Raw genomic sequence first — 56385 nt, 5'->3', positions numbered from 1 at the left:
GCGATCAATAAGCTCGAAAGTGCCGGCGCGCAGGATGGCGCGCACGGTGCTGTCGAGGCGCGACAGCGCCCAGTCGTCCTGAAGGGCGGAGCCGATCAGCGGATCAAGCTTGGTCTGCTCGCGCACGACGCCTGACACGATGGAGCGGAACCAGGAGGCGTCGGCCTTCAGATAGGTCTCGCCATCCAGCTCCTGTCCGAGACGGTGGGCCTCGTATTCAGCCACCACCTCGAGAACGCCGGTTCCGCCGATATCCATCTGATAGAGCGCCTGCACCGCCGCAAGACGTGCTGCGCCTCGCTGGTTAGCGGGCTTTGCCGGTCGCTCATTATCCTGATTGCTCATGTATTATGCACCCAACTTCTCTTTCAGCGCGATCATGGTCAGCGCTGCGCGAGCGGCAAAGCCGCCCTTGTCCTTGTCCGAACGGCGGGCGCGGGCCCAAGCCTGCTCGTCGTTTTCGACGGTCAGGATGCCGTTGCCGATCGCGAGAGATTCGCTGACGGCCAGATCCATCAGCGCCCGCGAGGATTCATTGGCGACGATATCAAAATGATAAGTCTCGCCGCGAATAACCATGCCGAGAGCGACGTAGCCGTCATAGACTACATTGCCATTGTCACCGCCGTCGAGCGCCATGGCGATCGCAGCCGGGATTTCCAGCGCGCCGGGGACGGTGACGATGTCATAGGTCGCGCCTGCCGCATCGAGCGCGGCCTTGGCGCCGTCAAGCAGGGCGTCGGCCATGTCATCGTAAAAGCGGGCTTCGACGATGAGAATGTGGGCATTCGAAGAGCTGGACATACATCACCTGCGGTTCAAGAGGGGCGCGGCACCTTATTAGGCCGGGTCAAACCACGGCGGGCCTCGCTTGGCAAGTGTTTTTCAATGGCCCGCGCCGATTCCGACCCTATTTGGAAATGATCGGCGAGCCGCGAAAATTGTGGCTTTCGCGCGCGCAACCGCTTCGATAATAATTTGAGATCTGCGAAGGGGAGGTTCATGACAAAGAAATCCACACCCGCCGTCAACGTCGGCGAGCTTGAGCTTGAACATTGGCAGCAAGGCAGCTTCTTTGCCGGCAGCGACACGTCCTTCGGGGCTAAGCTCGGATTGAAGCAGCTCGGAATCAGCTATAACGAGGTGCCCTCAGGCAAATCCGGCTGTCCGTTTCACAATCATCACGTCGAGGAGGAAATGTTCGTCATTCTCGACGGCGAAGGCGAATATCGCTTCGGCGAGCAGCGTATCGCGGTCAGCAAGGGCGACGTGCTCGGCGCTCCCGCCGGCGGCCCGGAAACGGCGCATCAGCTGATCAATATCGGCCCCGCCGTGCTCGTCTATCTTGCCATATCCACGAAGGCGCAAACGGAAATCGTCGAATACCCCGATTCCGGCAAGTTCCTCGCCAAGACCAACAGCGACGGCAAGACGGCGTTCCGTGTGATCGGCCGCGCCGCTGCCACCAATCTCGATTACTGGGACAGTGAGCCCGGTGCATCGACCGACTGACCGTCACCATAGTCATTTTTTCGGCAAAGACCTTGTATCCCATGACCCATATTCCAACACTGACCACCGACCGGCTCCTGCTGCGCGGCCATAGGCTTGAAGATTTCGACGAATTTTGCGCGCTCTGGAAGCACGAGGAAATCGTCCGCTTTATCGGCGGCGAAATGCCGACACGCGAGCAGGTATGGGCCCGCCTCCTGCGCTATGCCGGCCTGTGGCACCATCTCGGCTTCGGCTTCTTTGCCGTCGAGGAACGCCAAAGCGGCCGATTGATCGGCGAAGTGGGATTTCTCGATCTGCATCGCGACATGACGCCAATGACGGAAGGTACGCTGGAGGCCGGCTGGGGCATCACGCCGCCGATGCAGGGCAAAGGCTATGCGACGGAAGCCATGAACGCGGCGATCGCCTGGGCGGACGGACAGTTCGCGGGCCGACGCATGACCTGCATCGTGGACCTGGAAAACGCACCATCCCTGCGGGTTGCCGAGAAGATCGGCTTCCGCCGCATCGGCGAACTCGCGATCAAGGACAGGTCCAACGCCCTATTCGAGCGTTAGACATTGCAGGGAGGACTATCATGCCGGTTTCGCAGGATAGGTTTTCCGTCAAACCTTACGAACCGGGTGACGCCCAAGCCACGATCGACATTTTCCTCGGGGCCATTCGTGAGGTCGCGTCGAGAGATTACAGCCCGGCCGGGATCGCTGCCTGGGCACAGGTGGAAGACGCCGAAATCTGGGCGCAATATCGGGCAAGCCGGCCGACCTGGCTTGCCATGGATGGCTCGAAGCCTATCGGCTTTACCGACCTCAAACCGGATGGCTGTCTCGATATGCTGTTCGTTTCACCCGACTATCAGGGAAAGGGCGTCGCCAGCCTGTTGCTTGCGACTGTCGAAAGGACTGCCCGCGAACAGGGCTTTCAACGGATCTTCACCGAGGCGAGCCTGACCGCCCGCCCCTTCTTCGAGCGCAACGGCTTCGCCGTCGTCACCGCGCAACAGGTGGAAAAGCGCGGCCAGATACTGTCGAACTTCCTGATGGAAAAAACGCTTAAGTAAGATGCGAAGGCGCCCGCAAGCGCCTCCCTGCAGCGAGCCTATGAAATTCAGGCTTCTCGGACGACGGGGAACTCCGCCAGCCGTGCGGCATAGCGCGCCATGGTATCGACTTCGAAATTGACGAAATCGCCAGCCTTGCGCTCGCCCCAGGTCGTGACCTCAAGCGAATGGCGGATGAGCAGCACATCAAATTCCGTTCCATCGACGGCGTTGACCGTCAACGAGGTGCCGTCGAGCGCGATCGAACCCTTTGGCGCCACGAACCTGGCGAGATGTTCCGGCGCGCGCAGGCGGAAACGGGTGGCATCGCCCTCCGCCGTCACCGAGAGGATTTCCGCCTTGCCGTCGATATGGCCGGAGACGATGTGGCCGCCGAGTTCATCGCCGATCTTCAACGAGCGCTCGAGGTTGATCTTGGCTCCCGTTTCCCAGGTGCCAATGGTGGTCAGGCGGAGCGCCTCTTCCCAGGCCTCGACCTCGAACCAGCGTCCGTTGCTGCCTTGTTCCGGCAGGCCGGTGACCGTCAAGCAGACGCCGGCGTGCGAAATAGAGGCGCCCATGTCGATCGTTGCCGGATCGTAATTGGTGGCAACGCGCAGCTTGATGCCTTCCTTCATCGGGGAAATGGATTCGACCGTGCCGACATCGGTGACAATTCCGGTGAACATCAAAAACCTCTTTCAAATTCGTCGCAAAGATCGCCGCCGAAGCGGCTCTCGCCGACATGCATAAAGTCAGCTGGGATATTGGTTTTGAGGACCGGCGATTCAATACCGCCCTCGCCGATATCGGCTGGCCCCTGAAACAGCAGGATACGATCGACCATTCCGGCATCGAGGAAACGCCGCGCCGTCCTGGCGCCGCCTTCCACCAGTAGAGACGAGATGCCGCGCGTGCCCAGCGCCTCCAGCAACTCGCCCGGCTCATTCGAATTGGACTGCAGCACTTCGACGCCGGCGGCATCCAGCGCCGCACGGCGCCCCAGGAAGGCCGCATCGGTGTTCTCGTCGAAGGACGGCGGATGGCCGGCAACCGCGATGACTGGATGCTTCCGCGCCGTTTGCACCAGTTTGCTGCCGAGCGGCAGCTGAAGGTCTTCATCAACAACGATGCGCAGGGGCGAGCGGTCTTCAAGGCCGGGAAGCCGGCAGGTCAATTCCGGATCGTCTGATATCGCCGTACCGATGCCGACGAGAATGGCATCGCTTTCGGCGCGCAGCATCTGCACCTGTGCCCGTGCGACATCGCCGGTGATGCGAACCTGCCCCTCGCCCGTCTTGCCGATCATGCCATCGGCGGAAATGGCAAGTTTGAGAGTCACATAAGGCCGGTTTCTCGTTTGCCGCATGAGATAGCCGGCGAGAGACCGCCTGCCCTCCGTCTCCAGAATGCCGGTATCGACCTCGATGCCGGCGTCGCGCAGCATGGTGATGCCGCGCCCGGAAACGCGCTGGTCGGGGTCGGTAACGCTGATGACGACGCGCGCCACGCCATAAGCGATCAGCGCCTCGGCGCAGGGCGGCGTCTTGCCGTAATGCGAACAGGGCTCGAGCGTTACGTAGGCGGTGGCTCCCCTCGCCGCCTCACCGGCATCGGCCAAGGCCTGTGGCTCGGCGTGCGGACGGCCGCCCAACGCCGTGACGCCACGACCAAGGATGACGCCATCCTTGACGACGAGGCAGCCGACGGACGGATTTGTAGAGGTCAACCCCAGATGCTGGCGCGACAGACGGATGGCCGCAGCCATGAAACGCTCGTCTTCGGGCCGCAACACCATGGTCAAGGGTCCAGCGGATCGCGCGCGATCTTGGCGTTGATCTCGTCGATCACGTGCTCGAAATCTTCCGCATGGGAGAAATCGCGGTAGACGGAGGCATAGCGCACGAAGGCGACGTCATCGAGGCTTTTGAGCGCTTCCAGCACCTGGAGGCCGATCTGCTCGGAGCTGATTTCAGTTTCGCCGGAGCTTTCGAGGCGACGCACGATGCCGGATACGGCCCGTTCGATCCGGTCGCGGTCGACCGGCCGTTTGCGCAGCGCGATCTCGAAGGAACGCACCAGTTTGTCGCGATCGAACAGCACCTTGCGGCCGGTCTTCTTGATGACCATGAGTTCGCGCAGCTGCACGCGCTCGAAGGTCGTGAAGCGACCGCCGCAGTCGGGACAAATGCGGCGCCGGCGGATGGAGGTATTATCCTCCGCCGGGCGCGAATCCTTGACCTGGGTATCTTCTGAGCCGCAGTAAGGGCAGCGCATGCGCTCTCCTTAGCCCATATAGCCGTACATCGGGAAGCGGTCGGTGAGCTTGACCACCTTCTCGCGCACGGCAGCCTCGACAGCGGCATTGCCTTCATCGGAATTGGCGACCTTCAGGCCATCGAGCACTTCGATGATCAGATTGCCGATTTCGCGGAACTCGGCTTCCTTGAAGCCGCGCGTTGTGCCAGCCGGGGTGCCGAGACGGACGCCTGACGTGACGAAGGGCTTTTCAGGATCGAACGGGATGCCGTTCTTGTTGCAGGTGACGTAGGCGCGGCCGAGGGCAGCCTCGGCGCGCTTGCCGGTGGCGTTCTTCTTGCGCAGGTCGACCAGCATCAGGTGGTTGTCCGTACCACCGGAGACGACGTCGACGCCGCCCGAGATCAGCGTTTCGGCGAGAGCCTTGGCGTTCTTGACGATCTGCGCGGCATAGTCCTTGAACTCAGGCTGCAGCGCTTCGCCGAGGGCCACGGCCTTGGCAGCGATGACGTGCATCAGCGGGCCGCCCTGCAGGCCGGGGAAGACGGCCGAATTGAACTTCTTGGCCAGATCCTCGTCGTTGGTGAGGATCATGCCACCGCGCGGGCCGCGAAGCGACTTGTGCGTGGTCGTGGTGGCGACGTGGCAATGCGGGAACGGCGACGGATGCTGGCCACCGGCGACGAGGCCGGCGATGTGGGCCATGTCGACCATCAGATAGGCGCCGACGCTGTCGGCGATCTCGCGGAAGCGCTTCCAGTCCCAGATGCGGGAATAGGCGGTGCCGCCGGCAATGATCAGCTTCGGCTTGGTTTCTTCGGCCTTGCGCTGAACAGCATCCATGTCGAGCAGGTTGTCGCCTTCGCGCACGCCATAAGAAACGACGTTGAACCACTTGCCGGACATGTTGACTGGCGAACCATGCGTCAGGTGGCCACCCGAATTCAGGTCAAGACCCATGAAGGTATCACCCGGCTGCAACAGCGCCAGGAAGACGGCCTGGTTCATCTGCGAACCGGAATTCGGCTGGACGTTGGCGAAGTTGACGCCGAACAGCTTCTTGGCGCGCTCGATGGCAAGTTCTTCGGCGATATCGACATACTGGCAGCCGCCATAGTAGCGCTTGCCTGGATATCCCTCGGCATACTTGTTCGTCATGATCGAGCCCTGCGCTTCCAGCACGGCGCGCGAGACGATGTTTTCCGAGGCGATCAGTTCGATTTCGTGGCGCTGGCGACCCAGTTCCTTGCCGATCGCGCCAAAGATTTCCGGATCGGTGTCGGCAAGCGAGCGATTGAAGAAGGGTTCGGTGGACGCATTGGTCATCGTGAAAGCTCCTGAACGGGCCGGAAAGGCAATGCAAACGGTATTAGCGTCCGGGTCGCCGGAGAGCAATACGACCAGCGACATTTGCTGGGCATTCTACGCAGAGCGACGCCGGCAAACGAAAAAGCCGCACCCCGGGGTGCGGCTTCGATAAGAATGCATTTGAAACGCCGATTATTGAACCGGCTGCTCCATGCCCTGGGTCGTGTCCAGCGCCAGCTGGGAATTGCCGTCGAGATTATAGATGTCGTCGCGGAACTGGACGATGCCGTCGGCAGCGCTCCAGGCCGAGATATAGACGAAATAGACGGGCACTTCCGACGCCAGCGTAATCGGCGTGTTGACGCGAGTGGAGATGACCTGCTCGATATGCTGCCGCGGCCAGCCCGGGGTTTCCGAAAGAAGCCAGGTCGCCAGATCACGCACGTTCTGAACGCGCACACAGCCAGAGCTGTCGAAACGCATCAGCTTGTTGAACAGGCCCTGCTCCGGCGTGTCGTGCATGTATTCGTTGTTGGGGTTATGGAAGTTGATTTTCGTGGACGCCATGGCGTTCGTCTTGCCCGGGTCCTGACGGAACATCAGGTCCGGCGCCTTGTCCGAATTCCAGTCGATCGTCTCCGGCGCGACTTCCTGGCCCTTGCCATCGAGAAGGCGGATATTGCTCTTCGCCAGGTAGGTCGGGTCCTTCCGCATCAGCGGCATGATGTCCTTGATGATGATGGAGCGCGGCGCCGTCCAGTAGGGGTTGAGGATGACCTCGTAGATCTTTGAATTGATGATATGCGTCGGGCGCGATTCCCGGCCGACGATCGCCTCGTGGCGCAGCGCCACCTGACCATCCTGCACGGCTTCGACACGGGTCGCGGGGATGTTGACCATGACGTGACGGCGGCCGAGGTCTGACGGGAACGTCTGGAGGCGAACGAGATTGGTGTTCAGCTGCTGCAGGCGGACATTGGCGGGAATGTTCATCGCCTTCAGCGTGAAATCGCCGATGACGCCATCCGGCGGCAGGCCATGACGAGCCTGGAAACGCTTGACCGCGCCGTCCACGTAGGAATCGAAGGAAGACGAGATACCCGCCTCGCGCGGCAGGTCGCCTGAAACCATCAGATGCTGACGAAGCGGCTGCACGGCGGGATCAGTGACGCCAAGCTGCAGCGGCTGCTGGCCGGTCGGACTGATCTGCGGCCAGCCGCCATTGGAAACGATGTTTTGATACTGGGCGATCGCCTGCTGAATGTTCGGTACGGAATCCGGCCCGAGGATTGGCGTGTTCGACTGGACGGCCGCGGCCGTACGCGCCGCAGCCTTGGCGTCGAACTGATCGTCCCAATTGCCGCGAGAACGGTCGTTGATGAGCGCTTCCAGCGGAGTCGCGTTTTGCGCAAGGGCCGGAGCAGCCAATGCGGCAGCGCCAAAAGTTACGGCCGACCGCAGGAAGGAGCGGCGCGAGAAAGGTTCAATTCCGTTTTTCTTCGACATATCCCAACCGTTCAACGCTGCGATCCAATCATGCGCAGCCGAGAGAGGAAGCAGTAAATAGCGCAAGCTTGCGCCAAGTAACGCCGCTCAGTATCAATCCGTTCCCTTAATGCACCACCAAAAACTTGGCCACGAACTATCACAATATCGCGAAGCCGAGACCTTCAGGCGGGAAGATCATATTTCGAGAACGGTGCTTGCAGTCGATTTCCGCTGTCATATCAATATGGCCAATTCGTGTCTCCCGGCATGAAACTTGCCTTCCCGAGCGGCACTGAAATGAAAGCCATGCTGCATTTGCTAAAATACCACAGCTGCGCGTGGTTCATAGCGTGTCCTGAACCGGCGTCAATGGCTGAGCTGCCGCGGAGGTTACATGTGACGGAAGGAGAAGCGCGGACGTGGCAAAAAGCGCACAAAGGCCAACTGGCAACGCGTTCAAGCCGGACACGCAGGGAACGTGTCCAGCTTGCCTTTACTGGAAGGTCTTATGATCGACCCATCGCCGTTACTTACATGCGATAGGCGATGCTGTCGTTCCAGAAGCGGTCGAGGCGCTGCAGGAGCTTGTTCATCTGCGTGAACTCGTCGGTGCCGATGCCGCCGACCTTGTCGATCGAGCCGATGTGGCGCTCATAGAGCTTGGCAACGGTTTCGGCGATGTCCTGGCCGGTCTCCGTCAGGCTGATGCGGACCGAGCGACGGTCGATGCGCGAGCGCTGATGGTTGATGAAGCCGAGGTCGACCAGCTTCTTGACGTTGTAGGAAACGTTGGAGCCGAGGTAGAAACCGCGGGAGCGCAGCTCGCCGGCCGTCAGCTCGGAATTGCCGATGTTGAAAAGGAGAAGTGCCTGGACGGCATTGACGTCGTCGCGACCCTGACGGTCGAACTCGTCCTTGATGACATCAAGCAGGCGGCGGTGCAAACGCTCGACCAGATGAAGGGATTCCATGTAGAGAGCCCGGATATCGTCAACCTGCTGGTCCCGAGCGTTCGCAACTGCCTGCGGCTTGATTTTCGTGTTCATCATGACTTGGCCTCACTCTGTTTTGTTTGGCGGTGTCGTTTTCTTCCCGCCTTGAGTGAGACCCTATCGAATACACATAAAATTCTACTTAAACTGCAGGCTTAACAGCACCTTACCGCGAAGCGTTGCTGTCTCAGGGTAAATCAACCATTACCTGCTGCTGACGGCGCCTGCGCTTTTCCTGCCATAACAGGACGCGGAAAAGGCAATAAATCAAGGCGACGCAGGCATGCAAGATCATGATCAGCGGATTGGAGCCGAATATCTCCGGCCAGACTCCATACATCAGTCCCTGCCCGCCTGCAGCCAGCACCCACATGACCGGTCCCCAGGATACGGTGAGCCATAATCCAAGGGCTGCGACAGGGAAAACGACCGCGAGCCCCGCGCCCGCGACCTTCCAAGGCAGAGTGAGCAGATCGAAGCGTGCATGGCCTGCGAGCGAATAGCCGACCAGCATCGCCCAATATTGCAGGCCGAGCCAGAAACAGGCGATCGCGATCAGCCGCAGGAACAGCACGAACAGGATGTCCGTCAGCGTATTCTTGGGTACGGTCGAAGAATCAGGTTCCATGCGCGAACAATACGTAGGAGGCATCTGCCTCGCCAGAATATAATGGCTGCGGCCTTTCGCCTGGTTTTGAATCCTGGGGACAGCGTGATAGGTACGCGGCCTATATACAATGCCATAAATAGACGAAGAAGGATGGCGGCATCATGGAGAACAAGACGCATCTGGTTGACGAGATCACCGGGCATCGCCGCATGCGACGCAACCGCAAGGCCGATTGGACGCGCCGCCTCGTGCAGGAAAACAGGCTGACGGTCGATGACCTGATCTGGCCGATTTTTCTCATTCCCGGCACCGGCATCATCGAGCCAATCCCCGCCATGCCCGGCGTCAACCGCATGACCGTGGACAAGGCCGTCGAAGCGGCAAAGGAAGCGGCCGATCTCGGCATCCCCGCACTCGCCACCTTCCCGAACATCGAAATGGAGCTGCGCGACGAGACCGGCTCCAACAGCCTCGAGAAAAACAATCTCATCAATCTTGCCAGCGCCGCCATCAAGAAGGCCGTGCCTGGCATCGGTGTCATCACCGACGTCGCGCTCGACCCTTTCACCAGCCACGGCCATGACGGCATTCTCCGCGGCAACGAAATCGTCAACGACGAGACGGTCGAACAGGTGGCGCGCGCTGCCGTCTATCAGGCCGATGCCGGCGCCGATATCATCGCGCCTTCGGAAATGATGGACGGGCGCATCGGCGCGATCCGCCGCGCGCTCGATGCCGCCGGCCATCAGGGCGTCGGCATCATGAGCTATGCGACGAAATTCAGCTCGGCCTTCTACGGCCCGTATCGCGAGGCGATCTCGACCGGCGGTCTGCTGAAGGGCGACAAGAAGACCTATTATATCGATCCGGCCAACGGCACCGAGGCTGTGCGCGACGCCACGCTCGACGTCGAGGAAGGCGCCGACATGCTGATGGTCAAGCCGGGCCTGCCCTATCTCGACATCTGTTGGCGGCTGAAGGAGGCGTTCGGCCTTCCAACCTTCGCCTACCAGGTTTCCGGCGAATACGCGATAATCAAGGCCGCGGCCGCCAATGGCTGGATCGACGGTGAGCGGGTGATGCTCGAAACCCTGCTCGCCTTCAAGCGTGCCGGCTGCGACGGCATCCTCACCTATTTCGCGATGGATGTGGCCAAACACTTGGCAAAGAAATAGCTCCGAGCCGGGCTTATTGTATTTGCCGGGCCCGACACCATATGTTCGGCAAATGTTTCCCTTGCTGCGGCTTTTTGCGCCTACCGGTCGCATAAAAGTCGCAGAAGGATCTTTAACTGGCGCATAAGCCTTCTTCATATCGGAACGATTGAAGGAGCACGCGAAGGAGCCAAAACCGATGAGCCTGAACCCCAGCCCGCTCTATGCAGCACCGGACGACTGGCGCGCCTATAGTGGCGTGCTGAGCCGGCGCATCTTTGCGTTCATCGTCGACTATATCATCGTCGCGCTGCTCTGCATTCCGGCGGCCGTACTGCTGTTCTTCGTTTCGATCCTGACACTCGGGCTCGGCTTCTTCCTCTATCCGGTACTCTTCATCCTCGTCGCGGGCTTGTATTTCGGTTGGACGCTCGGCGGACCCTACCAGGCCTCGCTCGGCATGCGCGCCATGGGCCTGACGATGGTTCGCGTCGATGGTCAGCGGATGGACTTCCTGATGGCGATCGTTCATCTGGCGCTGTTCTGGATACTGAACTCCGTCCTGACGCCGCTTATCCTGCTGGTGGGTCTCTTTACCGACCGCAGTCGGCTGGTGCACGACCTGCTGCTCGGCACGGTCATCGCCCGGACGGCTTAAAACAACACATAACCATACGACACCGCATGCTCTCCCGCGGAGCCCTCAGGCGCGCGGGAGACTTTTCTGTGCATGGTCAATTAGGAAACTTCGATCTTTCGTGCAGGACATGGTTGACGTTTTCCAAACTTGGGCCATGCTTGTGAAAAACAGGTGCCGGAAGAAAGGTCAATCAACGGCAGATGAACACGCAGTCGACGCCATCTCCGCAGTTTTATCTGACGGCACCGGCTTCCTGCCCGTACCTGCCGCACGAGATGGAACGCAAGGTTTTCACGCACCTTGTCGGTCCGCGCGCCGCCGAGATGAACGATATCCTGACGCAGGGCGGCTTTAGGCGTTCTCAGAACATCGCCTATCGACCCGCATGCGAATCTTGCAGGGCCTGCATATCGGTCCGCATTCTCGCCCAGGAATTCGAACCCACGCGCTCGATGCGGCGCGTGCTGGCCACCAACAGCGACATCATCGCCACCGAATTTCCGGCGCAGCCGTCCAGCGAACAATATTCGCTCTTCCGCCGCTATCTCGACTATCGCCACCAGCAGGGCGGCATGTCCGACATGACCGTTCTCGACTATGCGATCATGGTCGAGGATACGCATGTGAATACCCGCATCATCGAATATCGTCGCCGCGAAGAAGGTTCCGGACTGGAACAGCGCCCGAAAGGCGAGCTGCTGGCGGCGGCTTTGACCGACGTCATGAGCGACGGGCTGTCGATGGTCTACTCCTACTTCAATCCCGATTTCGATGAACGATCGCTTGGCACCTTCATGATCCTCGATCACATCAAGCGGACGAAGGCGCTGGGGCTCCCTCATGTCTATCTCGGCTATTGGGTTAGGGGATCGCGCAAGATGGACTACAAGACACGCTTCCAGCCGCAGGAGCATCTGACACCGCGTGGCTGGGAACGTTTCGACCCGGCCGCGGACGGCGACAAAGACAACGCACGCTGAATGTTCGCCAATCTGTCAGACCATAGGAAGGGCCTGCTGCTGACCACGCTCGGCGGCCTGGCTCTGTCAATGGACATACCGCTGATCCGGCTGTCCAGCGGCGAGGTCTGGTCGGTGCTGTCGGTGCGCAGCCTTGCGACGATCGTCGTGGCGCTGACCACCCTCTTCGTCATCCGGCGGGTCACTGGTTCGCTGCGCGGCGTGCTGCCGGGCTGGCTCGGGCTTCCGGTCGGATTCTTCTACGGGCTGACGACCATCAGTTTTCTTCTCGCCGTCTATTACACGACGGCGGCAAACGTCGTCTTCATCATTGCCCTCAATCCGATGTTCACCGCGCTGCTGTCGTGGATTTTCCTCAAGGAGCGCCCTGCCCTTTCGACCTTCATCACCATGGCCGTCATGATCGTCGGTGTCGGACTGATCGTCGGGGACGGCATGGAGGGTGGACACCTGCTTGGTGACGCGCTTTCCGTGGTTGCGTCCTTCTCCATCGCCTGCGCCATCACCATCAGCCGCGCCTCACGGCAGGATATGGGCTTCGCGTCGCTGTTGGCAGCCGTCATTCCAGCGGCCGTGGGACTTTATCATCTCGTTCCCTCCGGCTTTTCCATCGACCATCCTGGCTGGATACTCTTCGACGGCGCCGTGCTGATGCCGCTTTCCTTCTGGTGCCTTGCGACAGGCACGCGCTTTCTCTCTGCTCCCGAAGTGGCGATGTTCTATCTCCTGGAAACGATCCTGGCGCCGATCTGGGTCTGGCTGATTTTTGCGGAAGCACCGACCGACATGACCCTGGCGGGTGGCGCCATACTGATCGTGGCGCTTGCCGCTCATTCGCTCTGGCAGGCACGGGTGAAGGCGAGAGCGGCGATGGCTGGATGATGTGTCCACGTTGATATCTTGGTCGCTCAATGTTATAACTTCGTTGTTACATCAGGAGCCGAGATATGAACGTCGTCATCCGCAAGATCGGCAATTCCGAGGGAGTTATTATTCCGAAGGAAGTTCTCGATCAGCTCGGCCTCGGCGCTGGCGATACATTGGAAATTAGCTTGAAGGATGGTGGCTTGCTTATGCAGCCGACCGACGCTGATTTTATGCGTCAGATGGAACACGCACAGCGATTCATGGATCAATATAAGGTCGCACTCAAGAAACTGGCTGAATAATGTCGGTTACTTTCCTGACGAGAGCGCTCATCGAGCAGTTGCATAAGATACAAATCAAGCGTTTCGGCGGCTCCTATGGATTGAGAGACGAAGGTATTCCCGAATCCGCCTTGGCGCGCCCTATTAATAAATCCCAGTACGGCACAGAGGATACTATAGAGCCGGCAGCGGCCTACCTGTTTGGCTTAGCGAAAAACCACGCTTTCGTGGATGGCAATAAGCGCATCGCCATCGTTGCCGCGGCAGTCTTTCTCATGGACAACGGCTACCAAATTCAGACGACGGACGCCAACCTCTACAGTTTTGTCATTGCCGTCGCCGCCGGCGAGATCGATGAGGAAGGCGCGGCACGTTTCCTGCGCGACGTCTGCGTACCCTACACCGATTGATTTTCCATCTGCCGGCTGCGCCCGGCCCTTCATAGGGCTCGGGCCATTTCGTCGACCGTACCTATCTTACTTACCCCGAGAACCTGCCGCTTCTCGGGAAGCCCTTCGGTACGGCGCGGCCGGCGCCGGCGCGGTCGCCCAACCATTCCGTCAGTTCGTCCTTGGTCTTGGTGAAGGTGCGGCCGGCGCTGTCTTCCCAGGTCAGGCCATCGGCAATGACGAAGCAGCGGATGTCGGAAATGCCGCCATCCTTGTAGCGTTGCAGGCGGACGCCCTTTCCGCGCGACATTTCAGGTACCTGCGCCAGCGGGAAGATGACCATCTTGCGGTTCTCGCCGACAACAGCGACGTGATCGCCGGAAACCGGAACCAGAAGCTTCGTCTCATCGGGATAGGAGACGTTCATGATCTGCTTGCCCTTGCGGGTATTGGCGACCAGTTCCGCCTCGGCCACGATGAAGCCGTTGCCCTCTGTCGAAGCGATCATCTGCTTGCGCTGCGGATCGTGGACGAAGGCGGTCAGCACGTCCTGATCGTTCTCCATATCGATCATGATGCGCAGCGGCTCGCCGTGGCCACGGCCGCCTGGCAGCTTGTCGCCGCCGAGCGTATAGGCCTTGCCGCCGGTGGTGATGATCAGGATCTTGTCCGTCGTCTGCGCCGGAAAGGCAACCTTCAGACCATCGCCTTCCTTGAAGGTGAGCGACGAGGTATCGGAAATATGGCCCTTGAGGGCACGAATCCAGCCCTTTTCCGAGACGACGACGGTGATCGGTTCCTTCTCGATCATCGCCTGCTGGATGGCGGCATCGTCGGCTTCGGGCGCTTCGGCAAATTGCGTGCGGCGGCGGCCAATCTCGGTCGCCTTCGCGAATTTCTTCTTCACCTCGCCGATTTCCCAGGCGACCGTCTGCCACTGCTTCTCTTCCGAGGCGAGCAGTGCCTCGATATCGGCCTTCTCCTTGGTCAGGCCGTCGAATTCCTTGCGGATCTCGAACTCTTCCAGCTTGCGCAAGGAGCGCAGCCGCATGTTGAGGATCGCCTCGACCTGATTGTCGGTGAGGCCGAAGCGTTCCATCATGACAGGCTTCGGCTCATCCTCCTCGCGGATGATGGCGATGACCTCATCGATATTGAGATAGGCAACGAGCAAGCCACCGAGGATTTCGAGCCGCTTTTCGATGGCCGCCAGGCGGAAGCGCGAGCGTCGCAGCAAGACTTCGCGGCGATGGTCCAGCCATTCCTTCAGCACCTCGTTCAGCGCCATGACCTTCGGAATGCGGCCCATGGACAGAACGTTCATGTTGAGCGGAAAGCGGCTCTCCAGCTCCGTCAGCTTGAACATCGATTCCATCAGGATCGTCGCATCGACGGTACGGCTCTTCGGGATCAGGACGACGCGGATATCCTCGGCGGATTCATCGCGGATGTCCTCGAGCAGCGGCAGCTTGCGCGCAATAAGCAATTCGGCGATCTTTTCGATCAGCCGGGACTTCTGCACCTGGAACGGGATCTCCGTGACGACAATCTGGTAGCCGCCGCGACCAAGATCCTCGATCTCCCATTTGGAGCGAACGCGGAAACCACCGCGGCCGGTCTTGTAGCTTTCAATGATGCTCCGGCGATCATCGATGATGATGCCGCCGGTCGGAAAATCCGGACCGGGAATATAAAGCTCCACCAGTTTCTCGACGGTGACATCGCGATCCTTGATCAGATGCAGCGCGGCGTCGCAAAGCTCGTGGGCATTGTGGGACGGAATGGAGGTCGCCATGCCCACCGCGATGCCGGAAGAACCATTGGCAAGCAGGTTCGGGAAAGCGCCCGGCAGGACGATCGGCTCGGAATTCGACTCGTCGTAGGTGTCGCGAAAATCGACCGCGTCCTGATCGATGCCTTCGAGCAGCAGTTCCGAAACCGCCGTCATCTTGGATTCGGTGTAGCGCATCGCGGCCGGGCTATCGCCGTCGATATTGCCGAAATTGCCCTGGCCGTTGACCAACGTGTAGCGCTGCGAGAAATCCTGCGCCAGACGCGCCAAGGCGTCATAGATCGATTGGTCGCCATGCGGATGATAGTTACCCATCACCTCGCCAACGATCTTGGCGCACTTGCGGAATGCCGCATTGGGGCGAAGTCCCATCTCGCTCATCGCGTAGACGATGCGGCGATGCACCGGCTTCAACCCGTCGCGAACGTCAGGAAGCGCGCGTTGCGTGATCGTCGACAAGGCATAGGCCAGGTAGCGCTCTTCGAGCGCGGCCTTCAGATCGACCGGAAGGATATTGTCGTCGCCATCACCGGACGGCGGTGTAAGATTTTGTCCCATGGCCCTTGACTATCGGAGATGGCGATTCCCGGCAAGAAATCGGTGGAAAGCACCTGTGGATGAAGGCGTTTCGGGCGCCTTGCGAAGTGGCGACCGATACATTTTTGCTGCACCTGCATTCAACGCTCATTGTCATTGGATTTTCAGAGAAAGATCAATATAAGTCAGCGCAGTACATGCTCAATCTGTACGCCCCCGCCAATATACCACCGGCTCAACGAGGAAACGCCATAATGACTTTCTATCGGACCACGCGGCTGATGCTGTGCAGCGCCGTCATCCTATCTTTCGCCAGCTCGGCCTTCGCGCTTGACGGCAACGATCTACTGAAGAAGATCAACGACGTCTATGGCCAGCAAGGCGGTTCGATCGCTGCCGCGGGTGTCGATATCGACGGCAGCACGGTGACGCTGAAGGGCGCAAGCTTCAAGGCTCCCGGCATGGACGACAGCATCCCGCTCGGCGACATCACACTGGACGGCGTCGAGGAAAACAACGGCGGCTACACGATCGACGAGATCGATTTCGCAGATGTCGATTTCACCAAGGATGGCGCTGCCATCTCCGCTACCGACCTCAAGCTGACCGGCGTCGAGATCCCGGCCGATACAAGCAAGGGCGACCTGAGTTCGCTGCTCTACTACAAGAGCGCCCATGCCGGTGCCGTGTCCGTGACCAAGGACGATACCGAGGTGTTCTCGATCGAGGGCGCCGACGCCAACATGAAGAAGCGCGACGACAAGTCGGGCCTCGACTTCGACGCCAAGATCAATGGCGTCAAGGCCGATCTCAGCAAGGTCGACGACGCGAAGACCAAGGAAGCCATCGAAGCGCTGAAGCTGCAGCAGATCGACGGCACGGTCTCCATGAAGGGCAGCTGGGAAATCGGACCCGGTACGATCGACATCACGGAATACTCCTTCGACTTCAGGGACATCGGCAAGCTGAACCTCGCCTTCAGCATTTCCGGCTATACGCCAGCCTTTGCCAAGTCGATGCAGGAAGCGCTCAAGACGGTTCGCTCCAACCCGAACCAGCAGGAAGCACAGCAGTCCGCCGGCCTTGCCATGCTCGGCCTGCTGCAGCAGCTGACCTTCAACAGCGCCCAGGTTCGCTTCGATGACGCCTCGATCACCACGCGCGCGCTCGATTTCGCCGGCAAGCAGCAGGGCGTCAGCGGCAAGCAGCTGGCTGATACGCTGAAGGCGATGACGCCGATCATGATGGCGCAGCTCAACATTCCGGAACTGCAGAACGCCGTCTCTTCGGCAGTCAACGCCTATCTCGACAATCCGAAGAGCCTGACGGTTACCGCAGCTCCCGGCAAGCCGGTACCGGTCCCGATGATCATCGGCGCCGCCATGGGTGCGCCGCAGACCATTCCGCAGGTCATCGGCCTCAAGGTCTCCTCGAACGACTAATCGGTTGCTCTCGATGCAATTCCGAAACCCGGCGATCTCGGTCGCCGGGTTTTTCTTTGCCTTGGCTCAGGCTTCCTGCCGCAGCTGATACGTTTTCAGTTCGCTGAGCGCATGAGACAAGAGGGCAAGCAATTCCTCCGTGGTCGCACCGTCGCGGGCCTGAACGGACATGCCCTGCACGATTGCGCCCAGAAAACGAGCAAGCGAGCGAGCATCGGCATCCGGCCGCATGTCACCCTCTGCAATGCCCCGCTCGATCCGGGCGGTAAAAATATCCAGCGTCTGCAGGCGCATGGAGGCGACATGGTGGGCGATCGGCTCGTTTTCCTCGGCGCAGTTCAATACCGCCGTCGATATCATGCAGCCCTTGGGATGTTCGGGCGCCGTAAAGATCTTGGCGGAGTTCGTCAGGAAGCGCTCGAAGGCTGACACCGTATCCAGCTCGTCCTGAAAGGGATTGCCGGGCTCCGGTCGCGGCATGCGCCGATATTGATCGAGGGTCTCCCGATAAAGCTCGGCTTTCGAACCGAAGGCGGCATAGAGGCTCTGCGGCGTGATCCCCATGGCGGCCGTCAGATCGGCGATGGAGGAACCGTCATAGCCATGCTTCCAGAAGGTATCCCGCGCCGAGGCAAGAACCGTTTCGCGATCGAACGCGGGCGGGCGTCCACGTTTACGGGGCGATGAATTTTCGGTCACTTCATTATTTTTCACAATGGTCACTCTAGAATTATTTCCCAATCTGGTTTATTCAGGAATAGTCATTGTGATTATAGAAGGTTTTGCCCCATGAGTCTTCCCCTGGAAAATTCCGCGCGTCCCAGCGACGGCAGCCTTGCTGAAGGCGTCGATGCCGCGATTGCTTCCGCCCTGGCGGACAAGAGGCTGGTCGGGGCGGTCATCCTGATCGCTCGAGACGGAGAACTGGTCTACACCCGTGCCGCCGGTCTGGCGGATCGAGAAAACAAAGTAGCGATGCGCGAAGATGCCATCTTCCGCCTTGCCTCCATCACCAAGCCGATCGTCACTATTACCGCTATGCGGCTCGTCGAACAGGGCCGCATCGGCCTCGACGACCCGATCACCAAATGGCTGCCGGATTTCCGGCCGCGTCTGCCGGATGGTGGAGAAGCCACCATTCTCATCCGGCACCTCCTCACGCACACATCCGGACTGGGCTATACATTCGCGGAGGAGCAGGACGGCCCTTATCATCGCGCCGGTGTCTCCGATGGCCTGGACACGCCGGGCCGCTCGGTGGCCGACAACCTCAAACGCCTCGCGAGCGCTCCCCTTCTCTTTGCGCCCGGTGAAAACTGGCGGTATTCCCTGGCGATGGATGTCCTCGGCGGCATCATCGAGAAGGAAACAGGCGGCGCTCTCGGCGATGCCGTTGCAGAACTCGTCATGAAGCCACTCGGCCTTTCCGATACGGCATTCTCGGTGCGAGACCGCAGCCGCCTGGCGGCCAATTACGTGAACGGAACTCCCGAGCCGCAGCGAATGGAAGACGGCACGCTTGTTCCGATCCTCGACGGGGTGATCCGCTTTGCGCCTGACAGAATATTCGATCCGACCTCCTATCACTCCGGCGGCGCGGGCATGGCTGGGACAGCTAGCGATATCCTCGCCATACTCGAAACCATCCGCAAGGGCGGTGCGCCACTGCTGTCAGCCCATACGGTGAAGACGATGATGACCGATCAGGCCGGCGGCCATATGCAGGCGCTGCAAGCCGGCTTCGGCTTCGGCTATGGCTGGTCCGTCGTCACCGATCCGGTTGCCGGTCAAGTCCCCTTCTCGGCTGGCACGATCAAATGGGGTGGCGTCTATGGCCATAGCTGGTTTGTCGACGCCCAAAAGGGCCTGACGGTGGTTGCCCTGACCAACACGGCTCTCGAGGGCATGTGGGGGCAGTTTACGACGGATCTGGCGAAAGCGGTCTATGCCGGGATCTAAAGACATCAGCAGGCAAACAAAAAAAACCGACGATTTCGGTCGCCGGGTTTTGCATTTCTGAAAGCCTAAGGAACCTCAGTCCTTCTTGACCGGCGGCACCGGGCGGATGGCGAGTTCGCGCAGCTGCGTCGGCGTTGCGGCCGAGGGAGCGCCCATCAGCAGATCCTGTGCCTGCTGGTTCATCGGGAACAGCGAGATCTCGCGCAGGTTCTTGGCGCCAACCAAGAGCATGACGATACGGTCGATGCCGAAGGCAGCGCCGCCGTGCGGAGGCGCGCCGTACTGGAAGGCGCGATAGAGGCCGCCGAAGCGCTCTTCGACGTCGGTTTGGCTGAGGCCGACCTTTTCGAAGGCGGCGACCATGGTTTCCGGCGACTGGTTACGGATCGAGCCCGAAGCGATTTCGAAGCCGTTGCAGACGGCGTCGTACTGGTATGCCTTGATCGTCAACGGGTCTTGGTTCTGCAGCGCCTCAAGGCCACCCTGCGGCATCGAGAACGGGTTGTGGGCGAAATCGACCTTCTTTTCTTCCTCGCTCCATTCGAAGAACGGGAAGTCGACGATCCAGCACAGCTCGAAACGGTCGCGATCGACCAGGTTCAGCTCTTCGCCAGCCCGGGTGCGGGCTTCACCGGCGAACTTGTAGAACTTGGCAGGGTCGCCGGCGACGAAGAAGCAGGCGTCGCCGTCATCGAGGCCGAGCTGGGTGCGGATCGCATCCGTGCGCTCCTCGCCGATGTTCTTGGCAAGCGGGCCAGCGCCTTCGAGCTTCTCGCCTTCCTTGCGCCAGAAGATATAGCCGAGGCCCGGCTGACCCTGGCTCTGCGCCCAGGCGTTCATGCGATCGCAGAACGCACGCGAACCACCGGTTTTGGCCGGGATTGCCCAGACTTCGACCTTCGGGTTGGAGGCGATCATGTTGGCGAAGACCTTGAAGCCCGAGCCGGCAAAGTGCTCGGTGACGGCCTCCATGACGATCGGGTTGCGCAGGTCCGGCTTGTCCGATCCATACTTGCGGATCGCGACGTCATAGGGGATGCGCGGCCATTCCTTGGTGACCGGCTTGCCGTCGGCAAACTCCTCGAACACCTGGGTCATCAATGGCGCCATGGTGTTCCAGACGTCTTCCTGGGTCACGAAGCTCATTTCGAGGTCGAGCTGGTAGAATTCGCCCGGCAGACGGTCAGCACGCGGGTCTTCATCACGGAAGCACGGCGCGATCTGGAAGTAACGATCGAAGCCGGCAACCATCAGCAGCTGCTTGTATTGCTGCGGCGCCTGCGGCAGCGCGTAGAAGGTGCCGGGATGGATGCGGCTCGGCACCAGGAAGTCGCGGGCGCCTTCCGGCGACGAGGCCGTCAGGATCGGGGTCGTGTATTCGGTAAAGCCGACTTCGCCCATGTGGCGGCGCATCGAGGAGATGACCTGCGTGCGCTTGACGATGTTCCGATGCAGCGTTTCGCGGCGCAGATCGAGGAAGCGATACTTGAGGCGGACGTCTTCCGGATAGTCCGGCTCGCCGAAAACAGGCAGTGGCAGCTCCTTGGCGGCGGAGAGCACTTCGATCTCCTGCGCGTAAAGCTCGATCTCGCCGGTCGGCATGTTCTTGTTGACGGTGTCTTCCGTGCGCGCCTTCACCAGACCGTCGATGCGGATGACCCATTCGCCGCGCACGGTTTCGGCGAGCTTGAAAGCCGGGGAATCAGGGTCGGCGACGACCTGGGTGATGCCGTAGTGATCGCGAAGGTCGATGAACAGCACGCCGCCATGATCTCGGACGCGATGAACCCAGCCGGAGATGCGGACGGTCGAACCGACGTCGGACTTGCGCAGGGCGGCGCATGTGTGGCTGCGATAGCGATGCATAGTATATATCCTGGACTTGGCGGACCGCGGCGAAAGGACATGCAAGCCCCTCGCCTGCCGACGAGAAAATCGGGCGGAAAAGCGCATGGTGCGTCCGATTTGTCAAGGCTCGAACGTTTGGCCAGTGCCGGAAGTCGGCTTAAAACCGTCTCATCCGCCGCCCATATCAACATCCGCAAGTAGCCGCTGCGGCGGTTTGGCTACCTCGATGCTATTGCTGAACGCTGCGGTCAACTTTAAACAGGCATGCATATATCTTCGCCCCTGGAGCCTGACATGCCGATCCTCACCCGCCGCAATCTTTTAAGAGCTTCAGCCGTTGCCGGCGCCTATGGCGTGGGCCTCGGGATTGCCGGAAGGTTCGCGGGCAGAGCGGCCGCGGCCGAGCCGCGCGTGTTGAAGACGGCCAAGATCGAAGCCAATCTCGCCGATGGCGGCACGACAAAAGGCGTGTTGACCTATGGCGAGGCCGGCATGCCGCCTGTCGTGCATATGAAGAAGGGCGAATCCTTTGCGGCGCGGCTGATCAATGGCATAGACGATCCGACGACCATCCACTGGCATGGTATCCGCCTTCCGAACAACATGGACGGCGTGCCCTTCCTCACCCAGCCCTACGTCTATACCGGCGATCATTTCGACTACGCCTTCACGCCACCCGACGCCGGCACCTTCTGGTATCACCCGCATTGCAACACGCTGGAGCAGATGGGTCACGGCATGACCGGCGTCATCGTCGTCGAAAATCCCAAGGACCCGGCTTTCGATTCGGAAGTGGTGCTCAATCTGCGCGACTGGCGACTGGGCGGAGACGGGCAGTTCATCGCGCAGTTCCGGCCGCGCGATGCCGCCAAATCCGGCACCTATGGCACGGTCCGGACAGCCAACTGGCAGCAGGAGCCGCAATATGATGCGCCTTCCGGCGGTCTGGTGCGCCTGCGCCTTGCGATCACCGACGTCACGCGCATCTATTCCTTCCGCATTGATGGAGCCGAGGCGACCGTGATCGCCATCGACGGCAATCCAGTGCCGCAGCGCTTTCCGCTGGATATCCTGCAGCTCGGGCCTGGACAGCGGCTGGAGCTCGCCGTGCGCATGCCCGATAGCGAAGGCGCGGTCGTCAAGCTCGAGGATATCAAGGGCACCAACCCGAAAGTGCTGGCAACATTGCGGGCGGTGGGGACTTCGCTGAAGCGCGATGTCCGCGATCTCGCGCCGCTGGAAGACAATCCCGTGCAGAAGGCCGACCTGAGTTCCGCAACCCACATTCCGCTGATCCTTAGCTCGACAGCCGAGAATACGGCCGATAACACGATCTGCGGCTCGCTCGGCTACAGCTTCTGGGCCATCAACAAGGTGCCGTGGCCGGGCGATACCCCCGATCCGACCGCGCCGCTTGCCGAACTGAAGCTCGGCAAGAGCTATGTCATCGACATGGAAAACGTCACCCCGCACAGCCATCCGATCCATATGCACGGGATGAGCTTCACCGTCCTCTCCTCATCGACGCGGCCGGTGCAGCCCTTCGTCTCCGACACCTATCTGATCCAGCCGGATGAAAAGGTGCAGCTGGCCTTCGTTGCCGACAATCCCGGCGACTGGCTGCTGCATTGCCACATTATCGAACATCAGAAGACCGGCATGACCAGTTACGTGCGCGTGGCATAAGCAGCTGCGAGCCGCTTCTATGGCGAGCGGTTTCGCGCGAAACCGTCACAGTTCCCGGCAATTTCAGCCAAAAGCGAAATGCTGCAAGGCTTTGTCCGCGAAAGTATTGACATATCCGGCTGAAAGGAGAAGGAAGTTAAAGAAGTATTTTACCATTGAATGTGTTGAGATGATCGAAACTACCGCCCAATTGGAGGCGGCCTGCCGAGAGCTGGCCAAGTCGGAATTCATTACCATCGATACGGAATTCCTGCGAGAAACGACCTTCTGGCCGGAACTGTGTTTGATACAGATGGCAAGCCCCACCACCGAAGTGTTGGTGGACCCGCTGGCCAAGGGGCTGGACCTGGCACCCTTCTTCGAGCTGATGGCCAACCCATCGGTCCTGAAGGTGTTTCATGCCGCGCGCCAGGACATCGAAATCATTTTTCATCGCGGCAATCTCATCCCGCATCCGATCTTTGACACACAGGTCGCGGCGATGGTCTGCGGCTTCGGCGATTCCGTTTCCTACGACCAGCTCGTCAGCCGCATCAAGAACGTTCATATCGACAAGTCATCACGCTTTACCGACTGGAGCCGGCGTCCGCTTTCGGAAAAGCAGCTGGACTATGCGCTTGCCGACGTCACCCATCTACGCGATGTCTATCTTTCTCTCGATGAGCAGCTGAAGCGCGAGGGACGCGCCTCCTGGCTGCAGGAGGAAATGGCGATCCTCGAGGCACGCGAGACCTACGACCTGCATCCCGACGATGCCTGGCAGCGGCTGAAGATGCGGCTGCGCAAGCCGCAGGAACTGGCGGTCCTCAAATATGTAGCCGCCTGGCGCGAACGCGAGGCACGCGCCCGCAATGTTCCACGCGCTCGTGTGGTGAAGGACGATGCCATCTATGAAATCGCCCAGCAGCAGCCTAAGGACAGCGAAGCGCTTGCCCGGCTGCGCACCATTCCGAAGGGCTGGGAGCGTTCGGCTGCCGGTGCGGCCGTGCTCGAAGCGATCAACGCTGCGCTGGCGTTGCCGAAAGCCGAAATGCCGCATCCGCCACGCCATCAGCAGGCCCCAGAGGGCACTGCCGCCGCTTCCGAACTGCTGAAGGTGCTGCTGAAGCTCATCGCGGAAAAGCATGGCGTTGCGCCGAAAGTAATCGCCAACAGCGACGATCTCGACAAGATCGCCGCCGAGGGCGAGAAGGCCGATGTCGCAGCCCTGACCGGCTGGCGACGCGATCTCTTCGGCGAGACGGCCCTGCAGCTCATCCAGGGCCAGGTGGCGCTGCGCTTCGTCGGCAAGCGGGTCGAGACCGTCACCCTCTAGTCGCAACATTCCGCTTTCCCGGCGCCCTGCGATTGCGTATGATTCGCTGATCGAGATGCCGGTCGCCATCACGATTGCGCCGCAAATCTCGTGGAATGAACGTCTGATGTAGTCGTTCTATTCGATGACGTTCCAGTTTGCCGGCGCAATCCCGCGTCGATGACAGACGTCGCTCTCGGCGGAAAAGTGAATGGGCATTCTCCATTCGATGCGGAACTGGATTCTGACGTCGTTGCTTGTCGCCTCGACCGGCGTCATTTACGGCGAGATATTTTTTCCGCAGGCGCCTATGTATATCGGCGCAATCTTCGCCCTGTTCTGTGGCATGCCGCTGCTCGTCTTCGAGCGTCGGATGATCCTGTCGCGGCTGAACGTCTGGATGCACCGGTTGCCGACGCCGGCCTTCATCCTTTCGGCTCTTATCGTCGACTTCCTCTTGATGAGCGTCGGCTACGCCGTGGCAGGCAGCCTGATGAAGTTGCTGGGTCTGGTCGACGGCTCGTGGGAAGATCTCACGCTGCTGAAGATGGACGTCTATCTCTATGCCGTCGCCGTGACTGCCGTCATCATCTTCATCGGCCGCGTGCGGGAACTGCTCGGCCGTGATGTCTTCATCAGCCTGCTGACCGGCCGATACCGCAATCCGGTGCAGGAAGAGCGCGTCTTCCTGTTTATCGATCTCGTTGGCTCCACGGCCTTTGCAGAGGAACATGGCGACCTCGAAACACAGGAATTTCTCGGTGCGGTGTTCGGCGCCATGGCGGAGCCCGTGCGTCGGCACAAGGGCGCGATCGACGACTATATCGGCGATGCCGCCATCATCACCTGGCCGCTTCGTCGCGGCGTCAAGAATGCCAATTGCGTGCGCTGCGTCTTCACGATCCTCAACGATATCGAAGCGAATGCCGAAACCTGGCTGAAATTATACGGCCGGGTGCCGCGCCTTCGAGCAGCCCTGCACGGCGGCGGCATCGTGACGGCCGAAATCGGCGTCGATCATCACAAGATTGCCTATTTCGGCGACACGGTGAATACGACGGCAAGGCTGGAGTCGCTCTGCAAGACGCTGGAGCGTCAGGTGCTGATTTCCAGCGACCTGGCCAGACGGCTCGATCTGCCTGAAGGCGTCATCAAGGAAGAGCTGGGCGAACATGCCGTTCGCGGCCGCGATCAGACCCTCGGTGTCATCGCGCTCCACACGCAGGATCGGCAGGCTCTGAAAACGATAGGCGGTAGATCGTAAGCAATACAAACCTTCAGCTGCGGTTCGATATCGATGCACGCCTGAGCTTCACAGCCTATGGGTTGTCCACAGTCACCAAATATTCACCTAAGCGTTAATTCGCGGACATGGGTCGCCTGTTAAGCGGGATTGTTTTCGCCAATCCCACCAACAAGGTGACATGATGATCCGAATTCTTTCCGCCTCCACGGCGCTCTTCATTTTGCTTGCCGCATCGGCTCAGGCCGACGAGCAGCAATTCAAGGCAAAGCTCGTCGGACAGGCCATCCTGCCGGCCAACACCATCGCAGCTGCCCCTGCCGATGCGTCCGACTTCCTGAAGACTTCAGGCAAGTTCACGACGCCGGACCGCAAGCGCACCGAAGCCATCGGCACAGTGCCGGGCAAGGATGGCGCCCGCGTCACCGACCTGAAGCTGCCCTTCGCCGGCCAGCCGATCCAGGGCTTCTCCGGCATCAAGACCATGCCCGACGGCACGTTCTGGACGCTCTCCGACAACGGCTTCGGTTCCAAGCAGAATTCGAGCGATGCGATGCTCTTCCTGCATCAGCTGAAGTTCGACTGGAACAGCGGCAAGGTCGAGGTCGTCAGGAACCTGTTCCTGTCCGACCCGAACAAGAAGGCTCCCTTCCCGATCGTTATGGAAGGCGCCGACAAGCGCTATCTGACCGGCGCCGATTTCGATATCGAATCAATCCAGCCGGTTGCCGACGGCTTCTGGATCGGTGAGGAATTCGGTCCCTATCTGCTGAAGTTCGACACGAACGGCCAGCTGACCGACGTTTTCGCGACGACGATCGACGGCAAGCCCGTGATGTCGCCCGACAATCCGCTGCTGCAGCTGCCCGGCAACCCCACGCAGAAGATGCCGGCCTTCAACCTGAAGCGCTCAGGTGGCTTCGAAGGTCTTGCCATGTCGAAGGACGGCTCCAAGCTCTACGGCCTGCTGGAAGGTCCGATTTACAAGGAAGACGGCCAGGTAGAGAACGTCGACGGCAAGACGGCCATCCGCGTCATCGAATTCGACATCGCCTCCAAGGGCTGGACCGGCCGCAGCTGGCTTTATCCCTTCGCGGACAAGGGCGCCTCGATCGGCGATTTCAACATGCTCGACGAGAAGACCGCCCTGGTCATCGAACGCGACAACGGCGCCGGCACGAAGGACAAGGCTTGCGCCGATCCGAAGCAGCCGAAGCCGGATTGCTTCGAGGCTCCTGCCGAGCTGAAGCGCGTCTACAAGATCGAGTTCAGCGACGCCAATGTCGGCAAGTCCGTTCGCAAGATCGGCTACATCGACCTCATGCGCATCGAAGACCCCGACCACAAGCGTCGCCAGGGCGGCGGTGAAGGCTTCTACGACATGCCGTTCGTCACCATCGAGAATGTCGATCACGTCGATGCCACGCATATCATCATCGGCAACGACAACAACCTGCCCTTCTCCGCAGGCCGCGCCGTCAACAAGGCCGATGACAACGAATTCAGCCTGCTTGAGGTCGGCGATTTCCTGAACGCGAAGTAAGTTGCAAGAAACTGCCTCTCCCTGCACCGCGGGCGGGGAGAGGTTTCATGCCTGTTCGAAGCAGTAAGACCTATTCTTCGAAGCAGAAGGCCAGCCGGCGGTTTGTGAGCTTGCCGAGCTGTTGCAGGCGCCCGTCCAGCCTCTCACCGGCAAAATCGTGATACTCGGCGGGAACGACGAATTCGAGATCGAGATCCGGATTGGTCGAGCGGCGGAACGACAGGTTGCGGACGATACCGGGCATCGACGCCGAAAACAGATAGACAACGCGCAGCAGACCACCGAGCAGCTTGGCGCGCTCGATATAGAGCGGCGTCGCGATGGTCGCGAGCGGTTCGGTCGCGCCGTCGTCGTTCAATCCCTCGAAGCGGTAGTAATTGGCAAGCGCGATAAAGGCACGGCCGGCATGGGTGATGCCGACAAAGGATGTGTGGGCGATGATGTTCAAGGCCTGCAGGCCGCGATAATCCGGATGCGCACGCCAGCTGATGTCGGCAAGCAGACAGGCTGCTTGGCGATAGCGGCTCTCCTCATCGGTCTCGGTGATGCCGAAGAACGGCATCATCCGCCCCGTCCATTCCGCCAACTCGCGGGCATGTTCCGGCGAACGGGCACGCAGAATGGCAAGCTCGCCGGCCGCCACCAGCAGCGGATCGCTGTTGCGCTCGGCCTCGGTCAGCAGCGAATAGAGATAGCCTTCGCGCACGCCCTGTGCGGAAAACGAGATGACGGACGGCTTCATGGCCGCCAGCACCTCGCGCATGGCAACCGCGCCGAAGGGCAGCAGCGAACGGCGGTGCTTGGAAACCGCCTGCAGCGCCGGGTCCTTCGAATCCTTCGATTCGACGATCTGATCCAGGAAGCGGATCATCTCGTCGAGCGGCACTTCGTAGCCCTGCATCATGTGCAGCGGATATTTGCGGATCTCCATGTGCAGCTTGGCGATGTTTCGCCATGTGCCGCCGACGGCATAGAAGGTGCGCCCCTCGCCCTTGCTTAGGAGCTTGGCGGTCTTGACGTGCTTGCGCGCAAAGCTGCGCGCCTTCTCGATCGAGCCGCCGGCATATTCCGACAAGCGCAGGCCGCCGAGCGGCAGCGTGATGCCCTTGCCGATGTCACGGTCCTTGATGTCGATCAGTTCCAGCGAGCCGCCGCCGAGATCGCCGGCAATGCCATCGGGATGGAAGAAACCGCTGACGATGCCGAGCGCCGAAAAGCGTGCCTCCTCCTCACCCGAGAGTACGCGCACCTTGCGCTGGAGGATGGCCTCTGCCTGATGAATGAAGTGCGGACCGTTGCTGGCTTCACGCGCCGCAGCCGTCGCCAGGACATAGATCGTCGAGGCGCGCGCCTGATCGGACAACGCCTTGAAGCGATGCAGCGCGGCAAGAGCCCGCGCTACGCTTTCCTCATCCATCTTTCCGGTCAGCGCTATGCCTCGGCCGAGGCCGCACAGCACTTTCTCGTTGAAAAGAATGGTCGGAGACCGCGAATGGCCTTCATAGACGACGAGACGGACCGAATTCGACCCGATATCGACAACGGAGACAGGGGCAATACCCGGAAGGCGTCCCTGGGCTTCTGATTCAACCATGCAGGTCCAATTTTATGTGTTGCGGCCCGACAGCAGCCCAGCGATCAGTTTCGGCGCGCTGGATTTCAAGGCTTCACCGCGCCCCGACAGGCTGGGATTGGTCATGAAATACTGCTGCGCATTGAATGGCTCTTCTCCCTTGCGCACTTCCACGCGCCGCGAGGTTCCGTCCGGCAATATCTCGTAGCTTTGCTGATTGTCAATGATATTGCCCAGCATGATCTGTGAAAGCACCTGCTCATGCACGGTCTTGTTGGTGAGCGGCACAAGGGTTTCTACGCGGCGGTCGAGATTTCTCGGCATCATGTCGGCCGAACCGATATAGACGAGCGCCTTGTCCGACGGCAGGCCATGACCATCGCCGAAGCAGAAGATGCGGCTATGCTCAAGGAAGCGGCCGACGATCGACTTGACGCGAATCTTTTCCGAAAGACCAGGGATCTGCGGGCGAAGGCAGCAGATGCCACGCACGACCAGATCGATCTCGACGCCGGCATTGCTGGCGCGATAGAGCGCATCGATAATATCCGGATCGACGAGCGAATTCATCTTCATCCAGATCGCCGCCGGGCGGCCATTCTTTGCGTGCTCGATTTCACCTTCGATGTGCTGGAGGATGCGGGAACGCAGCGTATAGGGCGAAACCGCGATCTTCATGCCGTGCTCCGGCTCGCCGTAACCGGTGATGAAGTTGAAGATGTTCGCCATGTCATGGGCGATCGCCGGATCGCAGGTGAAGTATGAGAGGTCGGTATAGATCTTGGCGGTGACCGGATGGTAGTTGCCGGTGCCGAGATGGCAATAGGTGCGCAGCTTGCCATCCTCGCGACGCACGACCATCGACATCTTCGCATGGGTCTTCAGTTCGATGAAGCCAAAGACGACCTGCACGCCGGCGCGCTCCAGATCGCGCGCCCAGCGGATGTTTGCCTCTTCGTCGAAGCGGGCTTTCAGCTCCACCAGAGCCGTGACCGACTTGCCGAGGTCGGCCGCGTCGATCAGCGCGCGCACAATCGGACTGTCGTTCGAGGTACGATAGAGCGTCTGCTTTATCGCCAGAACGTCAGGATCGCGCGCAGCCTGGAGAAGGAACTGGACCACCACGTCGAAGGATTCGTAAGGGTGGTGGACGACCATGTCCTTTTCGCGGATCGCGGCGAAGCAATCGCCGGCATGTTCGCGGACGCGCTCAGGAAATCGGGCATTGTAGGGCTCGAAGCGAAGATCGTCGCGCGGTGCCTTGCAGATTTCGGAGAGCGTGTTGAGCGCCAGCAGGCCCGGCAGAACCGCGATGCGGTTTCCCGGCACATTCAGCGATTCCACCACGAACTGACGAAGCTCAAGCGGCATTTCGGAGTCGGTCTCGATGCGGATCACCGAGCCGCGGCGGCGGCGCTTCAGCGCTGTTTCGAAGAAGCGCACCAGATCTTCGGCCTCTTCCTCGACTTCGATATCGCTGTCACGGATCAGGCGGAACGTACCCGAACCCTGCACCTCGTAGCCCGGATAGAGCCGGTGGATGAAGATGTTCACCACGTCTTCAAGCGTGATGTAGCGGATGACGTTGCTCGCATCAGGCAGACGGACGAAGCGATCGAGCGCCGGCGGCAGTCGCAGCAACGCCGTCATCGGCTCGCGGCCGTTCATGCTCTTCAGCTGCAGCGCGATCGAGAAGCCGAGGTTGGGGATGAACGGGAACGGATGGGCCGGATCGATGGACAACGGCGTCAGAACCGGGAAGATCGCCTGTTCGAATTCAGTGTGCAGCCACTGCCGATCCATGTCGGAAAGGGCGGCCGGGCGGACGATCAGAATATCTTCCTTGGCAAGATACTGCTGCAGGACGGCAAGCGAGGCCTGCTGCTCCATCTGCAGATTGTCGATCTCGCGCAGGATATCGTCGAGCTGCTCGGCCGGCGTCTTTCCATCGGGCGTGCGCACGAGGATCTTCTGGCGGACCTGGCCTTCGAGACCGGCGACGCGCACCATGAAGAATTCATCGAGGTTAGCGGCGGAAATAGAGAGGAAACGGACCCGCTCCAGCAATGGATGCGCCGTGTTCAACGTCTCCTCGAGGACGCGGCGATTGAACTGCAGCCACGAAAATTCCCGGTTGATGAAGCGCTCGGGACTGGTCAGCAAGTCGCTGACGGGAGGTGCTGCCTCCGGGGCCTGCGGGTTGGCATCCTGCTGTTCCGTGAGTGCCGAGTCCATGTTCCACCTACCCTCTTCTAATCTTGTGCCACGTATATCAGTTTGACGACGGAACTGTGACAGTTGGCACCAGCTCAATCCGGCTGGCCGGGACTGCCCAGCTCATTCAAGACTTCAGCGGCCAACAGGCGCGTGATCCTTGTCCCTCGCGCAAGGGCCAGCCGGTCCAGCCGGTCGACGATCAGCTGCGCTGCGTTCAGGGAACGCTCCATGCGATTGACGATATAAAGGACGAGTTTGTCATCGATATAAAGCTGGCGGTCGGCAAAGAGCTTGACGATGACCTGCGACAGCAATTCCTCGTCCGGCTCGCCGATCTCGACCACCGTTGCCGCCTTCAGGCGCGAGCGCAGGTCGGGCAGCGTCACCGGCCAGGACATCGGCCAGAGCCGGCTTGTCATCAACAGGCTATTGCCGTTTTCGCGAACGCTGTTGATGACGTGGAAGAGCTCGGTATCGTCAAAGCCGAGGCGATCCACATCCTCGAAGACGACCGGACCGCTCGCTGCGGCCACCGCAGCATCGGAGCCAGCCACCGGATGAATGTGGACGGCGCCGCACCGCTCGCTCCAGATGCTGGCGAGATGCGATTTGCCCGAACCGATGGGACCGGCGAGAATAACGACGGGCGACGGCCAATTCGGCCAGGAGTCGACGATCTTCACCGCCGCACTCAAGGGATCGGCGACGAGCAGGTCGTCACGCCCGTTTGCAGGATCGTGCGTAAAGGCCAAGGGCAGCTGTTCGGCGGCCTTGCGCCTGAGATCAGCGTTCTTTGCGTCGGTCATGTCTAGCTATTCTCGGGCTTGCCGGCCTTGGCTCTGCGCGCCTTGCTGGCTTCCGAGCGTCCATAATAGAGATCGCTCTGAAGGTAGCGCGAAAGGGCGAAGCGGACAAGGACGCCGCAGGCGGCGGCCGCCGGAACCGCAATCAGCAGCCCCACAAAGCCGAAGAGCGCGCCGAAGGCAAAAAGAGCGAACATCAGCCAGACCGGATGCAGGCCGACGCTTTCGCCGACGAGCTTCGGCTGCAGCACATTGCCTTCGAGGAACTGGCCGGTGAAGAAGACGGCGAGCGTCAGGCCAACCCAGAGATAGTCGGGCCAGAACTGAACCAGCGCAACGCCGACCGCCAGGATGAGGCCGACCAGCGAACCGACATAGGGAATGAAGCTGATCATGCCGGCAAATAGGCCGATCAGGAGGCCGAAGTTCAGGCCGACCAGCGACAGTCCGACACCGTAATAGACGCCGAGGATGATGCATAGCGAGCCCTGCCCCCGGATGAAGCCGGCGATCGCCTGATCGATCTCGCGGGCGATCTGACGGACCGTGGCGACATGATCGCGCGGTATCCAGTCATCCACCTTGGCGATCATGCGATCCCAGTCGAGCAGGATGTAGAAGGCAACGACCGGCGTCACGACCATCAGCGAGATGATGTTGACCAGCGCCTTGCCGGAACTCCAGAGCTGCGCGAAAAGACCGCCGACGAAGCTCAAGCCATCGGACATGATGCTGGAGAAATTGTCCTTGATGGCACCGAGCTGGTTGCGAATCCAGTCCGGCAGGACCATCGTCTGCGCCTTGGCGACCAGTTGCTGCGCCTGCTGCACATAGGTCGGTATGTGCTGAATGAAATCGTTGAACTGGTTGATGATGATCGGGATGACGATCGTCAGCGCCAGCGCGAAGACCAGCACGAAGGAGACCAGGATCACGACCGTCGCCATCAGGCGGCTGAGGCCGATGCGCTCCAGCCGATCGGCGACCGGATCAAGGAAGTAGGCGACCGCCATGCCGGCGATGAACGGCAGCAGGATCGTGCTGAAGATGTAAACAAAGGCGACGAAAGCAACGAGCACGATCACCCAGAAGGTGACTTGACGCTTGAGGCTCGCCCCGCTGACCTTCTGCTCCATCGTCTTCCCCGTTGCTCCCAGCCCGTTTGCCGTGTGCTTAGGACATAGGATGATGCCGCAATTATGGTCAAGCCTGAGGTCGGAAATCTCCCTCAAGCAATGGGAAGCGGGGAAAATCGAGGGGGTGCGGCGCTTACGCCTTGCATAAACGCCCCTATCATGCAATGGCGACCCGATCAAAGCCCTGTCATTATGGACGGGCGGCCATCGGAGGCGGAAGCATGAGCCAGTCTGGAAAAAACGGTCTGACCTATAGCGACGCGGGTGTCGATATCGACGCCGGCAACCTGCTGGTCGAAAAGATCAAGCCTGCCGTCCGTTCGACGCGCCGGCCTGGCGCCGACGGCGAGATCGGCGGCTTCGGTGGCCTGTTCGACCTCAAGGCCGCGGGCTTCACCGATCCGGTGCTGGTCGCCGCCAATGACGGTGTCGGCACCAAGCTGAAGATCGCCATCGACGCCAACTATCACGACACCGTGGGCATCGACCTCGTTGCCATGTGCGTCAACGATCTGGTCGTCCAGGGCGCCGAGCCGCTGTTCTTCCTCGATTACTTCGCCACCGGCAAACTCGATCCCGACCAGGGCGCTGCTATCGTTGGCGGCATTGCAGCCGGCTGCCGCGAGGCAGGCTGTGCGCTGATCGGCGGCGAGACAGCTGAGATGCCCGGCATGTATTCCCATGGCGACTACGATCTGGCGGGCTTTGCCGTCGGCGCCGCCGAGCGCGGACAGCTTTTGCCCTCGGGTGACATTGCCGAAGGCGACATCATTCTCGGCCTCGCCTCGTCAGGCGTCCATTCCAACGGCTTTTCGCTGGTGCGCAAGATCGTCGAGCTTTCCGGCCTCGGTTGGGATGCACCGGCTCCCTTCGCTGAAGGCAAGGCACTCGGCGAAGCGCTGCTGACGCCGACGCGCATCTATGTGAAGCCGCTGCTCAAGGCGATCCGCGAGACCCATGCGCTGAAGGCACTCGCCCACATCACCGGCGGCGGTTTTCCCGAAAATATTCCGCGCGTGCTGCCGAAGCATCTGGCCGCCGAAATCGATCTTGCCGCCGTCAAGGTGCCGCCGGTCTTCTCATGGCTTGCCAAGACGGGTGGCGTCGAGGCCAAGGAAATGCTGCGCACCTTCAACTGCGGCATCGGCATGATCGTGGTCGTTGCTCAAGAAAACGTCGAGGCTGTGAAGGCCGCGCTCGAGGCCGAGGGCGAAGCTGTCGTTACGCTTGGCCGCATGATCGCGCGCGAAGAAGGCGCCCACGGCACCGTCTATAAGGGCACGCTCGCTCTATGACCACGCCGCGCAAACGCGTCGTCGTCTTCATCTCCGGCGGCGGCTCCAACATGCTGGCTCTTCTGAAAGCCACGAAGGCAGCCGACTACCCGGCGGAGATCGTCGGTGTCATTTCCGACAAGGCCGATGCCGGCGGACTGGCAAAGGCTGCCGCAGAAGGCATCGCCACCTTCGCCTTCGTCCGCAAGGAGTTTGCCAGCAAGGAAGCCCATGAAGAGGCGATCCTTTCGCAGCTGGAGGCTCTCTCGCCTGATATCATCTGCCTTGCAGGCTATATGCGGCTGCTTTCCGGCCGCTTCATCCAGGCTTACGAAGGCCGGATCATCAATATCCATCCTTCGCTGCTGCCGCTTTTCCCCGGCCTGCACACGCATCAGCGCGCCATCGACGCCGGTATGCGCATAGCCGGCTGCACCGTGCACTTCGTCACCGAAGGCATGGACGAAGGCCCGGTCGTCGGCCAGGCGGCCGTGCCTGTCCTGACCGACGATACCGCCGACAGCCTTGCTGCCCGCGTGCTCACGGTCGAGCATCAGATCTATCCGCGTTCGTTGCGGCTGCTCGCGGAAGGCAAAGTCAGGATGGAAGGCGGCAAGGCCGTCAGTCCTGCCGAGACATCTGCCGCCCCGGGGCGGCAGATCGTGTCACTACTTGGTGACGCAGGCTAACCTTCAAGCAGCCATTGCCATCAATGGATGCAGCGTGCCGTCGCTATAGACGATGCGGCCGCCGCGGAAGGTTGCGCGGATGCGGTGGACCGAGCCCGGCTCGACGGCAACCAGATCGGCGAGCTGGCCGACAGCGATTTCACCGCGATCCGTAAGACCGGCCGAGCGTGCGGCATTGGAGGTTGCCGTTGCAACGGCTGCCGGCAGACCGCCTGAAACGACCTCTGCAATCTTGAAGATCGCAGGCACGAAGGCAGCCGGGTGGTAATCTGCGGCGATGATGCCAAGCAGACCGGCACGGGCCGCATCCAGGGCGCTCAGATTGCCGGACATCGACTGGCCGCGCAGCGCGTTTGGTGCGCCCATCAGCGTCCAGAGACCACGGCGGCAGGCTTCTTCGGCGGCCGCCTGCGTTACCGGAAACTCGCTGATCGTCACGCCGAGATCGTGCATCGCAACCACCTTCTCGGCGCTGTCGTCATCATGCGATGCCAGCGAGAGCTTGTGCTTCAGCGACAGCCCGACCACGTCATGCAGCTTGCGCTCGATCTCTGGGTCCTGGCGCTGCGCGATGCGCTTTGCCACCACTTCCTCGGCAGCCTCGCGCGACATGGAGCGGCGCTCGGACATGCTGCGGATATAGCTTTCGATGTCGTTGTACTGGCCCTGCCCCGGCGTATGGTCGGTGAGCGAAACCATGTCGACGGAGCCTTCTTCCAGCAGCCGCTCCAAGGTCGGCGCTGCGCCCAGATTGGTGATTTCGTAGCGCGCATGGACACGATGGTCGATCAGAAGCTCGTCGCGCAGGCTGCCGATGCCGCGTATGACTGCCGAGGTGGTTTCGAGCGAGCGGACGTGACCGTAGACGCTTTCGGTCGCAAAGGAGAGCGCGGCGAAGGCCGTGGTGACGCCGGCCGCCGCCAACTTCTTGTCCAGCTCGTGAATGCCGAAATCGATCGGCATCATCGCATTCGGCCGCGGCGCGATCTCGCGCTCCACCATGTCGCAGTGCAGATCGACAAAACCCGGCATCAGCAAACGGCCGCCACCATCGAAGGTTGGCTGCTCCACCGGCTCGGAGCGGATTTCGGCAATCACGCCGTCCTCGATGCGCACTGCGCCGCTCTCGACGACTTCATTGGGAAGAACGAGCGTGAAATTGCTGAGCCACATCGGCTTTCTCCTGAAACAGCGTCCATGATCGAAGGAGGCTCGGAAACATTCGAATGTTTCCGGCCAGCACGCCCCGGTAAGCTCGATTCGTGACATTGTGATGAATGGGGAAGCAGAGTTTCAACAAAGCTCCCGCCCATGCAGCGGTCTACTTCAGGCTGGCGACATTCAAGCTTGCCCATTGCAGCAGCATGATCGTCTTAGCGTCGTAGATATCACCATCGCCGATCATCGCCATCGCATCAGACAGCCGAACCTCCAGAACCTCGATATCCTCATGCTCCTCGGCAAGCCCACCACCATCTGCAACGCGGTCGGATGTATCGATCACGGCGGCGAAGAAATGGATGACCTCGGTCGAGGAGCCGGGAGACGTCATCGCCTTGAAGAGGAAGCGGACGTCACGTACACGGAAGCCGGTTTCCTCCATGGCCTCGCGGCGGATGGCTGCTTCCGGATCGTCGCCATCGAGCAGGCCGGCGGGCGCTTCGATCATCCAGGCCGGCTCGCCGACCAGCTGGGCCGGCAGACGGTACTGCCGAACAAGCACCACCGTTTCACGCGCGGGATCATAAAGCAGGATGCACGCAGCCGGCGTGCGGTGATAGATCTCACGCTTCAGCCGATGCTTTTCGCCGCGCGAATCCGTGTAATCGAGATCGAAGCTGCTTAGCCGCGTCCATTGATCCGCCAGCGTCTTTTCGCTGACGATTTCGGCTTTCGCCTCTTCGAATTTATTCATGCCACATCCCTGCGGAGCCATACCTTGTTGTCATGAACAGCCGCGCCGCCATAGGGTGCGACGGGATCGGCGCCGGTGAGCACGTTGATACCCTCGCCATCGACATGGGCCTTGTTCGGCCACAGACCTTCGGCGATCAACACGCCCGGCTTCACTTCGGTCGTCACGCGCGCATGAAGGCGGATATCGCCTCTCATATTGCCGATACAAACCAGCTCGCCATTGATAATCTCGAGCGCCTCGGCATCGGCCGGACTGATCATCACTTCGGGACGACCTTCCTTCTGCCTCGACGTCTTGGTCTCGGCGAAGCTCGAATTCAGGAAATTGCGCGATGGCGAGGTCGCAAGCCGGAACGGATGTTCGGGATCGGCCACCTCGATGACATCGACCTGATCCGGAAACTCCGGCAGCTCGACATGGGGACCGAGCAGACCGACCGCTGCGGGTGGGCGGTTCGGTGCCGGCTGGTTGACCCAATCCGGGCGGAAACGGAACCTGCCGTCAGGATGGGCGAAGCCATTGATGAAATGGGCATCGTCAAAATCCGGCTGACGGTCGAACCATTTGTGTTCGAGGAAATAATCGTAATCCGGCAGGCCGCTCTTCGACAGAACCCGGTCAATCATCTCGCGGGCCGAGAAGCCGAAGCCGGGACGATCCGCCACGCCGAGGCGCTTGGCGAGCTCCTCGATGACGAAGAGATTGCTGCGCACGGTCGGCGGCGGCTCGACAAGTTTCGGGCCGAGGAGAATATGGTTCTGGCCGCCGGCGCGGTAGATGTCGTCATGTTCGACGAACATGGTGGCGGGGATGACGATATCGGCCATGTCGGCCGTATCGGTCATGAACTGCTCATGGACGGCAACGAAGAGGTCGCTCCGGGCGAAACCGCGCTTCACCAGCCGCTGCTCCGGCGCGATATTCATCGGATTGGTATTCTGGATCAGCATGGCCGTGACCGGGCCGCGATGACGCAGCGCCACGGCATCGCCGGTCAAGGCGCGGCCGATCTGCGACTGGTCGATCATGCGGACATCGAGATCCTTCATGGCGCGGCCGGTCAGTTCGCTCGCATCCATGCGGAAAATATCGCTGTTCGAATGAAAGGCGCCGCCGCCTTCATACTGCCAGGAGCCGAGAACGGTGGCGATCGACGCGGCCGCGTGCATGGCAATCGCGCCGTTGCGCTGGCGCGTAAAGCCGTAGCCGAGGCGGAAGTAAGTCTTTTTCGTCGCTCCCACGAGCTTGGCGAAGGCTTCGATCTCGTCCACCGAAAGGCCGGTGATGCCTGCGGCCCATGCCGGCGTCTTCGATTTCAGATGCGCCTCGAGGCCCGACGGATCGTCGGCATATCGAGCCATATAGGCGCGGTCGGCATAGCCGTCTCGGAAGGCGATGTGCATGACGGCGCAGGCAAGGGCGGCATCCGTGCCCGGCTTGACGATCAGGGCCAGGTCGGCCTGTTTCATCGTCGGGTTGTCATAGATATCGACGACGACGATCTTGGCGCCGCGTTCCTTGCGGGACTTGATCGCGTGGGTCATGACGTTGACCTGGGTCGCGACAGCATTCGTACCCCAAATGACGACGCAGTCCGTGCGGCCCATCTCGCGCGGATCGGGACCGCGCAGCACGCCCGTCGCCATCGTATATCCCGTCCAGGCGGGATTGGTGCAGATCGACGAGAAGAAGCCGGAATAGCGCTTGGCATGGCGGAGGCGCTCGATGGAATCGCGCTGCACCCAGCCCATGGTGCCAGCATAGAAATAAGGCCAGATCGCCTCGCTGCCGTCCCTGGCCTCGGCCTTGACGAAGGCTTCGGCGATCTCGTCCAGCGCGTCGTCCCAGGAAAGCTCCTGCCAGCGCCCCTCGCCCTTGGCAGCGGCGCGGCGCAGAGGCTTCATCAGACGATCGGGGTGATAAAGGCGTTCGGCGTAGCGCGCGACCTTGGCGCAGATAACGCCCGAGGTATAGGAATGGTCGTTGGCGCCGCGAACCCGGCCGACCCTGCCGTCCTCGGTCAGATCGACCTCCAGCGCGCAGGTGGAGGGACAGTCGTGCGGACAGGCCGTGTGACCAATGCGGGGCTTGGCTTGAATAGGGGTCGCAATGTTCATGATATTTCTATATTTCAAGCGGTGACCGGCCACTAGGGATAATCCGGCCCATCTCAACAATTCATGCGGACTTCACCGACAATGAACTATCGGCATATCTACCACGCGGGCAATTTTGCCGATGTCTTGAAACATGCTGTCCTCGCGCGTCTCGTGCGCTACATGCAGAACAAGGACAAGGCGTTCCGCGTCCTCGATACCCATGCCGGCATCGGGCTCTACGACCTCTCCTCGGAAGAAGCGCAGAAAACCGGCGAATGGCAAGACGGAATCGGCCGGCTGCTGGAGGCGGAACTCGTGCCTCAGCTGGCCGATCTGCTAGAGCCCTATCTTACCGCCGTCCGCGAACTGAATCCCGAAGGCGGTCTCAGGCTCTATCCCGGCTCGCCGAAGCTTGCGCGCATGTTGTTTCGCCCGCAGGACCGGCTTTCGGCGATGGAACTGCATCCGGATGATTTCCAGCGGCTGCACCGGCTGTTCGAGGGCGATCACCACGCGCGCATTACCGAACTCGACGGCTGGCTGGCGCTCGGCGCGCATCTGCCGCCGAAGGAAAAGCGCGGCATCGTGCTCGTCGACCCGCCTTTCGAAGAGGAAGGCGAATATGAGCGGCTGATCGATGGCCTTGCGAAGGCCTGGCGTCGTTTTCCGGGCGGTACCTATTGCCTCTGGTATCCGATCAAGAAGGACGCGCCGATCAAGCAGTTTCACGAGGCATTGCAGGCGCTTGAAATCCCGAAGACGCTCTGCGCGGAGTTGACGATCAAAAGCGATCGCGGCTTTACGGGCTTGACCGGTTCCGGCCTGATCATCGTCAACCCGCCCTTCACGCTAAAGGACGAGCTGCATGCGTTGCTGCCGGCACTGAAGGATCTGCTGGCACAAGACCGTTTCGCCTCGCAGCGCGCCTTCTGGCTGCGCGGCGAACACTAGATTTCATCCCGCACATACCCATAGGTGATTTCATGAGACTTCTTTGCTCGTCCACCTCGCCATTTTCCAGCAAGGTTCGTATGGCGGCGCGCCATCTCGGCATCAAGCTCGAGGAAATCCATGTCGACACGAATGCCGGGCCGACGCTTCTCATCGACAACAATCCGCTCGGCAAGATTCCGACATTGCTGACCGGCGACGGCGAAGCCATTTTCGATAGCCGCGCCATCATGCACTATTTCGACCGGCGCGAGGGTGGGCTCTATCCTTCGAAGAAGGGCAAGCGCACCGAAATCGAAGTTCTGGAAGCGCTGATCGACGGCACCAACGAGTGCCTGCTGTCGATCGTCTACGAGCGTCGTTTTCGCGAGATTGAAAAGCAGTATCAGCCGTGGATCGACCGGCAGTGGACGAAGGCCAGCCGCGCCCTCACCCATCTCGATGCGGAGCCGCCGAAGATCGGCAAGAAGCTGCATGCCGGCCATTTCGCACTGGCCGCCCTCGTCGGCTATCTGCAACTGCGCTTCGAAGGGCAATGGGAAGCCGATCATGCCGGGCTGATCGATTGGGCCCGAAAGTTCGAGAAGCATTTTCCCGACTATCCGGCGATGAAGCCGCAGAGCTGACTCTGCCTAGAGAATTTCCGCTTTTCTTCGAATCGCGAAAACGCTCTATCCTCTTGTTTCTTTACGCATTCCGGACGGAAAACCGCTGCGCACTTTTCCTGGAAATGCTCTAGCCCTGGCGAACACCATCGGCCTTCACGAAATCGACAAAGGCGCGCAGGGCCGTCGGCAATTGCCGGCGGCTCGGATAATAGAGAAAGAAGCCGGGATAATACGGGCACCAGTCCTCCAGCACCCGGATCAGCCGGCCATCCTTCAAGGCCGGCAGCGCGTGATCCTCAAACAAGAAAGCAAGACCGGAACCGTTGACGGCGGCATCGAGCATGATGTCGAGATCACCAAGCGTCAGTGGCCCCTCTACCTCGATCTCCAGCTCGATACCCCCGCGTTCGAACTCCCAGCGATAATAGGTGCCGCTCGCGAAACGGTAACGGATGCAAGGGTGATCCTTCAGGTCGTGCGGCGTGACCGGTTTGGGGAAGCGCTGGAAATGTTCGGGCGAGCCGACGATCGCCGTCCGCTGGCGAGGGCCAATGGGAATGGCGATCATGTCGGCAGCAATGCTTTCGCCGAACCTTATGCCGGCGTCGAAGCCGCCGGAGACCGTGTCCACGAGCGCATCGTCTACCACGATCTCGATTTCGACGGCCGGATAAGCCCTCAAGAACCGTGACACGATCGGCAGCAGCACCATCTTTGCGGCCGGACGCGGGGCGTTGATGCGCAGCTTGCCGTAAGGCTGGCCACGGAATTTATCGAGATCTTCGAGCGCATCGTCGATATCGAGGAATGCCGGCCGGATGCGGTTGAACAGGCGCTCGCCGGCCTCCGTCAGCCCGACGCCGCGGGTGGTGCGATTGATCAGCCGCACGTCCAAGCGCTCCTCGATTGCGCGCAACGAATGGCTGAGCGCGGAAGCCGTCACGCCGAGTTCCACCGCGGCTCTACGAAAGCTGCGGTGTTGGGCAATCGCGAGGAAGATCGCCAGATCGGTGGAACGGATGCGTCGCATTGATGAGATTTTCTCAATACTTCATGGAGAATAAGGTAGATTATCTCAACGATGCCATCAAGCTACCTTTCTCCTGCAAGCGAATTCCACCCACGGAATTGCAAACCCACGAAGGAGAAAGTTCATGCGTGTTTGGTTCATCACAGGTGCATCCCGCGGCTTCGGCGCCCTTATCGCTCAGGAAGCCCTCACCGCTGGCGACGCCGTTGTCGCCACCGCCCGCAATCCCGCCGGCCTGGCTGAGAAGTTCGGCAACCATCCGAACCTGCTGCCCGTCGCCCTCGACGTATCGAACGAGGCACAGGCCCATGAGGCGGCGGCCGCCGCCGTCAAGCGCTTCGGAACGATCGATATCCTCGTCAACAATGCCGGCTACGGGCTGCTGGGTGCCGTGGAAGAGGCAACTGCTGAGGAAATCGAGAAGCTCTATGCGACCAATGTCTTCGGCCTGCTCAAAGTGACCCGCGCCATCCTGCCACATATGCGCCGGCAGCGCTCAGGTCATGTCATCAACATGTCCTCGGTCGGCGGTTATCAGAGCTTTGCCGGCTGGGGCGTCTATTGCTCGACGAAGTTCGCCGTCGAGGGCCTGTCCGAGGCAATGGCGGCTGAATTGCAGCCGCTCGGCATCAAGGTCACGGTTGTCGAACCCGGCTTCTTCCGAACGGATTTCCTTGACGAAAGCTCGCTTGCCGTCAGCCCGGGCTCGATTGCCGACTACAGGGGCACGCCGGCCGGGGCGATGCGCGATTTTGCCGCCGGCCACAATCACGCCCAGCCTGGCAATCCCGCACGGCTTGCAAAGTCGATGATCACGCTTGCACATTCGGCCAACCCGCCGCTGCGCATGCCTTTCGGTTCGGATACGGTCAGCGCGATCGAGAGCAAGAACGCATACGTCGCCAAGGAGCTGGTTGACTGGCGCGAACTCGCGGTATCGACGGACTTCCCGAAGGACGCCGCCTGAACACTCAGAGGCATGACACAAAAAAGCCGGGGCGAAACCCCGGCTTTTTCTTCATTCCATATCGTCGAGCGATTAGAACTTCACGCCGATACCGACCTTGACGCTCTGCTCGTCGAAGCCACGCGAGAAGCTGCCGGAGTCGAGGTTGAAGGTCTTCTTGCCGTAATCGGTGTAACGGTACTCGAGACGAGCCGTGATGTTGCTGGTGATGAAGGTTTCAGCACCTGCACCGACCGTGTAGCCAACGCCCGTCTTGCTTTCAGACGACGTAGAGTCGGAGAGCTTGTTCTGGCCGAGAGCCAGACCGGCCGTGCCGTACAGCATGAAGGGGTTGAAGTCGTAACCGAGACGACCGCGAACCGAGCCGTTGATGCCGTTCTTGGCAGTGAGACCGTTGCGGCTCGTTTCGGAGTCGGCGTAACCGAGGTCACCTTCGACACCGTATACGATCTGGCCCTGCTGCCAGTTGTAGCCGGTGTAGGCACCGCCGCCGAAGGCGTAGCTATTGCCGGTGCGGTTGAAGTGACCTTTGTTCCAGTCGCCTTCGCCACCGATATAGAAGCCGGACCAGTTGTTGATGGCCGGAGCTGCTTCCTGGGCGACGGGCGGCTGCGGAATCTGCTCAACAGCGTCGGCAGCATGAGCTGCGGTGAAACCGCCAAAAGCGAAAGCGGAGACCATGAGGGTCGTTACGAGAGTACGCATACTTTTCTCCTTATCAGTCCCGTGTGCTTCGCTTACTGTCCTTGACTTCGAAGCGCCACGAGCAATTAAACATATCCCTCCCGGATCGAGACTGAAATTGGAATGCAAATGAGGAATTGGAAGAGCCAAAATATGATATCATTGTGGCACAGACGTGGCTGAATTTCGATGTTGCTTCACCGCAACAGATGAATTGTTAACCATAACCAATGGTTAAAGCGTGTATACTTATTTTAAACAAAATATATCTCAAGCTTTACATAAGAAACCTCAAAGAGCGTCATTCGCTCATCCATCTTTTCATATGGTGTATCGACGCCCTATATGAGCGTCAGTTGGGTAACGACGAGCAAAAGGCGATCTCTTGAGCCAGGAAAAACTACGCACGGCACTGATAACGGGTGCCTCCAAAAGAATAGGCCGGGCAATTGCCGAGGATTTGTCGGCTAACGGCTTCGCGGTGGCGTTGCATGCCAATCAGTCTCTTGCCGAGGCGACGGAAATTGCGGCAGAACTGCGGCAAATGGGCCGGAGGGCCATTGCGATCAAGGCGGATCTGCAGAATTTGGGCGAGACATCAACCCTTGTCGAAAGGGTCGCGGATGCCCTCGGTCCACTTGATCTTCTGGTCAACAACGCGTCGGCCTTTCTCGGCGATTCCGCCGACCGTTTCGACGCGGAAGCCTTCGAGGCGCATTTCGCGGTGCATGTGCGTGCGCCGTCGATTCTAGCCGCGGATTTCGTCCGGCAGCTTCCCGCGCCGCATCCGGGCCTGATCGTCAATATCGTCGACCAGCGGGTCTGGGCGCTCAATCCGCGCTTCTATTCCTATACGCTATCGAAGGCCGCCCTCTGGACCGCGACTCAGACGATGGCGCAGAGTTTCGCGCCGCGCATCCGCGTCAATGCGATCGGGCCAGGACCTACCGTGCGCAGCGTGCGGCAGACCGAAGAGGACTTCCAAGCGCAGATCGACGGCCTCATATTAAGGGCGGCGCCGGGGCTGGAAGAATTCGGCCGGACCATCCGCTTTCTTTTTGACACGCCCTCGATCACGGGCCAAATGATAGCGCTCGATGGCGGCCAGCATCTTGCCTGGGAAACGCCAGACGTGTCGGAGAGTGCGGAATGAATGGAAGAAAGCTGCCTGACGGCGGCATTCTCTACGACGAATCAGACGATACCGACGACGACATCGAGGTGGAAAGCGATGCCGCCGCCGGCCCTGCCGCGTCCATCGACTGGAACGAAGGCGGCAAGAACGAGACAGGACTTCGCGGCGCCGAGCTGATTGCCGAATTCGTCAAGCGGCTGCCCAATAATCCCGGTGTCTACCGTATGTTCAACGAGGCCGGCGACGTCCTTTATGTCGGCAAGGCGCGGAACCTGAAGAAGCGCGTCTCGAACTATGCTCTGGGCAAGGTGCATTCCAACCGCATCGCCCGCATGGTGCGCGAAACCGCCAATATGGAATTCGTCACCACGCGAACGGAGACGGAAGCGCTTCTACTGGAAGCGAATCTGATCAAGCGCCTGCGCCCGCGCTTCAACGTTCTGCTGCGCGACGACAAATCCTTTCCCTATATCCTGATCACCGGCGATCAACGCGCTCCGGCCATTTTCAAGCATCGCGGCGCCCGGGCCCGCAAGGGCGACTATTTCGGCCCCTTCGCCTCGGCTGGCGCCGTCGGCCGCACTATCAATTCGCTGCAGCGCGCCTTCCTGATCCGCACCTGCGCCGACAGTGTTTTCGAAACGCGCACCCGCCCCTGCCTGCTCTATCAGATCAAGCGATGTTCCGGGCCCTGCACGCACGAGATCAGCGATGCAGGCTATGGCGAACTGGTGCAGGAGGCAAAGGACTTCCTTTCGGGCAAGAGCCAGAATGTCAAGGCGCACATGGCCGAGGCGATGAACGCCGCCGCAGAGGATCTCGATTTCGAGCGCGCCGCCGTCTTTCGCGACCGGCTGGCGGCACTGTCGCATGTGCAGAGCCATCAGGGCATCAATCCGGCCGGCGTCGAGGAGGCCGATGTCTTCGCCATCCACCACGAGGGCGGCATTTCCTGCATCCAGGTGTTCTTCTTCCGCACGGGTCAGAACTGGGGCAACCGCGCCTATTTCCCGAAGGCCGACCCCTCGCTCTCGGGCGCCGAAGTGCTGAACGCCTTCCTGGCGCAATTCTACGACGACAAGCCCGTGCCGCGGCAGATCCTGCTTTCGGAGACGATCGAGGAAATCGACCTGCTGGCGGCGGCCCTCAGCGAGAAAGCCGGCCACAAGGTCGCGATCCTCGTGCCGCAGCGCGGCGAGAAACGCGATCTGGTCGAACATGTCATCGCCAATGCCCGCGAGGCGCACGGACGCAAGCTTGCGGAGACCGCCTCGCAATCGCGGCTGCTCGAGGGCTTCAAGGAAACATTCAAGCTTCCCTACGTGCCGCAGCGCATCGAGATCTACGACAACTCCCACATCATGGGCACCAATGCCGTTGGCGGCATGGTCGTCGCCGGGCCCGAAGGTTTCGTCAAAGGCCAGTACCGCAAGTTCAACATCAAATCGACCGACATCACGCCGGGCGACGACTTTGGCATGATGCGGGAGGTCATGACCCGCCGCTTCTCCCGCCTCTTGAAGGAGGAAGGCAAGCCCGATCGCAGTGCCGCAGCTGACGCGACCATCGACGCAGCCGACCGTCCCTTCCCTGCCTGGCCCGATATCATCCTCATCGACGGCGGCCAGGGGCAGATGACGGCCGTGCGCGCGATTCTCGAGGAGCTCGGGATCACCGACAGCGTGATTGCCATCGGCGTCGCTAAGGGTGTCGACCGCGAGGCCGGGCGCGAGCGCTTCTTCGCCCCATCGCGCGAAAGCTTCTCGCTGCCGCCGCGCGACCCTGTGCTCTACTTCGTCCAGCGCATGCGCGACGAGGCGCACCGTTTCGCCATCGGCTCGCATCGCGCCCGGCGCAAGAAGGAGATGGTGAAGAACCCGCTAGACGAGATCGGCGGCATCGGCCCCTCGCGCAAGCGGGCGCTGCTGCAGCATTTCGGCACCGCCAAGGCCGTCTCGCGCGCCGCCCTCTCGGATCTGATGACGGTGGAAGGCATTTCGGAGGCCGTCGCACGGCAGGTCTACAATCATTTTCACGAGGACGCCGCGAAATAAGAAAAGCCGGTCGCAAATTCCACGCAATAGCGGTGAAAAAACAGAAACAATATTGACGATAAACTGACCAAACCATCATCTAGGGCGTGACCACCAAAAAGTGCGGAGCGTTTTTTGGAATCACACCCAATCACACGACTTCAGCCGGATGAGATTCAACAGAGCCCATCCGGCCCGTCGAGACAACAGAAACGAAACGATTTCCATGGCTTCGCGCGCTTATAGCATTCCCAATCTGCTCACCTACGGCCGCATTCTCTGCGTACCCCTGATCGTTCTCTGCTTCTTCATCGAAGGCAAGCTTGAGGGTTCCGATTTCGCGCGCTGGGTCGCGCTCTGGATCTTCGTCATCGCTTCGCTCACCGACTTCCTCGACGGCTATCTCGCGCGCATCTGGAACCAAACCTCGAATATTGGCCGCATGCTCGATCCGATCGCCGACAAGCTGCTGGTCTCCGCGATCCTGCTTCTGGTCGCGGCTGACGGCACCATCGCGGGCTGGTCGCTCTGGGCCGCCATCATCATCCTTTGCCGCGAGATCCTCGTCTCCGGCCTGCGCGAATATCTGGCGGCGCTGAAGGTCAGCGTTCCCGTAACGCGCATCGCCAAATGGAAGACGACCGCCCAGCTCGTGGCCATCGCCTTCCTGCTGGCTGGGCCAGCGGGCGACAAGGTGCTACCCTATACGACGGAGATGGGCATCGGCCTGCTCTGGATCGCGGCGCTTTTGACCATCTATACCGGCTACGATTACTTCCGGGCCGGGTTGAAGCATGTCGTGGACAATGAATGATGACGAAGCTCGTCTATTTCGCCTGGGTGCGCGAGCGGATCGGCAAAGCGGAAGAGGAGATCTCCCTTCCCGTCGACGTCGTGACCGTTGCTGATCTCCTGAGTCATTTGAAGGGCTTGGGAGAGGAATACGAGGCAGCGCTTGAATTCCCCGAGGCGATCCGCGTCGCCATCAACATGGAACATGCAGATCACGATGAACCGATCGCCGGGGCGCGGGAGATCGGGCTCTTCCCGCCGATGACCGGAGGGTGAGGAGCGATCGGGCTTTGCCCGAGCAATCGATCCAGTGAATCGATTGCAGCGACGAACGCCCTGAGCCCTAGCGAAGGGCCGGCGGTCTCCGCAAACTCTTTGAGAGAGGGCGATAAGGAAATTGCAATGAACGCACCACTCGTCAAAGTCCAACGCGAGGATTTCGACCTTCAGACGGAGAGCGATCGCCTGACGGCGGGGCGACACGATGTCGGCGCGGTCGTCACCTTCTCCGGGCTTTGCCGCGACGAAGGCGGAACGCTCGGCGCTCTCGAACTCGAACATTATCCCGGCATGGCGGAGGCAGAGATCACCCGTATCGCCAATCTCGCCATCGAGCGCTTCGGGCTTCTCGGCCTGACCGCCATCCACCGATACGGCAAAATCGCTCCCGGAGAGAACATAGTGCTCGTCATTGCAGCCGCCTCACATCGACAGGCGGCCTTTGACGGAGCCAATTTCGTCATGGATTTTCTGAAGACATCCGCGCCCTTCTGGAAGAAGGAACATGGCAGCGACGGCGCTGAAGGCGGCTGGGTCTCGGCTAGGGATGCCGACGATGCGGCGCGGGCCAAATGGGCCGGCGACACCTAAGCCCCAGCGGCACATGGGCCTCAAGGCACGACCCTTTCGCGCCGGCTCGCTATCAGCAGCAGCACAAGCAGCGAGAAGATGACAAAGTCGCGCCACAGGAACGGGCCGTAGGCGCCCCACATGGTCTCGGTGAGGCCAAGGAGGGCCGCGCCGCCGGCCGACCTCAGCGGATCGGAATAGCCGCCGACCGCCGCGATCATCAGCACCTTGAGCCCGAACATCAGCCCCGCCCCGAAATCCATCGTTCCGTAGTAGGATGTTGCCAGCAGCCCGCAGATGGTCGCGACCACGGCAGAGGCGACATAGGCCAGCAGGAAGACGCGGTTGGCGCTGGCGCCGCAAAGTTCGGCGGCGAGAGCATCGTCCGTCACCGCCCGCCAAATGCGGCCCCAGCCGGTGCATTTGAGGACATAGGCGCCGGCAAGAATCACCAGGATCATCAGCGCCGTGTTGAGCAGCTGGATTTCGGTCAGCGTCACGCGGAAATCGCCGCTGTCCCAGAAGACGACTGCGCCATTCAGGAAAGGCGGCAGCCAGATGCCGCGTGTATTTGAAGCCAACCGCGCCGTTTCCATCAGGATAATCATCATGCCGAGTGCGGCGACGATGACGGTATTCGGGGATTTTCGCGACAGCGGCAGCATGATCGCGCGGCCAACCAGAAAGCTGGTGCCGAGCGTATAGCCGACAGCGATCAAGGCGCCAAAAGCGAAGGCAGCCGGCAGGACAAGATACATTCTGGTGTAGCCGACATCGGTGAACAGCACGAGCATCTGGCCGGCAAAGGCAAACAGCGCGCCATAGGTGATATCGGCCCGCTTCATGACCCCGAATGCGATGGAATAGCCGAAAGCGAGCGTCGCATAGAGCGCAGCGAGCGGAACGGCATTCGCCAGTTGCTGCAGAAGATAAGCCATCCACCCCTCCGAGGAACGAGCAAATAGTAACTGGCAAAATTGATTTTACCAGTTATAATTTTCGTCATGAGCTTTTCCTGGACCCCACATCGCTTTTCCGGTGGCGCGCTTGCGCTCGATGTCGCCAACAGCGTGATCCTGCGCCATGACGACGAGCGCCGGCTCGACCGTTTCGAGACGCCGGGGCAGATGGACAGCTTTCCGAAAGCGGCTATCAATTTCTGCGCCGAACGGGCGCTCTTCGGCGATATCCTGCCGGTGCAGAGGGAAAACCGGGGCGACTTCATCTCGTTGCGCGAGACGATCGACCGGTACTTCCGGGCACGCGTTCTCGGCGAGGCCGCCGACTTGCTGCTTGCGGATCTGCTTGCAGCGTTGGCGAAGGTACTGAAACGGGCGGCGACCGAGGGGCTTGATGCGGCGACCGTGCATTCGACGCTGCGGCTCATCGCCATGCCCGATCCGGAACGAATGAAGATCTGCCGCAACTGCGGCTGGCTCTTCATCGACCGCAGCAAGAACAAGAGCCGCGCCTGGTGCGACATGGCGGTCTGCGGCAACCGCGCCAAGGCAAGCCGGCACTACCGGCGCAAGAGGGAGGAGACTGCACCATGACAATACGAGGGATCATGCTGACAACGATGAGCGTTGGGATCATCGCTGGCCTGGCGCTGGCCGGCTGCCAGAGGAAGGACGATGAAGGCCCGACCCAGCTTACCGGTCGCCTCTTCGTGTTCAACTACCGCGTGGCGAGCGCGAGCTACATGATTACGCTCAAGAAGATCGCCCCGATCCCCGAGGGCACGACAGCCGTTGCGGAATTCGAAAATCCGGCCGGCGGCGATCCGCTTGTCGTCAACCAGAAGATTTATACGTTCTGGGACAAGATCACGCTGGAAAGCCCAGACCTGCGCTGCGTGCGCAAGGACCGCCCCTATGCAGTGTCAATCAAGCTGGTGGATGCCGGCGACAAGACGATCCAGACGATCAAGACCGAGGTCAAATCCGATCTCGACCAGACGGTGCTGCCGACGAAGCCGCTGGTCGTCGGGCCAGCCTACACCGCCAATCCGGATATTTTCAAAGGTGACGGCAGCGCCGATTATGGGAAGGATACGGCCTGCCCGGCGTGAGGCAGCTGCGGGATAGTCCCCTCTGCCCGCTTGCGGGGAGAGGGAGGCTAGTGTGCCCCGCATGAAAAAAGCCGGGACGCGAAATCCCGGCTTTCATGAGTCATTTCAAATCGTTCAGCGCTGGAGCTGAGAGGCCGATTCAGCCGACGATTTCGGTTTCTGCGAACCAGTAGGCGATTTCGACGGCAGCCGTTTCCGGAGCGTCCGAGCCGTGAACGGAGTTTTCACCGATCGACAGAGCGAAGGTCTTGCGGATCGTGCCTTCGTCAGCGTTAGCCGGATTGGTGGCACCCATGATTTCGCGGTTCTTCAGGATGGCACCTTCGCCTTCCAGGACCTGAACGATGGTCGGGCCGGAGGTCATGCCTTCGACGAGTTCGCCGAAAAACGGACGTTCCTTGTGAACGGCGTAGAAGCCTTCAGCTTCGCGCTTGCTCATCCATACGCGCTTGGAGGCGATGACGCGCAGGCCGTTGTCTTCAAAAACCTTGGTGATGGCGCCGGTCAGGTTGCGCTTCGTCGCGTCCGGCTTGATCATCGAGAAAGTACGTTCAATCGCCATGGGTCCATTCCTTGTAATTCAGAGAAAAGTGGGCGGTGTTTACCTGCCTCAAAGCCCGAAAACAAGGGGGATCGCCCAATTTCACGCCGCTGTCACAGTAGGAGCATCCGATTCGCAACCCACTGCGTGGCAAAGCGGTAGCTATCGGCGTGCTTCGCGATAACATCACCAAGACCACGGAGGAGAACCATATGCTCAGACATTTCAGAATGCTTGCCGATTACAATCGCTGGGCCAATGTTCAGGTCTATGATGCCGCGGCAGACCTCAGCGATGCGGAATTCCACGAAGATCGCGGCGCCTTCTTCGGTTCGCTCCACGGAACGCTGAACCATCTGCTGGTAGCAGACCGGCTGTGGATGCACCGCTTCAGCGGCACCGGCGAAGTACCGAGGGCGTTGGACGTCGCCCTGCACGACGATCTAGCCGGGCTTCGGACTATGCGAGAAGTGGAGGATCGGCGCATCACGGAGTGGGTAGAAGTGCTCGATGCCGATGCCCTTGCCGCCGACATCACCTATACATCCGTGCTGCGGCCAAGCGCCATTACCGTTCCTCTCCATCTGGCAGTGGCACATATGTTCAACCACCACACCCATCACCGCGGTCAATGCCACATGATCCTGACATCGATGGGCAAGCCGTCTCTGGTGCTCGACCTCCTGCACTTCCTGCGCAGCGAAGGACAGCAGTGGTTGTAACCGGGAGGCGAGCCATCATTTCCCGCCTTCGCTCAAGCGTTGAGCACATGCTTCATTTTGTTGCGCCGCAACGTGGATAAGACATTTTGTTCATGTTCCCTTAACCTGCCCGCCCGCAGATTGGTAAGATATATCAGCTCACGGTCAAAAGCAGGCATGAAGAATTCGCAGACAAGCGTTTCGGCATATTCCATCGACGATGATGAAACGGAAACCGAGCTCGAGGTTATCGGTCGCTTCATGACGCGGCTGAAGATCAAGAGCCTGCCGCGCAACTATCAGCTCTTTCACGAGGCGCTCTATGGACAGGACAGCCGTCTTGCCGAAGAGATCGAAGCGCTTGGTCCTCTCCCCCTGCAAAGCGGGCTCGACGAGATCGGCCTGAAACATCGCCTTGTCAGCCATTGCGGTCTGGTAGCGCGCAAATCGGAAAGTGACGCGGCGGAGATGCTGCGCGAGGTTGCGGATCAGCTGGCCAAGGGCCTGATGAAGAAGCAACATTTTGCCCGAGAGATCGACGCGGCCCCGCATGCCAATGCTGCCCTCGACTGTCTTAACGCTTCGCTCAGCAATCTCATGCTCTACGAGACCGAGCTGACCGAGAGGCTGAGGAACTGCGTCAACCTGCCGAAGTCGCCGCCCAGCGCGGGCGTCTGAACGCTTTCACACTCTTGCCTTCGGCGCCGAGTTCGGCCAAAACCGCGCCATGATTTCGATTTCAGACCTTTCCGCCCGCATTGCCGGCCGCCTTCTCATCGATCATGCCAACGTGACGCTTCCGGCGGGCACGAAGGCAGGTCTCGTCGGCAAGAATGGCGCCGGCAAATCCACGCTGTTCAGGATCATCACCGGCGATTTCGCCGCCGAGAGCGGCTCGGTCTCGATCCCGCGCAATGCGCGTATCGGTCAGGTCGCGCAGGAAGCGCCCGGTACCGAGGAGCCGCTGATCGATATCGTCCTGGCAGCGGACAAGGAACGCGCGGCATTGCTGGCGGAAGCCGAGACGGCCACCGATCCGCATCGCATCGCGGATATCCAGACACGCCTTGCCGATATCGACGCACATTCGGCCGAAGCGCGCGCCGCCAGCATCCTTGCAGGCCTTGGCTTCGACCACGAGGCGCAGAAGCGCCCTGCCTCCTCCTTCTCGGGCGGCTGGCGCATGCGCGTCGCTCTTGCCGCGGTCCTGTTCGCCGAACCGGATCTGCTGCTGCTCGACGAACCCACAAACTATCTCGACCTTGAAGGCACGCTCTGGCTCGAGGACTATATTCGCCGCTATCCGCATACGGTCATCATCATCTCGCACGACCGCGACCTGCTGAACACGGCGGTCAATTCCATCGTGCATCTCGACCAGAAGAAGCTCACCTTCTATCGCGGCTCCTACGACCAGTTCGAGCGGCAGAAGGCCGAGGCCGACGAGCTGCAGATGAAGGCGAAGGCGAAGAACGATGCGGCGCGCAAGCATCTGCAGAGCTTCATCGACCGCTTCAAGGCGAAGGCCTCCAAGGCGCGGCAGGCGCAGTCGCGCGTCAAGGCACTGGAGCGGATGGGAACGGTCGCGGCCGTCATCGAAGACCATGTGATGGGCTTCAGTTTTCCGGAGCCGGAAAAGCAGCCGGCGTCGCCGATCATCGCGATCAGCGGCGGCGCCGTCGGCTACGAGCCGGGCAAACCGATCCTGAAGCGCCTCAATCTGCGCATCGATGCCGACGACCGCATCGCTCTCCTCGGCTCCAACGGCAACGGCAAATCGACCTTTGCGAAATTCATTTCTAGCCGCCTCGATGCTGAGAGCGGCGATGTGAAGCTGGCACCGAACCTGAAGATCGGCTTCTTCGCCCAGCACCAGCTCGACGACCTCATCCCCAACCAGACCGCTGTCGAGCATGTGCGCCGCCGCATGCCCGAAACGCCGGAGGCCAAGGTGCGCGCCCGCGTCGCGCAGATGGGACTGGCGACGGAAAAGATGGACACGCAGGTCAAGGATCTCTCCGGTGGCGAGAAGGCGCGTCTCCTGATGGGCCTTGCCGCCTTCGACGCGCCGAACCTGCTGATCCTCGACGAACCGACCAACCATCTGGATATCGATAGCCGCAATGCGCTGATCCAGGCGCTGAACGATTATTCCGGCGCTGTTATCCTCATCTCGCACGATCGCCATCTGATCGAGGCGACCGTCGACCGGCTGTGGCTGGTGCGCGACGGTACCGTCTCGACTTTTGATGGCGACCTGGAGGAGTACCGCAACCTCGTCGTCGCCAGCCCGAAATCCAGGGACGGCAAAGCGGCGGCAAACGGTATCGACGATTCCGTTTCCAAGGCGGATCAGCGCAAACTCAATGCCGATCGCCGTGCCTCGCTCGCCCCGCTCAAGAAGAAGATCAACGAAATCGAATCCTTGACCGGCAAGCTTGAGAAATTGATTCAGGCGCTTGACGTGGAACTTGCGGACCCCGCCCTTTACGATAAGGCACCTGCCAAGGCCGCGGAAAAGGCAAAACAACGCGCCGATGCCGCCGAAAAGCTCGCGGCAGCCGAGGAGCAATGGCTGGAACTTTCATCGGAATATGAGAGCGGTATGGCAGGCTGAAACCTCGCCGCCGCCTGACGAATTAGGACCTAATCCTAACCGTTCATTAACCATAACTGCAGAAAATGCGCTCAACTTTCATAGACATATTGTTGAGCGATTCTGATGAACTACCGTGTGTTGCTGGCTGGCCTTGCCGTGTCTCTGGCTCTCGGAGGGTGTGCCACGAAACCAGGCAATGAAGCATCGCTCAAGAGCGGCTATGCCGCCGAAGAGCCGCGCCACAAGCCGCTGAAGGCCAATGATCCCGTGGAGATGGAGCCGAAGAAATGGCTCGTCGCCGATCTCGAGACCAAAGAGCTGGAGGATGCCAGCGGACCGCACAATTTGGCCGGCCGGACGCTGGAAGTCTCTTCGCTCAAGGATATCAGGCTCGCCGACAAGGAGGTCATCCTCACCTTCGACGATGGCCCTGCCCCCGGCAAGACCGAGCGCATTCTCGCCACACTCGACAAGTTCGGCGTCAAGGCCGCCTTCATGATGGTCGGGGAGATGGCGCAGGCTCATCCGGCAACGGCGCGCGAGGTGCTGGCGCATGGCGATGCGATCGGCAGCCATACCTTCCGCCATCCCGATCTCGACAAGATGACCTTCGACGCGGCGATGACCGAGATCGCCCGCGGCAAGGATGCCGTCACCAAGGCGATCGGCACGGACGTTCCCTTCTTCCGCTTCCCCTATCTTGCCGACTCCAAGCGCCTGCGCGCCGCCATCGCCGCCCGCGACATGGTCGTCATGGATGTGGATATCGACAGCAAGGATTACTTCACCTCGACGCCCGCCTCCGTGGTGGATCGCACCATGAAGCAGCTCCATCAGCGCGGCCGTGGCATCGTTTTGATGCATGACATCCACCAGCGCACCGTCAGGATGCTGCCGGTTCTGCTGAGCCGCCTCGAGAAGGAGGGCTACAAGGTCGTGACGCTGAAATACCGGCGCGAACAGGCCCCCGCGACGAATCTGATAGCCCAGGCCGACACCAGAATAATGCGCTGAAGGCGGTCAGCGCCGAAAAATATATCGCAAATACGGGCGCGGAAGCACAGTTGCTTCCGCGCCCGTATTTTGATTTGCTGGCAGGCGACCACTACCAACAATGGAATGGCGAGCCTCCATGCACCTCCACCTTGAACGTGACGACGATCCACAAACCCTGCAATTCGTCGCCGAGAAGGATGCCCAATCCGAGCAGCTGCTGACGACGCCGGAATTCGAGGCGGACCGCGTCGCGATCAAGGAGATGATCGAGCGCGAGGACCGGCTGATCGCCACGACCCGGCGCGGCAACTGGCTGTTCGATTTCCATCGCAGCGCCGATCATCCGCTCGGCCGATGGTATCGGCTGCCGGCCGATCTTGCTCCCCTGCCCGAAGCACCCTGGGAGCCGATCTTCGATCTCGACGCTTTCTGTGCAAGGGAAAACAAGCTGTGGCTGTGGCGAGGTGCGCTCACCTGCCCCTGGGAGCCGACACGGGTGCTGATCTGCCTTTCCGACGGCGGCTCCGATCCCATCCGCATGCTCGAATTCGACTGCGAGACCAAGAGCATCGTCGAAGGCGGTTTCGATACGCCCGCGGTGCGCAGCCACGCGACCTGGCTCAGCCACGACGAAATCGCCTATTTTGGCTCGATCGACCGTGAGTCATCAACGCGGTCGGGTTGGCCGCGTGTTGGCCGCCGCCTGAAGCGCGGCCAGGCGCCGGCGGATGCGCCAGTCCTCTATGCCGCCGCCGACAGCGACATCTACGGTTCCTGTTCGATCTTCGACCCGGTGCTTGCCGATCTCGTGACGGATGCCACAACCCGGCCGATCCGCATCTTCAGCGCCGGTCACGAAATCGGCAGTGCCAGCCACTTCATCGAGGATCGGGACGGCTCGCTGCGAAGGATCGATCTGCCTGAGGATATCGATTTCGGGTTCAATCACTCCCATCTCATCTGGCTTGCCAAGACCGACGAACGGATACCGACCGGCAGCCTGGCGCTGCAGCCTTTGCCGCGTGAGCCCGGTGACGCAGGCGCCGAGACGACACGCATCCTGTTTTCGCCCGGCGAGCGGCAATCGGTTTCGCAATTCCTGCTGATGCGCGAATGGTGCGTCTTCATCGTCTCGGACAATCTGCAGCCGCACCTTTTCGTTCTGGACCTGACAAAGCCGAACGCCGAAATTCAGGAAATCGCACTGCCCGAAGATGTTCAGGCCGTCTCCTTCCAATCGCTTTACTCGGACCTGCATCTCGGAGACGACACGCTGCAGATCTATGGCTCAGGCTTCCTGAAAACGCCCTCGTGCTATCACCTGAACCTCAGCAATCGCCGGGAGCCGCTGGAACTCAGGCATGTCGCCAACTCCCCCAGCTATTTCGACAGCGAAGGCATGACGTCCTTCCTGCTTGAAGCCACCTCCGAGGACGGTACGAAAGTTCCCTATCATATCGTTCTGCCGAAGAGCTGGACCAAGGGTGAGCTGCCTGTGCTGCTATACGGCTATGGCGGTTTTGATATCTCGCTCGGACCCTATTATTCCGGCGGCATCGGCCGTTGGTTGGAACAAGGCAACGGTTTTGTGACGGCCTATATTCGTGGTGGCGGCGAATTCGGCCCGAACTGGCACCGCGGCGCCAAGGGGCACGGCCGGCACAAAGCTTTCGCGGATTTCGCCGCGGTCGCCCGCGATCTCGTCATCCGCGGCTACACCAAGCCATCCCGCATCGCCGGAAACGGCGGCAGCAATGGCGGGCTTCTGACAGGCGTCATGACGACGCGCTATCCGCAGGATTTCGGCGCCATCTGGTGCCAGGTGCCGGTGCTGGATATGACCCGCTTTCATG

At 60.6% G+C, this 56385-nt stretch carries 55 protein-coding genes (2 of these 55 running past the window's edge); 32 read left to right on the top strand and 23 right to left on the bottom strand.

Annotated elements, in window-relative coordinates; all coding sequences use genetic code 11:
* Positions 1-345, bottom strand: partial view of a transcription antitermination factor NusB gene (gene nusB, locus ACIQWP_RS14875; protein WP_092710737.1) — the 5' portion only. 138 nt of this gene lie to the left of the window's left edge; the window shows 345 of its 483 coding nt (coding positions 1-345); its start codon is at positions 343-345; its stop codon lies off the left edge, out of view.
* Between the two features lie 3 nt (positions 346-348).
* Entirely contained in the window at positions 349-804 is a 456-nt protein-coding gene (locus ACIQWP_RS14870) for a 6,7-dimethyl-8-ribityllumazine synthase (RefSeq protein WP_402788412.1), read from the bottom strand.
* Positions 805-1002: 198 nt separating this feature from the next.
* Between ACIQWP_RS14870 and ACIQWP_RS14865 the strand changes: the two genes are divergently transcribed.
* The 3 genes from ACIQWP_RS14865 to ACIQWP_RS14855 are packed head-to-tail and all read left to right on the top strand — an operon-like array spanning position 1003 to position 2575.
* The gene (locus tag ACIQWP_RS14865; protein WP_402788410.1) at positions 1003-1512 is read left to right on the top strand and encodes a cupin domain-containing protein; all 510 of its coding nucleotides are present in this window, start codon (positions 1003-1005) and stop codon (positions 1510-1512) included.
* A 41-nt stretch (positions 1513-1553) separates the two neighbouring features.
* Entirely contained in the window at positions 1554-2072 is a 519-nt protein-coding gene (locus tag ACIQWP_RS14860; protein ID WP_402788408.1) for a GNAT family N-acetyltransferase, read from the top strand.
* 20 nt (positions 2073-2092) lie between these two features.
* Positions 2093-2575 carry a GNAT family N-acetyltransferase gene (locus ACIQWP_RS14855; RefSeq protein ID WP_402788406.1) on the top strand — a complete coding sequence of 161 codons (483 nt, stop codon included), beginning with the start codon at positions 2093-2095 and terminating at the stop codon, positions 2573-2575.
* A gap of 47 nt (positions 2576-2622) precedes the next feature.
* Here the strand turns inward: ACIQWP_RS14855 and ACIQWP_RS14850 are convergent, their stop codons facing one another.
* From ACIQWP_RS14850 to ACIQWP_RS14820, 7 genes are all read right to left on the bottom strand, one after another.
* Positions 2623-3243, bottom strand: a complete 621-nt coding sequence (locus ACIQWP_RS14850) for a riboflavin synthase (protein ID WP_402788404.1) — start codon at positions 3241-3243, stop codon at positions 2623-2625.
* The gene (gene ribD, locus ACIQWP_RS14845) at positions 3243-4352 is read right to left on the bottom strand and encodes a bifunctional diaminohydroxyphosphoribosylaminopyrimidine deaminase/5-amino-6-(5-phosphoribosylamino)uracil reductase RibD (protein ID WP_402788402.1); all 1110 of its coding nucleotides are present in this window, start codon (positions 4350-4352) and stop codon (positions 3243-3245) included. Before ribD ends, ACIQWP_RS14850 begins: the two co-directional genes overlap by 1 nt.
* A gap of 2 nt (positions 4353-4354) precedes the next feature.
* Positions 4355-4831: a transcriptional regulator NrdR gene (gene nrdR / locus ACIQWP_RS14840; RefSeq protein ID WP_047627126.1), complete on the bottom strand. Its 477-nt coding sequence runs from the start codon at positions 4829-4831 to the stop codon at positions 4355-4357.
* Positions 4832-4840: 9 nt separating this feature from the next.
* Positions 4841-6139 (bottom strand): serine hydroxymethyltransferase, encoded by a 1299-nt coding sequence (gene glyA, locus ACIQWP_RS14835; protein WP_402788399.1) that lies wholly within the window; start codon positions 6137-6139, stop codon positions 4841-4843.
* A gap of 174 nt (positions 6140-6313) precedes the next feature.
* Entirely contained in the window at positions 6314-7627 is a 1314-nt protein-coding gene (locus tag ACIQWP_RS14830) for a murein L,D-transpeptidase (protein ID WP_402788397.1), read from the bottom strand.
* Positions 7628-8139: 512 nt separating this feature from the next.
* Positions 8140-8655, bottom strand: a complete 516-nt coding sequence (gene ldtR / locus ACIQWP_RS14825) for a transcriptional regulator LdtR (protein WP_041677845.1) — start codon at positions 8653-8655, stop codon at positions 8140-8142.
* Positions 8656-8788: 133 nt separating this feature from the next.
* The gene (locus ACIQWP_RS14820) at positions 8789-9229 is read right to left on the bottom strand and encodes a DUF6163 family protein (protein WP_402788395.1); all 441 of its coding nucleotides are present in this window, start codon (positions 9227-9229) and stop codon (positions 8789-8791) included.
* A 143-nt stretch (positions 9230-9372) separates the two neighbouring features.
* Here ACIQWP_RS14820 and hemB point away from each other — a divergent pair, with 143 nt between their 5' ends.
* The 6 genes from hemB to ACIQWP_RS14790 all read left to right on the top strand — a co-directional run bounded on the left by hemB (position 9373) and on the right by ACIQWP_RS14790 (position 13543).
* Positions 9373-10386 carry a porphobilinogen synthase gene (gene hemB, locus ACIQWP_RS14815; RefSeq protein ID WP_402788393.1) on the top strand — a complete coding sequence of 338 codons (1014 nt, stop codon included), beginning with the start codon at positions 9373-9375 and terminating at the stop codon, positions 10384-10386.
* A gap of 178 nt (positions 10387-10564) precedes the next feature.
* Positions 10565-11023, top strand: a complete 459-nt coding sequence (locus ACIQWP_RS14810; protein WP_402788391.1) for an RDD family protein — start codon at positions 10565-10567, stop codon at positions 11021-11023.
* A gap of 182 nt (positions 11024-11205) precedes the next feature.
* On the top strand, positions 11206-11985 hold the full coding sequence (locus ACIQWP_RS14805; protein WP_402788389.1) for an arginyltransferase: 780 nt from the start codon (positions 11206-11208) through the stop codon (positions 11983-11985).
* Complete coding sequence (locus ACIQWP_RS14800) at positions 11986-12867, top strand: DMT family transporter (protein WP_402788387.1); 882 nt, start codon at positions 11986-11988, stop codon at positions 12865-12867. It begins immediately after the preceding gene.
* Positions 12868-12932: 65 nt separating this feature from the next.
* Positions 12933-13154, top strand: a complete 222-nt coding sequence (locus ACIQWP_RS14795; protein WP_402788385.1) for an AbrB/MazE/SpoVT family DNA-binding domain-containing protein — start codon at positions 12933-12935, stop codon at positions 13152-13154.
* Complete coding sequence (locus ACIQWP_RS14790) at positions 13154-13543, top strand: type II toxin-antitoxin system death-on-curing family toxin (RefSeq protein WP_402788383.1); 390 nt, start codon at positions 13154-13156, stop codon at positions 13541-13543. The genes ACIQWP_RS14795 and ACIQWP_RS14790 overlap by 1 nt, the downstream gene beginning before the upstream one ends.
* Positions 13544-13613: 70 nt before the next feature.
* Here ACIQWP_RS14790 and parC read toward each other — a convergent pair whose 3' ends face one another.
* Positions 13614-15872 (bottom strand): DNA topoisomerase IV subunit A, encoded by a 2259-nt coding sequence (gene parC / locus ACIQWP_RS14785; protein ID WP_402788381.1) that lies wholly within the window; start codon positions 15870-15872, stop codon positions 13614-13616.
* A 233-nt stretch (positions 15873-16105) separates the two neighbouring features.
* Here parC and ACIQWP_RS14780 point away from each other — a divergent pair, with 233 nt between their 5' ends.
* Complete coding sequence (locus ACIQWP_RS14780; RefSeq protein WP_402788379.1) at positions 16106-17293, top strand: hypothetical protein; 1188 nt, start codon at positions 16106-16108, stop codon at positions 17291-17293.
* A 66-nt stretch (positions 17294-17359) separates the two neighbouring features.
* On the opposite strand, the gene ACIQWP_RS14775 is transcribed toward ACIQWP_RS14780, so the two are convergent.
* Positions 17360-18016: a TetR/AcrR family transcriptional regulator gene (locus ACIQWP_RS14775; protein WP_402788377.1), complete on the bottom strand. Its 657-nt coding sequence runs from the start codon at positions 18014-18016 to the stop codon at positions 17360-17362.
* Between the two features lie 66 nt (positions 18017-18082).
* Here ACIQWP_RS14775 and ACIQWP_RS14770 point away from each other — a divergent pair, with 66 nt between their 5' ends.
* Positions 18083-19252, top strand: coding sequence for a serine hydrolase domain-containing protein (locus ACIQWP_RS14770; protein WP_402788375.1), 1170 nt, complete (start codon positions 18083-18085; stop codon positions 19250-19252).
* 75 nt (positions 19253-19327) lie between these two features.
* On the opposite strand, the gene aspS is transcribed toward ACIQWP_RS14770, so the two are convergent.
* Complete coding sequence (aspS, locus tag ACIQWP_RS14765) at positions 19328-21118, bottom strand: aspartate--tRNA ligase (RefSeq protein WP_402788373.1); 1791 nt, start codon at positions 21116-21118, stop codon at positions 19328-19330.
* A gap of 276 nt (positions 21119-21394) precedes the next feature.
* On the opposite strand from aspS, the gene ACIQWP_RS14760 reads away from it, so the two are divergent.
* From ACIQWP_RS14760 to ACIQWP_RS14745, 4 genes are all read left to right on the top strand, one after another.
* Entirely contained in the window at positions 21395-22786 is a 1392-nt protein-coding gene (locus tag ACIQWP_RS14760) for a multicopper oxidase family protein (protein WP_402788371.1), read from the top strand.
* A gap of 169 nt (positions 22787-22955) precedes the next feature.
* Positions 22956-24101: a ribonuclease D gene (gene rnd, locus ACIQWP_RS14755; protein WP_402788369.1), complete on the top strand. Its 1146-nt coding sequence runs from the start codon at positions 22956-22958 to the stop codon at positions 24099-24101.
* Positions 24102-24291: 190 nt separating this feature from the next.
* The gene (locus ACIQWP_RS14750) at positions 24292-25344 is read left to right on the top strand and encodes an adenylate/guanylate cyclase domain-containing protein (RefSeq protein WP_402788367.1); all 1053 of its coding nucleotides are present in this window, start codon (positions 24292-24294) and stop codon (positions 25342-25344) included.
* Positions 25345-25507: 163 nt separating this feature from the next.
* Positions 25508-26866, top strand: a complete 1359-nt coding sequence (locus ACIQWP_RS14745; protein ID WP_402788365.1) for an esterase-like activity of phytase family protein — start codon at positions 25508-25510, stop codon at positions 26864-26866.
* 70 nt (positions 26867-26936) lie between these two features.
* Here the strand turns inward: ACIQWP_RS14745 and ppx are convergent, their stop codons facing one another.
* From ppx to ACIQWP_RS14725, 4 genes are all read right to left on the bottom strand, one after another.
* Entirely contained in the window at positions 26937-28460 is a 1524-nt protein-coding gene (gene ppx / locus ACIQWP_RS14740) for an exopolyphosphatase (RefSeq protein WP_402788363.1), read from the bottom strand.
* 12 nt (positions 28461-28472) lie between these two features.
* Positions 28473-30674 (bottom strand): RNA degradosome polyphosphate kinase, encoded by a 2202-nt coding sequence (locus ACIQWP_RS14735; RefSeq protein ID WP_402788361.1) that lies wholly within the window; start codon positions 30672-30674, stop codon positions 28473-28475.
* A gap of 74 nt (positions 30675-30748) precedes the next feature.
* Complete coding sequence (gene hdaA, locus ACIQWP_RS14730) at positions 30749-31462, bottom strand: DnaA regulatory inactivator HdaA (RefSeq protein WP_402788359.1); 714 nt, start codon at positions 31460-31462, stop codon at positions 30749-30751.
* Between the two features lie 2 nt (positions 31463-31464).
* Entirely contained in the window at positions 31465-32595 is a 1131-nt protein-coding gene (locus ACIQWP_RS14725; RefSeq protein WP_402788357.1) for an AI-2E family transporter, read from the bottom strand.
* Positions 32596-32816: 221 nt separating this feature from the next.
* Between ACIQWP_RS14725 and purM the strand changes: the two genes are divergently transcribed.
* Together purM and purN are read left to right on the top strand one after the other, a co-directional pair.
* Complete coding sequence (purM, locus tag ACIQWP_RS14720) at positions 32817-33890, top strand: phosphoribosylformylglycinamidine cyclo-ligase (RefSeq protein WP_402788355.1); 1074 nt, start codon at positions 32817-32819, stop codon at positions 33888-33890.
* Positions 33887-34558, top strand: a complete 672-nt coding sequence (purN, locus tag ACIQWP_RS14715) for a phosphoribosylglycinamide formyltransferase (protein ID WP_402788353.1) — start codon at positions 33887-33889, stop codon at positions 34556-34558. The genes purM and purN overlap by 4 nt, the downstream gene beginning before the upstream one ends.
* A 3-nt stretch (positions 34559-34561) precedes the next feature.
* Here the strand turns inward: purN and ACIQWP_RS14710 are convergent, their stop codons facing one another.
* From ACIQWP_RS14710 to ACIQWP_RS14700, 3 genes are all read right to left on the bottom strand, one after another.
* Positions 34562-35731: an alpha-D-ribose 1-methylphosphonate 5-triphosphate diphosphatase gene (locus tag ACIQWP_RS14710; RefSeq protein WP_402788351.1), complete on the bottom strand. Its 1170-nt coding sequence runs from the start codon at positions 35729-35731 to the stop codon at positions 34562-34564.
* 148 nt (positions 35732-35879) lie between these two features.
* Positions 35880-36473 (bottom strand): NUDIX domain-containing protein, encoded by a 594-nt coding sequence (locus ACIQWP_RS14705; protein WP_402788349.1) that lies wholly within the window; start codon positions 36471-36473, stop codon positions 35880-35882.
* The gene (locus ACIQWP_RS14700) at positions 36470-38593 is read right to left on the bottom strand and encodes a molybdopterin-dependent oxidoreductase (protein WP_402788347.1); all 2124 of its coding nucleotides are present in this window, start codon (positions 38591-38593) and stop codon (positions 36470-36472) included. The genes ACIQWP_RS14705 and ACIQWP_RS14700 overlap by 4 nt, the downstream gene beginning before the upstream one ends.
* Positions 38594-38674: 81 nt before the next feature.
* Between ACIQWP_RS14700 and ACIQWP_RS14695 the strand changes: the two genes are divergently transcribed.
* Both ACIQWP_RS14695 and ACIQWP_RS14690 read left to right on the top strand, forming a co-directional pair.
* Positions 38675-39526, top strand: coding sequence for a 23S rRNA (adenine(2030)-N(6))-methyltransferase RlmJ (locus ACIQWP_RS14695; RefSeq protein ID WP_402788345.1), 852 nt, complete (start codon positions 38675-38677; stop codon positions 39524-39526).
* 32 nt (positions 39527-39558) lie between these two features.
* Positions 39559-40152, top strand: a complete 594-nt coding sequence (locus ACIQWP_RS14690) for a glutathione S-transferase (RefSeq protein WP_402788343.1) — start codon at positions 39559-39561, stop codon at positions 40150-40152.
* Between the two features lie 109 nt (positions 40153-40261).
* Here the strand turns inward: ACIQWP_RS14690 and ACIQWP_RS14685 are convergent, their stop codons facing one another.
* Complete coding sequence (locus tag ACIQWP_RS14685; RefSeq protein ID WP_402788341.1) at positions 40262-41164, bottom strand: LysR family transcriptional regulator; 903 nt, start codon at positions 41162-41164, stop codon at positions 40262-40264.
* 124 nt (positions 41165-41288) lie between these two features.
* Between ACIQWP_RS14685 and ACIQWP_RS14680 the strand changes: the two genes are divergently transcribed.
* Entirely contained in the window at positions 41289-42131 is an 843-nt protein-coding gene (locus ACIQWP_RS14680) for an oxidoreductase (protein WP_402788339.1), read from the top strand.
* Between the two features lie 72 nt (positions 42132-42203).
* Here the strand turns inward: ACIQWP_RS14680 and ACIQWP_RS14675 are convergent, their stop codons facing one another.
* Entirely contained in the window at positions 42204-42836 is a 633-nt protein-coding gene (locus ACIQWP_RS14675) for an outer membrane protein (RefSeq protein WP_402788337.1), read from the bottom strand.
* Positions 42837-43200: 364 nt separating this feature from the next.
* Here ACIQWP_RS14675 and ACIQWP_RS14670 point away from each other — a divergent pair, with 364 nt between their 5' ends.
* The 5 genes from ACIQWP_RS14670 (at position 43201) to ACIQWP_RS14650 (ending at position 47645) form a co-directional block, all read left to right on the top strand.
* Entirely contained in the window at positions 43201-43968 is a 768-nt protein-coding gene (locus ACIQWP_RS14670; protein ID WP_402788335.1) for an SDR family oxidoreductase, read from the top strand.
* Complete coding sequence (gene uvrC, locus ACIQWP_RS14665) at positions 43965-46004, top strand: excinuclease ABC subunit UvrC (RefSeq protein WP_402788333.1); 2040 nt, start codon at positions 43965-43967, stop codon at positions 46002-46004. Before ACIQWP_RS14670 ends, uvrC begins: the two co-directional genes overlap by 4 nt.
* 205 nt (positions 46005-46209) lie before the next feature.
* Positions 46210-46797: a CDP-diacylglycerol--glycerol-3-phosphate 3-phosphatidyltransferase gene (gene pgsA / locus ACIQWP_RS14660; RefSeq protein WP_402788331.1), complete on the top strand. Its 588-nt coding sequence runs from the start codon at positions 46210-46212 to the stop codon at positions 46795-46797.
* A complete protein-coding gene (moaD, locus tag ACIQWP_RS14655; protein ID WP_402788735.1) occupies positions 46797-47051 on the top strand; it encodes a molybdopterin converting factor subunit 1 in 255 nt (84 codons plus the stop codon). The genes pgsA and moaD overlap by 1 nt, the downstream gene beginning before the upstream one ends.
* 126 nt (positions 47052-47177) lie before the next feature.
* Positions 47178-47645 (top strand): molybdenum cofactor biosynthesis protein MoaE, encoded by a 468-nt coding sequence (locus ACIQWP_RS14650; protein WP_402788329.1) that lies wholly within the window; start codon positions 47178-47180, stop codon positions 47643-47645.
* A 20-nt stretch (positions 47646-47665) separates the two neighbouring features.
* Here the strand turns inward: ACIQWP_RS14650 and ACIQWP_RS14645 are convergent, their stop codons facing one another.
* Positions 47666-48562: a branched-chain amino acid ABC transporter permease gene (locus tag ACIQWP_RS14645; protein WP_402788327.1), complete on the bottom strand. Its 897-nt coding sequence runs from the start codon at positions 48560-48562 to the stop codon at positions 47666-47668.
* Between the two features lie 66 nt (positions 48563-48628).
* On the opposite strand from ACIQWP_RS14645, the gene ACIQWP_RS14640 reads away from it, so the two are divergent.
* Together ACIQWP_RS14640 and ACIQWP_RS14635 are read left to right on the top strand one after the other, a co-directional pair.
* Positions 48629-49177, top strand: coding sequence for a CGNR zinc finger domain-containing protein (locus ACIQWP_RS14640; protein WP_402788325.1), 549 nt, complete (start codon positions 48629-48631; stop codon positions 49175-49177).
* On the top strand, positions 49174-49695 hold the full coding sequence (locus ACIQWP_RS14635) for a hypothetical protein (RefSeq protein ID WP_402788323.1): 522 nt from the start codon (positions 49174-49176) through the stop codon (positions 49693-49695). The genes ACIQWP_RS14640 and ACIQWP_RS14635 overlap by 4 nt, the downstream gene beginning before the upstream one ends.
* 139 nt (positions 49696-49834) lie before the next feature.
* On the opposite strand, the gene ndk is transcribed toward ACIQWP_RS14635, so the two are convergent.
* Positions 49835-50257, bottom strand: a complete 423-nt coding sequence (ndk, locus tag ACIQWP_RS14630; RefSeq protein ID WP_174174205.1) for a nucleoside-diphosphate kinase — start codon at positions 50255-50257, stop codon at positions 49835-49837.
* Positions 50258-50448: 191 nt separating this feature from the next.
* On the opposite strand from ndk, the gene ACIQWP_RS14625 reads away from it, so the two are divergent.
* From ACIQWP_RS14625 to ACIQWP_RS14605, 5 genes are all read left to right on the top strand, one after another.
* The gene (locus tag ACIQWP_RS14625) at positions 50449-50958 is read left to right on the top strand and encodes a DinB family protein (RefSeq protein ID WP_402788320.1); all 510 of its coding nucleotides are present in this window, start codon (positions 50449-50451) and stop codon (positions 50956-50958) included.
* Positions 50959-51114: 156 nt separating this feature from the next.
* On the top strand, positions 51115-51615 hold the full coding sequence (locus ACIQWP_RS14620; protein ID WP_402788318.1) for a hypothetical protein: 501 nt from the start codon (positions 51115-51117) through the stop codon (positions 51613-51615).
* Between the two features lie 49 nt (positions 51616-51664).
* On the top strand, positions 51665-53554 hold the full coding sequence (locus ACIQWP_RS14615; protein WP_402788316.1) for an ABC-F family ATP-binding cassette domain-containing protein: 1890 nt from the start codon (positions 51665-51667) through the stop codon (positions 53552-53554).
* A 105-nt stretch (positions 53555-53659) separates the two neighbouring features.
* The gene (locus ACIQWP_RS14610; protein WP_402788314.1) at positions 53660-54550 is read left to right on the top strand and encodes a polysaccharide deacetylase family protein; all 891 of its coding nucleotides are present in this window, start codon (positions 53660-53662) and stop codon (positions 54548-54550) included.
* Between the two features lie 118 nt (positions 54551-54668).
* Positions 54669-56385: the 5' portion of a prolyl oligopeptidase family serine peptidase gene (locus tag ACIQWP_RS14605; protein WP_402788312.1), read on the top strand. It continues 344 nt past the right edge of the window; 1717 of the gene's 2061 nt are visible here — the first part of the coding sequence; it begins with the start codon at positions 54669-54671; its stop codon lies off the right edge, out of view.

This window comes from Rhizobium sp. NPDC090279 (assembly GCF_044769665.1).
Classification (GTDB): Bacteria; Pseudomonadota; Alphaproteobacteria; order Rhizobiales; family Rhizobiaceae; genus Rhizobium.
Note: the sequence above shows the minus strand (reverse complement) of the source record. Positions and strands in the feature narration are given on the sequence as shown.

Bases quoted from the DNA above. Each gene is read 5' to 3' on its own strand.
- ACIQWP_RS14870 (WP_402788412.1), bottom strand. From the start codon at position 804: ATGTCCAGCTCTTCGAATGCCCACATTCTCATCGTCGAAGCCCGCTTT.
- ACIQWP_RS14865 (WP_402788410.1), top strand. From the start codon at position 1,003: ATGACAAAGAAATCCACACCCGCCGTCAACGTCGGCGAGCTTGAGCTT.
- ACIQWP_RS14860 (WP_402788408.1), top strand. From the start codon at position 1,554: ATGACCCATATTCCAACACTGACCACCGACCGGCTCCTGCTGCGCGGC.
- ACIQWP_RS14855 (WP_402788406.1), top strand. From the start codon at position 2,093: ATGCCGGTTTCGCAGGATAGGTTTTCCGTCAAACCTTACGAACCGGGT.
- ACIQWP_RS14850 (WP_402788404.1), bottom strand. From the start codon at position 3,243: ATGTTCACCGGAATTGTCACCGATGTCGGCACGGTCGAATCCATTTCC.
- ribD (WP_402788402.1), bottom strand. From the start codon at position 4,352: ATGGTGTTGCGGCCCGAAGACGAGCGTTTCATGGCTGCGGCCATCCGT.
- nrdR (WP_047627126.1), bottom strand. From the start codon at position 4,831: ATGCGCTGCCCTTACTGCGGCTCAGAAGATACCCAGGTCAAGGATTCG.
- glyA (WP_402788399.1), bottom strand. From the start codon at position 6,139: ATGACCAATGCGTCCACCGAACCCTTCTTCAATCGCTCGCTTGCCGAC.
- ACIQWP_RS14830 (WP_402788397.1), bottom strand. From the start codon at position 7,627: ATGTCGAAGAAAAACGGAATTGAACCTTTCTCGCGCCGCTCCTTCCTG.
- ldtR (WP_041677845.1), bottom strand. From the start codon at position 8,655: ATGAACACGAAAATCAAGCCGCAGGCAGTTGCGAACGCTCGGGACCAG.
- ACIQWP_RS14820 (WP_402788395.1), bottom strand. From the start codon at position 9,229: ATGGAACCTGATTCTTCGACCGTACCCAAGAATACGCTGACGGACATC.
- hemB (WP_402788393.1), top strand. From the start codon at position 9,373: ATGGAGAACAAGACGCATCTGGTTGACGAGATCACCGGGCATCGCCGC.
- ACIQWP_RS14810 (WP_402788391.1), top strand. From the start codon at position 10,565: ATGAGCCTGAACCCCAGCCCGCTCTATGCAGCACCGGACGACTGGCGC.
- ACIQWP_RS14805 (WP_402788389.1), top strand. From the start codon at position 11,206: ATGAACACGCAGTCGACGCCATCTCCGCAGTTTTATCTGACGGCACCG.
- ACIQWP_RS14800 (WP_402788387.1), top strand. From the start codon at position 11,986: ATGTTCGCCAATCTGTCAGACCATAGGAAGGGCCTGCTGCTGACCACG.
- ACIQWP_RS14795 (WP_402788385.1), top strand. From the start codon at position 12,933: ATGAACGTCGTCATCCGCAAGATCGGCAATTCCGAGGGAGTTATTATT.
- ACIQWP_RS14790 (WP_402788383.1), top strand. From the start codon at position 13,154: ATGTCGGTTACTTTCCTGACGAGAGCGCTCATCGAGCAGTTGCATAAG.
- parC (WP_402788381.1), bottom strand. From the start codon at position 15,872: ATGGGACAAAATCTTACACCGCCGTCCGGTGATGGCGACGACAATATC.
- ACIQWP_RS14780 (WP_402788379.1), top strand. From the start codon at position 16,106: ATGACTTTCTATCGGACCACGCGGCTGATGCTGTGCAGCGCCGTCATC.
- ACIQWP_RS14770 (WP_402788375.1), top strand. From the start codon at position 18,083: ATGAGTCTTCCCCTGGAAAATTCCGCGCGTCCCAGCGACGGCAGCCTT.
- aspS (WP_402788373.1), bottom strand. From the start codon at position 21,118: ATGCATCGCTATCGCAGCCACACATGCGCCGCCCTGCGCAAGTCCGAC.
- ACIQWP_RS14760 (WP_402788371.1), top strand. From the start codon at position 21,395: ATGCCGATCCTCACCCGCCGCAATCTTTTAAGAGCTTCAGCCGTTGCC.
- rnd (WP_402788369.1), top strand. From the start codon at position 22,956: ATGATCGAAACTACCGCCCAATTGGAGGCGGCCTGCCGAGAGCTGGCC.
- ACIQWP_RS14750 (WP_402788367.1), top strand. From the start codon at position 24,292: ATGGGCATTCTCCATTCGATGCGGAACTGGATTCTGACGTCGTTGCTT.
- ACIQWP_RS14745 (WP_402788365.1), top strand. From the start codon at position 25,508: ATGATCCGAATTCTTTCCGCCTCCACGGCGCTCTTCATTTTGCTTGCC.
- ppx (WP_402788363.1), bottom strand. From the start codon at position 28,460: ATGGTTGAATCAGAAGCCCAGGGACGCCTTCCGGGTATTGCCCCTGTC.
- ACIQWP_RS14735 (WP_402788361.1), bottom strand. From the start codon at position 30,674: ATGGACTCGGCACTCACGGAACAGCAGGATGCCAACCCGCAGGCCCCG.
- hdaA (WP_402788359.1), bottom strand. From the start codon at position 31,462: ATGACCGACGCAAAGAACGCTGATCTCAGGCGCAAGGCCGCCGAACAG.
- ACIQWP_RS14725 (WP_402788357.1), bottom strand. From the start codon at position 32,595: ATGGAGCAGAAGGTCAGCGGGGCGAGCCTCAAGCGTCAAGTCACCTTC.
- purM (WP_402788355.1), top strand. From the start codon at position 32,817: ATGAGCCAGTCTGGAAAAAACGGTCTGACCTATAGCGACGCGGGTGTC.
- purN (WP_402788353.1), top strand. From the start codon at position 33,887: ATGACCACGCCGCGCAAACGCGTCGTCGTCTTCATCTCCGGCGGCGGC.
- ACIQWP_RS14710 (WP_402788351.1), bottom strand. From the start codon at position 35,731: ATGTGGCTCAGCAATTTCACGCTCGTTCTTCCCAATGAAGTCGTCGAG.
- ACIQWP_RS14705 (WP_402788349.1), bottom strand. From the start codon at position 36,473: ATGAATAAATTCGAAGAGGCGAAAGCCGAAATCGTCAGCGAAAAGACG.
- ACIQWP_RS14700 (WP_402788347.1), bottom strand. From the start codon at position 38,593: ATGAACATTGCGACCCCTATTCAAGCCAAGCCCCGCATTGGTCACACG.
- ACIQWP_RS14695 (WP_402788345.1), top strand. From the start codon at position 38,675: ATGAACTATCGGCATATCTACCACGCGGGCAATTTTGCCGATGTCTTG.
- ACIQWP_RS14690 (WP_402788343.1), top strand. From the start codon at position 39,559: ATGAGACTTCTTTGCTCGTCCACCTCGCCATTTTCCAGCAAGGTTCGT.
- ACIQWP_RS14685 (WP_402788341.1), bottom strand. From the start codon at position 41,164: ATGCGACGCATCCGTTCCACCGATCTGGCGATCTTCCTCGCGATTGCC.
- ACIQWP_RS14680 (WP_402788339.1), top strand. From the start codon at position 41,289: ATGCGTGTTTGGTTCATCACAGGTGCATCCCGCGGCTTCGGCGCCCTT.
- ACIQWP_RS14675 (WP_402788337.1), bottom strand. From the start codon at position 42,836: ATGCGTACTCTCGTAACGACCCTCATGGTCTCCGCTTTCGCTTTTGGC.
- uvrC (WP_402788333.1), top strand. From the start codon at position 43,965: ATGAATGGAAGAAAGCTGCCTGACGGCGGCATTCTCTACGACGAATCA.
- pgsA (WP_402788331.1), top strand. From the start codon at position 46,210: ATGGCTTCGCGCGCTTATAGCATTCCCAATCTGCTCACCTACGGCCGC.
- moaD (WP_402788735.1), top strand. From the start codon at position 46,797: ATGACGAAGCTCGTCTATTTCGCCTGGGTGCGCGAGCGGATCGGCAAA.
- ACIQWP_RS14650 (WP_402788329.1), top strand. From the start codon at position 47,178: ATGAACGCACCACTCGTCAAAGTCCAACGCGAGGATTTCGACCTTCAG.
- ACIQWP_RS14645 (WP_402788327.1), bottom strand. From the start codon at position 48,562: ATGGCTTATCTTCTGCAGCAACTGGCGAATGCCGTTCCGCTCGCTGCG.
- ACIQWP_RS14640 (WP_402788325.1), top strand. From the start codon at position 48,629: ATGAGCTTTTCCTGGACCCCACATCGCTTTTCCGGTGGCGCGCTTGCG.
- ACIQWP_RS14635 (WP_402788323.1), top strand. From the start codon at position 49,174: ATGACAATACGAGGGATCATGCTGACAACGATGAGCGTTGGGATCATC.
- ndk (WP_174174205.1), bottom strand. From the start codon at position 50,257: ATGGCGATTGAACGTACTTTCTCGATGATCAAGCCGGACGCGACGAAG.
- ACIQWP_RS14625 (WP_402788320.1), top strand. From the start codon at position 50,449: ATGCTCAGACATTTCAGAATGCTTGCCGATTACAATCGCTGGGCCAAT.
- ACIQWP_RS14620 (WP_402788318.1), top strand. From the start codon at position 51,115: ATGAAGAATTCGCAGACAAGCGTTTCGGCATATTCCATCGACGATGAT.
- ACIQWP_RS14615 (WP_402788316.1), top strand. From the start codon at position 51,665: ATGATTTCGATTTCAGACCTTTCCGCCCGCATTGCCGGCCGCCTTCTC.
- ACIQWP_RS14610 (WP_402788314.1), top strand. From the start codon at position 53,660: ATGAACTACCGTGTGTTGCTGGCTGGCCTTGCCGTGTCTCTGGCTCTC.